Here is a 57671-nt window from a genome sequence, read left to right as displayed (position 1 = left end):
CATCGGCCAGCAGTTTTAATTCCAAAATGTTCCATACTTCCTGGCCTTGCTCGCCTGGCTGTGCAAAGCGCGGGGTTTGCTGTGTGGCCGATTTAAAATGCCAGTTGCCTAAGCCGCCACGGCCGCCGCTGGTTAATATTTTGGTCTCACCATCTTTCGTGATTTCGAAAATCACCTCGCCGGTTTCAGCATCTTTTGCTATAGTGCCCAGTGGCACCTCCAATATTTCATCACGGCCGGTTTTGCCGGTACGCAATGCGCTACCGCCAGAATCGCCGTCGCCCGCAATAACATGTTTGCGGTATTTAAGATGCAGCAAGGTCCACAATTGCGAATTACCCTTAACAATTACATGCCCGCCACGCCCGCCATCGCCACCATCGGGACCGCCCTTGGCGGTATGCTTATCACGGTGTAAATGTGCAGAGCCAGCTCCGCCTTTACCCGAACGACAGCATATTTTCACATAATCAACAAAATTGGAACCTTGAGACATAACTTTTGATTTCGGATATCGGTGTTCGATTCCGGGTGTACTACTGACTTAAAACAACAATTTCGGACTTAAACAGTTCTCTTAGACCTGCTCAAATCCGAAATTGAAAATTCGAAATCCGATATATAATTAATACTTATCTACAACTGCGCTAATGGCAGTGAATATTTCATCGATTGAGCCGATACCGTTGATGCTGGTAAATTTAGCCTGACCTTTGTAAAAGTCAGCAACGGGAGCGGTTTTTTCATTGTACTCACGGATGCGCTTGCGAATAACCTCCGGGTTGGCATCATCCGGCCGGCCGGAATCTTTACCACGTAACAACAAACGGCTTTCCAGCTCCGCATCATTTACCTCAAGGGCAATCATGCCGGATATAGCGGTGGCCTTACTTTGCAGCAAATTATCAAGTGCAGTAGCCTGAGCTACGGTGCGTGGGAAACCATCAAAAATAAACCCTTTGGCATCCGGGTTAGTATCCAGCTTATTGCTGATCATACCTATTACTACCTCATCCGGAACCAATAAGCCCTCATCCATCAGTTTTTTTGCTTCCAGACCCAGTGTGGTACCTTGTGCAATTTCGCTACGCAGCAAATCGCCGGTTGAAAGGTGAATTAATCCGTATTTCTCGATTAGGTTTTGAGATTGAGTACCTTTCCCTGCTCCGGGCGGACCAAACAATACTAAATTCAGCATCCCTTGATATAAAATTTAAAAAGCCTTTCTGTTTTATCACGGAAAGGCTTTATGTTTATTTATTTGTTGTGGACTTGAAGGGAGTCGAACCCCTAACCTTCTGATCCGTAGTCAGATGCTCTATCCAATTGAGCTACAAGTCCTCTCTGAAACGGAGTGCAAATATACTCACAATACCGACACTCGCAAATACTTTTTCAAAAAAACATTAAGCTTTTTCACACCAACACTATTAACTACCTGTTTTACTGGTAAATAATTTTTATAAAAAATTTCACCGTCATACGCTAACCATATTGAACAGCACGTTAAACCCCCGTTAAGCTGCAAATCTTCTTTACAATTACTGCGATTTAGCTATCGCAATCCTATTTATCCTGGTGCATAAAACCAAAAAAAGCCATCCTGCACATGGGTACAGGATGGCTTTTATTATTATCCGGGCGCTTACTATTAATAAGTAGCAGCCAGTTTCAGGGCGTTGTATGCATTTACAATACCGCCGGTTTTGCACAGGTCGGCAAAAGCTACTTCTTTATCGTTAGCTCCATCTTTCAAGGTAATAGGATGATCAATTTTAACTACCGATTTCAAAATGATGTCTTTTACCTGCATGGCCGAAAGCTTTGGATAGTACGAACGGATAAGGGCTGCCAAACCGGCTACCACAGGCGCCGCCATACTGGTACCGCTATGCAGATCGTACTTTGATCCGGGTACGGTAGAGTTAATATCTACACCGGGCGCAAATACATCAACCGTATTTTTACCGTAGTTAGAGAACGCAGCTTTCAGTGTTTTGTCATCCTGCGGACCAGAAGCACCTACCTCAATCCAGGCAGTAGCTTTGCTTCCGTCCAGAAATATTGGTGTCGGGAAGTTTTTGTCTACTTCCAGGTTCAGGTTATCGTTACCGGCAGCATGTATCAGTAATACATCTTTGCTGATGGCAAATTTTATAGCTTCATCAACTGCTTTCTTGTCTGGCGAGTAGCCTTTACCAAAGCTCATGTTAATTACTTTGGCACCGTTGGCAGCTGCGTAACGGATAGCGTTAGCTACGTCTTTATCGCGCTCATCGCCATCAGGCACGGTACGTACCGACATAATCATTACATTATCGGCCACACCTTTAATACCCAAATTATTATTTCTTACCGCACCAATGATACCTGATACGTGCGAACCGTGATCAGCATCAGGACCGGCAACATCGGCGTTACCATAGTTACGTTCGTTGCTGTTGGCATAATTATCACCTACAATGCTGCGCGAATCAAAATCAACATTGTAATGGTATTTCACCTGGGTATCATAATGATCGTAAGCCTCGTCAATCACTTGTCTCTTGAAGTCCTTAAAATCCTTGAATTGCGGTAGCAGGTTACTTACCACGCCAACCACGCGGGTTTCAGGATCGCCGGCCGGTTCAAATTTCTGAAAATCGGCAAGGGTTGGATTTTGATTGTTAAGTTTGGTTAATATACCTTCCAGCACGCGCTTAAAACCGCCCACACCCTGCACGCTTTGCTGCGCTTCGGTCAGTTTAGTACTCACTTCACTTTTCACCTTCAGGTACTTGCGGTACTGCACACGCTGATCGGCACTCAATTTTGTTGAATCAGTAGTATTGGCAAATTGTGCCTGGTATTTACGCAGTAAACGTACAGCCTCCACATTATCCCAATGTACGGCACCTTTTGCGCCGCCTATAAAATCCCAACCGTGTAAATCGTCGATGTAGCCGTTTTTATCATCGTCTTTACCATTACCGGCTTTTTCTTTAGGGTTGTTCCAAATCACCTGTTTAAGGTCTTCGTGTTTAATATCCACACCACCGTCAATCACGGCAACAAGCACAGGTTTTGACTTTTTGCCTTTTAACAACTCGGCATATGCTTTTTCGGTACTGATACCAAAAACACTATCAGTTTTAAAATCCAGGTTTTGCCAGTTTTCTTTTGCTTTAACCGGGGCCTGCGCCTGTACGGCCATTGCAAAACTTAAGCTACCTGCTAAAAGCAGACTTTTTAGTATAAAAGGATTTCTCATTTAATATATTTAACTTATGTATTTAACTGCTCAATAATAAATATAGCTGGCTAATAAGCCAAAACATCGCTCTATTACCTAACACATTGCCAGTAAAACGAACGATGTTGCAAAATGGTATAAAGGGTACTTACTTCAAAAGCGCCTCAATAGCTTCAAAGTTTGGTAAATCGCCGGCCGACTCCAGCACTTCGGCATAGATAATATTCTGTTCTTCGTCAATCACGAAGGCAGCACGTTTGGATACGCCTTTAAGGCCTAATACAAATTCATCATACAAAGCACCATAAGCACCAGATACTTCTTTATTAAAATCAGACAGTAACGGAAACTGGTAATTGTTCTCTTCTTTAAATTTAGCTAAAGTGAACGGAGAATCTACCGAAATACCCAATACCTGCGCATTAATACCTTCGTAAAAGCCAAAATGATCGCGCACGGTGCAAAGTTGTGTTGTACATACGCTGGTAAATGCCATCGGGAAAAAATGAAGAATTACTTTTTTACCTTTAAAATCTGCTAATGATACGGTTTTAAGTTCGGATGATACGAGTGTAAACTGTGGGGCCGGCTGGCCTGCTTGAATTGACATACTTAATACAATTTTATTTCAAATGAAGCATTATTTATCAGGATTCTTATTACCTGTTTGTAATTTTTCGTTGTTGCGCGGCATTTAACTATAACTACGTAAACATATAATGTGAGTGAAAGTTATTCATACGATATACTAACACTACCTATAAATGAACGCCATTATAATAAGCCAACCCGGCGCGCCGAATGTACTGCAACTTACCGAGCGCCCTCAACCCACTCCAAAACAGAATGAAGTACTGATTAAAGTAGCGGCAGCCGGTATTAACCGGCCGGATGTAGCCCAACGCAAAGGTGTATACCCACCTCCACCGGATGCGCCGCAGGATATTCCCGGACTGGAAGTAGCAGGTACAATAACAGCCGTTGGCACAGCGGTTACACAATGGCAAACTGGTGATCAGGTTTGTGCGCTGGTAAGCGGAGGCGGTTATGCAGAATACTGTACAGCGCCGGAGGGACAGTGCCTACCCGTACCCGGCAACCTGTCAATGGCCGAGGCAGCATCTTTACCAGAAACGTTTTTTACCGTTTGGAGCAATGTGTTCAACCGCGGCCAACTACAACCCGGCGAAACCCTGCTGGTACATGGCGGCAGCAGCGGCATTGGGGTTACTGCTATACAGGTGGCAGCAGCCTTAGGTAGTAAGGTATATGTTACCGCCGGATCGGATGACAAATGCCAGTTTTGCGAACAGCTGGGTGCAGCAAAAGCCATCAATTATAAAACACAAAACTTTGCCGATGAGATGAAGCACCTTACCAACGGCAAAGGAGTAAATGTAATACTGGATATGATAGGCGGCGATTACACAACCGGCAACCTGGAATCACTCGCCGAAGATGGCCGGCTGGTGATGATCAATACTATGAACGGGAAAGATGCTGAGGTGGATTTATCCGTGGTGATGCGCAAACGGCTCACCATTACCGGCTCAACCCTGCGCCCGCGCAATACGGCATTCAAATCGGCCATTGCCAAATCATTACAGCAACATATATGGCCACTGATAGAAAGCGGAAAGATCAAACCTGTAATACATGAGATATTTGCGGCAGATCAGGCAGCTAAAGCGCATGAACTAATGGAAAGCAGCACACACATTGGCAAAATTGTACTGCAATTTTCAGTTTAAAATCAAAGCTTGTATGCGAAACGTATAATTTTAAATATTTATCGTTTTATTTTAATTTTTATTTGTTTTATTTATCTCATGTATTACATTTGAAGTAAATATTAAACAAAATGAAAACACAAACCGCAAATCGAATTATCACTTTCATCTGGGTAATTATTGCCCTGTCTGCAGTCAAATCAACTATCACTCTTATTACCTCAGGTTTGCACTACACGGCACAACCATCTGTTTTTTGGTTAGCTGTTATCAATCTGGCTATTGCATTAACCTTATTGTCGATGAGTTTTCATATGCGAAGAATGGTAAAAGGGTATACAACCGACAACAACTGGCCCGAAACCAACTACCGCAGCATGAAAAGAATGGGGTACTTAGCTTTATTACTGGTATTTATGCACACGCTATTTCAGATAGGGTATGATTATATATCTGCATTATTATCCAAACAAGCTGATCCGTTAAACGGGCTTTTTATTTTCAGGAGGTTCTACGCTATATTATTTACTGAATCTCCTATTGTATGGGTTTTGGCTTTAACTATATTTCTGTTTGCCGAACTGTTAAAAACTGCACATTTTATAAAAGCCGAAAACGAATCCATTATCTGATATATGCCAATAATTATCAATTTAGATGTAATGATGGCTAAGCGCAAAATGTCTTTAAACGAGCTGTCGCAAAAAGTAGGTGTAACCAATGTTAACTTGTCCATCCTGAAAAATGGCAAAGCCAAAGGCGTTCGCTTTGACACACTAGAGGCTATTTGCAAAGCACTCGATTGCAAACCCGGTGATATCATTGACATGGAATAAACATAGCTCTTTGTGTTCAATAAAAAAGTCCTTAGCCGGAATTACCCAACAGGCAGCTCCAGACTAAGGACTTTATACTTTTAAAACAACTTGTACTTAAGGGAATTTAACACCACGATAGGCTGATATATTAGCCTGCGGAATGTCAGACCCATATTGCTTATTAATAGCTTTGATAAATTCATTAGCTACTACAGCATAGCCTCTTGGCGTTAGGTGAATACCATCAAGCGAAAATAAACCACCGCTGATGTATTGCGAACTTAAGTTTATGCCATTTTCTACCAGACCATTTTGCTTTATCCCGTTCAGGAAGGTATAAATATCGGCTACAGCAATACCTTTTGATGCCGCAACGGCCTTGATGGTAGTGTTGTATGATGCTACATAATCACGTGCACGGGCCGCCTCATTAACATCTAACACATATTGGTTTTCAATTGGTGTAAGGGGCGTTAAACCGTAAGGCAAGTTACCTGCAGGCGTTGCCACCGGCTGGCCGATTTTGCTTGTCGGGAAAGTTAATACAACCAAATCAGCTGCGGTAGCGGGGCGTGCAGCATACGTGGTGTTTGCTGTTTCTGAACTTACCCTGGCGTTAATATACAACGCCTGTACGCTCGGATTAGCTTTTTTTACTGTAGCCAAAATAGCGTTTACAGTAACCGTGTTAAAGTAAGGGATAGACGTAACATCAGGAATGGTAGCTACCACACCTTTTTGGCCACCCATGGTCAGCTTGTTCAGCACCTGGTTATATAAGGCACTGAAAGTGGCTTTATCGGTTAGCTCATCGCTCGCTCCGCCAGCGGTAGCATAACCCAGGGCATCGTTATTACCCAACCAGTTTGAAAAGAAGGTAAAAGGCTTTGCGGTTACAAAGTCAATGTATGAGGTATTGTTATTAGGCGCACTGTTAGGCAGCAAACGCTCAAAGTAACCATTCAAATTGCCATATGCCGGCAGTGTTGAGGTTAATAATTTAATGCCCGGTACGCCATAATTGTTAATATCGCCAGTGTATTTGGTGTATAAAGTTACATTAACCGTACTTGTTGCGCTTGTAGGTACAGTAATCTGGCCTCTTACCGCTGCAGGAGCAATCTGCTGAGTAACCGGCAAACCCTCGGCCGACAGGCTTTTCAGCATCAGATAACCCGATCCGTCGGCCTGCTGCTCGGTAAACAAAGGCTGCGTAAATTCGCCGCCGCCAACTTTTTTCATTTGTTCTGCAATAATTGCAGGAAATGAATTCAGTTGGCCTTCGCGGTATAAACCACCATCGGCAAAGCCCGAGGTAAGCGAATTACCTACAGCAATATATCTCGAAAAATCGGCCGTACCTTGTGTGGTAGCAACCAGTGTATCAACCTCCGGCTTACAGGCCCCAAGTGCCAGCACGCCTGCTGTTAACAAAAAAATATGTTTTATCTTATTCATGTGTCTTTTCAAAAATACTTTTAGATATTACCAGTGATAGGTAAGTGAAACACCCGGGATGTAAACGTTTGATTTGTAAGTACCCGCAAAGTTGGCCTCTATATTGGTTTGGGTGCGCTTAAACAGGTGCTCATACTCAAATGACAGATCCAGATCCAGCCTGTTGGCCACCTTGTACCCTAAGCCCGCAGTTAAGTAATAACGGTTGGCATCTGGCACCTCCGGTGTTACATAACCATCTTGTGCAGCGGTTGATGAATAGCCGCCGCCACCGCGAATGGCCCATTTAGTTACCGGCTTATATTCAGCACCACCTCTCAGGCTAAAACCATCGCGGTATAAACGTGGTGAGTGGGTATCCTGTAAAGTGGGGGTATTTTGTGCATAATCAAAATCAAGTGATTTATAGACATGCCAGGCAACCAGGTTGGCATCCAGTGCCAGTGTCCATTGCTTGGACGGATAAAAGCCTAAACCCAATGAAGTGGTTGAAGGCAACGGTATACCGGCCCTGAAAGTGTTAGGCTGCGGGAAGCTGCTTTGCAAAGCTGATGGCACACGAAATATCGCGTTACCACTCTCAATAGTAGTGGTAGCTTTTGAACGGTAAGAAATACCTACGGTAATGCCTGATTCTGTTTTCATAAACACCCCTGCATTCCAGCCATAACCATGTCCGGAACCTTTCAGTTCGGCCTGCCCATCCTGTCCGTTCGCATCTGCTACCGGGATAGCCCGTTTCAGGTTAACAATACCGTGGCTATATACAAAACCACCGCCGATGCTGATAAAATCAGCAAGTTTAATACTAAGGGTTGGCTGGAAAAATATAGCTTTCAAATCCAGGCTTTGTAATACGTATTTACCCTGCCAGTTGTTACCCCAATCTGTTAATCCGCCAAAAGGGGTATATACGCCTAAGCCCAGTTTCCAGCTTGAGGCTTTGGGTCCCCAAACCGCATAGGCGCTAAAAGGCGTGGCCACTTTGTTAGCCGTACGATATTGCGCATCGGTACCGCTAGGATTAAAAACTGATTTGAACAGCAGCGGACTGATACCTGCCTGTATGGAGTTTTCGGGTAGCATGGCCACAGCGCCGGGATTAAAAAACACGGAGGCACCATCCTGCACCAACCCGGTTCCGGTGTGGCCCATACCAATCTGCTTCTGTCCGCCGAGGTTTACCTGGAAACCTTGCGAAAAAGCCACTGCAGGCAGCATAGCCATTAATGCGAGTAAAATTTTTCTCATAATTCAAACATTAAATTAATTCAGAATTTAAAAAAGGCTGCTAAGATAATAATTTCACGAAGCCAACAAGCAGTATTTTTGCTTAATTTTCTTTAACATAAGTAGTTAAATATCCCGCAGAAAATTTAACTTTGCGCACCTAAATAGGATGCTTATACGGCTACTCCTGTTTATTAGTTATTTAATATCAAATAAGCACGCAAGGTATATATGCCAAACATTGGAAAAATCTCACAAATCATTGGTCCGGTAGTTGACGTAAGTTTTAGCGACGATGCACATCTTCCTAAAATCTACGATGCGCTGGAAATCACTAAAAGCAACGGGCAAAAAGTTATTTTAGAAGTTCAGCAGCACCTGGGCGAAGACCGGGTACGTGCGATTGCGATGGATTCAACCGACGGATTAATGCGCGGCATGCCGGTGGTTGACCAAGCAGCACCTATTAAAATGCCTATCGGCGATAACATCAAAGGCCGGGTATTTAACGTAGTAGGCGAGGCTATTGATGGTATTGCGTCATTAGACAGAAGCAATGGCCGTCCTATCCACGCTACGCCGCCAAGATTTGAAGACTTATCAACCGAAACTGAAGTATTATTTACCGGTATCAAGGTTATCGACTTGTTAGAGCCTTATGCAAAAGGTGGTAAAATTGGTTTGTTTGGTGGTGCGGGTGTAGGTAAAACCGTATTGATCCAGGAACTGATCAACAACATTGCGAAAGCATACTCTGGTTTATCAGTATTTGCCGGTGTAGGTGAGCGTACCCGTGAAGGTAACGACTTACTGCGCGAGATGCTGGAATCGGGCATTATAAAATACGGTGAAGAGTTCATGCACTCTATGGAAGCCGGTGGCTGGGATCTTTCAAAAGTAAATGCTGAAGAGCTGAAAGATTCAAAAGCAACCTTTGTGTTTGGCCAGATGAACGAGCCGCCAGGTGCACGTGCACGTGTAGCTTTATCAGGTTTAACTATTGCCGAATATTTCCGTGATGGTGATGCTGAAGGCAAAGGCCGTGATATCCTTTTCTTTATTGATAACATTTTCCGCTTTACCCAGGCTGGTTCTGAAGTATCGGCACTATTAGGCCGTATGCCATCAGCGGTAGGTTACCAACCAACCCTGGCTACCGAGATGGGTGTAATGCAAGAGCGTATTACCTCAACCAAACGTGGCTCTATCACTTCGGTACAAGCGGTATACGTACCTGCGGATGACTTGACCGACCCTGCGCCGGCTACAACCTTCGCCCACTTGGATGCTACTACCGTATTATCCCGTAAAATTGCCGAGTTAGGTATTTACCCTGCGGTGGATCCATTGGATTCAACTTCACGTATCCTGAGCCCTGCTATTTTAGGTGATGAGCACTATAACACTGCACAACGCGTAAAAGAAATTCTGCAACGCTACAAAGAGCTGCAGGATATCATCGCTATTTTAGGTATGGATGAGTTATCTGAAGAGGATAAACTGACTGTATCCCGCGCTCGTCGTGTTCAGCGTTTCTTATCTCAGCCATTCCACGTAGCTGAGCAGTTTACCGGCTTAAAAGGCGTACTGGTTGATATCAAAGAAACCATCAAAGGTTTCAACATGATTATGGACGGTGCAGTAGATGAGTATCCGGAAGCTGCTTTCAACTTGGTTGGTAGCATTGAAGACGCTATTGAAAAAGGCAAGAAAATTTTAGCGGAAGCAAATAGTTAATAACTGTTGTAAGTTGCGGGTTGTATGTTGTAGGTGCTAAACCTTTTAATACATACAACTCACAACACACAACTTACAACTCAGCATATGACATTAGAAATTCTTACTCCTGATAAAAAAGTGTACGAGGGCGAGATAAACTCGGTAACTGTACCCGGCACTATGGGATCGTTTGAGATACTGAACAACCACGCCCCTATCATCTCTACTTTGGAAGATGGTAAACTGATTGTAAGAGCTGGCGGTAAAAACGAAGTTTTTATGATTAAAGGAGGGGTTGTTGAAGTAAACGACAACAAAGTAATGGTGTTGGCCGAAGGCATCACACACCGTTAATCAAAACACATTACACAAAAAAGCTCGGCAAAAAGCCGGGCTTTTTTTGTGATTTAAAAGGACACTTAAAGCCATTGTTACTCCTTTTACGCAGAAATTGAGTAACAATACTATGCATGCATAGTTAGCATACCGAAAACCATTTTCAACTTTGGTATACTGGTGTTAAAATATAATTTTGTGATTAGTATCTATATCCAAATTATATTCCCAATATATTTCTTTTAAAATATTAAATTCTAATTAAAGTTTTTCGTTTTAATTATTGACGGTCAAAATCAATCTGCCTACCTTACAAATACAGATTGTTAACCTAATCTGCTTTTAACACATCACCTAGCTTACGCTATTAGGCAGCAAGTTATTCGAAGCAATTTGAAGATGTGCATAAAGGGATACCATAAAAGCTTGATAAGTAAAATGAGTTCGATACCAGCAACTACTGAAACCGTTGAATTAAACAAATACAGTAAATCCCTTACTGCCGACCCAACCCAGCCCGCTGCACAGGCCATGCTTTACGGCATTGGTTTAACCGACGAGGATATGAAAAAAGCGCAGGTAGGCATTGCCAGCATGGGTTACGATGGTAACACCTGCAACATGCACCTGAACGATTTGGCCAAAGTGGTTAAAGAAGGCGTATGGAGCGAAAACTTGGTGGGACTGATTTTCAATACCATTGGTGTAAGCGATGGTATGAGCAACGGCACCGACGGTATGCGCTATTCATTAGTAAGCCGTGATGTAATAGCCGATTCGATTGAAGCCGTTTGCGGTGCGCAATATTACGATGGCTTAATTACCCTGCCTGGCTGTGATAAGAATATGCCCGGCTCATTGATTGCTATGGGCCGTTTAAACCGCCCATCCATAATGGTGTATGGCGGCACTATCAAGCCTGGCCACTATAAAGGTGAAGATCTGAATATCGTATCGGCTTTTGAGGCGTTAGGTAAAAAGATTGCCGGCCAGATAGATGATATTGATTTCAGGGAGATTGTAAAGAATGCCTGTCCCAGCGCTGGTGCATGTGGCGGTATTTATACAGCAAACACAATGGCGGCAGCTATTGAGGCCTTGGGAATGAGTTTGCCTTACTCATCATCAAACCCTGCTTTAAGCGAAGAAAAGCAGGCGGAGTGCCGCGCCGCTGGCAAAGCCATTTACAAACTGTTAGAAAAAGATATTAAGCCTTCGGATATCATGACCCGTGAGGCGTTCGAGAATGCCATCATTACCATTATGGTAATGGGCGGCTCTACAAATGCCGTTTTGCACTTAATAGCTATTGCTAAAAGTGTTAATGTACCATTAACTATCGATGATTTTCAGGTAATCAGCAACCGTATTCCGTTACTGGCCGATATGAAGCCAAGCGGCAAATACATGATGGAAGACCTGCACAAAGTAGGCGGCGTTCCGGCTGTAATGAAATATTTGTTAAAGCTGGGCTGGCTGAATGGCGATTGCCTCACCGTAACCGGCAACACCTTGGCCGAAAATTTAGAAGAGGTTCCCGACCTGGATTTTGATACGCAAAAAATTATCCTCCCGGTTGACCAAGCAATTAAGGCAACCGGACACTTACAAATATTATACGGCAATTTAGCCGAACGCGGTAGCGTTGCTAAAATTACAGGTAAAGAAGGTGAGCGTTTTGACGGCCCGGCCCGCGTGTTTGACGGCGAGCAATCATTAATTGCCGGTATATCAAGTGGCCGTGTACAGCCAGGCGATGTGGTGGTAATTCGCCACGTTGGCCCTAAGGGTGCGCCCGGAATGCCTGAGATGCTAAAACCAACTTCAGCCATTATCGGCGCCGGTTTAGGTGGCTCTGTAGCCTTAATTACCGATGGCCGTTTCTCTGGCGGCACTCACGGTTTTGTGGTTGGACACATTACCCCCGAAGCCTGGGACGGCGGTACTATTGCCTTAGTAAAGGATGGCGACCCAATTACTATCGATGCCATCAACAACACCATCAACGTAAACATCAGCGATGAAGAACTGGCTTACCGCCGCAGTGAATGGCAGCAGCCAGGCCCGCCGGTAACTAAAGGCTTATTATACAAATACTTTAAACAAGTAAAAGACGCCAGCGAAGGCTGCGTTACTGACGAAGAATAATTTCGTTGTAAGTGATCAGTTGTCTGTTGTGTGCGCTTAATTACAACACAGATAATTGAAAGCAGACAACTCGCAACAGACAACCACAACTATAAAATATAAGGATATGGAAGCGACACAGCAAGACGTATTAACCGCACCTGAAGAGCAGGAAGCTATTGAACTTTCAGGCTCGGCTGCCTTACTGGAAGCATTAATTGTAGAAGGTGTTGATACTATTTTTGGTTACCCAGGCGGTGCCATAATGCCTATTTATGATGCATTGTACGATTATAAAGAAAAGCTGAACCATATCCTGGTGCGCCATGAGCAGGGCGGCATTCATGCCGGTCAGGGGTATGCACGCTCATCCGGCAAGGTGGGTGTTGTATTTGCTACCAGTGGCCCTGGCGCCACTAACTTAGTTACCGGCTTAGCCGATGCACAGATTGACAGCACACCGTTAGTCTGCATCACGGGTCAGGTATTTGCTCACCTGCTGGGCACCGATGCCTTCCAGGAAACTGACGTGATTAACATCACTACCCCGGTAACTAAATGGAACTTTCAGGTAACTGATGCTGAGCAAATTCCGGAGGCTATTGCTAAGGCGTTTTATATTGCACGTACCGGCCGCCCGGGCCCTGTGCTGATTGATATTACCAAAAATGCACAGATCCAGAAATTTCAATTTAAAGGCTACCAGCCTTGCAACCATATCCGCAGTTATCGTCCGAAACCTATTGTAAGGCCACAATTCATTGAGCAGGCCGCACAATTGATAAATGAGGCTAAAAAACCTTTTGTTCTGTGGGGCCAGGGCGTAATTTTAGGTAGTGCCGAAAAAGAGTTCCAGGCATTCATCGAAAAAGCAGGTATCCCTTCTGCCTGGACTATTATGGGCGTTGGTGCTATCCCGACCGACCACCCGCTGAATGTAGGCATGTTGGGTATGCACGGCAACTACGGCCCCAATGTAATGACCAATGAGTGCGACGTACTGATTGCCATCGGTATGCGTTTTGACGACCGCGTAACCGGCCGTTTAGATAAATATGCCAAACAAGCCAAAGTTATTCACCTCGACATTGACCCGGCCGAAATTGACAAGAACGTACAAACCACGGTAGCCGTTTGGGGCGATTGTAAAGAAACCCTGCCCCTGCTTACCCAGGCGGTTGAAGAAAAACAACATACCGAATGGCTGCAAAAGTTCCACGAATTTGCACAGCGCGAAAACGAAGCTGTGATTGATGCCGAACTACATCCGCAAACCGGCGAAATGACCATGGGTGAGGTTGTAGATCAATTAAACCAACTTACCAACGGCGACGCCATTGTAGTAACCGATGTAGGCCAGCACCAGATGGTAGGTTGCCGCTATGCTAAATTTAATCAAACCCGCAGCAATATTACCAGCGGTGGCTTGGGCACAATGGGCTTTGCCCTACCGGCTGCCATAGGTGCAAAGTTCGGTGCGCTTGACCGTACCGTAGTAGCCATTATTGGCGATGGCGGTTTCCAAATGACGTTACAGGAACTGGGTACCATTATGCAAAGCGGCGTTAATGTAAAGATTATTATCCTGAATAATCGCTTCTTAGGCATGGTGCGCCAGTGGCAGGAACTGTTCAACGAACGTCGTTATTCATTTGTTGATATTCAAAGCCCCGATTTTGTACAGGTGGCTAAAGGCTACGGTATTGCCGGCAAATGCATTAAAGAAAGGGAAGAATTGCAATCTTCATTACAGGAAATGCTGGAGCATCAAGGCTCCTACCTGCTCGAAGTTTTTGTAACCAAAGAAAACAACGTATTCCCAATGGTACCGCAGGGATGCAGTGTAAGTGAAATCAGATTAAAATAAGCCAAGCCCCTCTAAACATAGCAATATGAGCACGCAAGAAAACATGCCGCAGGGCAAGCAGGAATTCAACATCACAGTTTATACCGAAAACCAAATTGGTTTATTAAACAGAATCGCTATAATTTTTACCCGTCGTAAAATCAATATCGAAAGTCTGAACACTTCTCCATCTGAAATTGAAAGTATTTACCGCTTCAACATCGTGGTTAACGAAACTGAAGATGTAGTGCGTAAAGTAACCCGCCAGATTGAGAAGCAGATAGAAGTATTGAAAGTATATTACCATACCAATGCCGACATAATTTGGCAGGAAATGGCTTTATATAAAGTACCGGCTGATGTTATTGCCGAGAAAGCGCCAGTTGAGCGCCTGTTACGCGAAAACGGCGCCCGTGCGGTAGTAATCCGTAAAGATTACATTGTATTTGAAACTACCGGTCACCGCGAAGAAACCGATAATCTGATTAAAGTACTGCAGCCTTACGGCCTGATTGAGTTTGTACGCAGCGCACGCATTGCCATCATCAAAGATAGCGAAGGCTTTAACCGCAAGCTGCGCGAATTTGAACGTGAGCAACCCGGCGAAGAAGTAAGCGAAAACGAGTACCTGAACCAGCGCGACAAGGTGTTTACCATGTAAGTCTATATAAAACGAACTAAACTAAAACCCAATAACTAACAACCCATAACTAAACATAAAATGGCAAAACTAAATTTTGGCGGCACTGAAGAAAACGTAGTAACCCGCGAAGAATTTCCTTTATCAAAAGCACAGGAAGTGCTTAAAAATGAAACGGTAGCAGTAATCGGTTACGGCGTTCAGGGTCCCGGCCAGGCGCTAAATCAAAAAGATAACGGTATCAACGTAATTGTTGGTCAGCGTAAAAATTCAAAAACTTGGGATAAAGCCGTAGCAGATGGCTTTGTACCTGGCGAAACTCTGTTTGAGATTGAAGAAGCCCTGGAAAAAGGAACCATTATTTGTTACCTGCTGAGCGATGCCGCCCAGATTGAATTGTGGCCAACTGTACAAAAACACTTAACGCCAGGTAAAGCCCTGTATTTCTCTCACGGCTTTGGTATTACTTTTAACGAGCAAACCGGCATCATTCCGCCTGCTGATGTGGATGTATTTTTGGTAGCGCCTAAAGGTTCTGGTACTTCACTGCGTCGTATGTTTTTACAAGGCCGTGGCTTAAACTCCAGCTTCGCTATTTTCCAGGATGCAACCGGTAAAGCATGGGATCGTGTAATTGCTTTAGGCATTGCCGTAGGTAGCGGTTACCTGTTCGAAACTGATTTCAAAAAAGAAGTATTTAGCGATTTAACCGGCGAGCGTGGCACGCTGATGGGTTGTATCCAGGGTATTTTTGCCGCTCAGTATGATGTACTGCGCAGCAAAGGCCATACTCCATCAGAAGCTTTCAACGAAACTGTTGAAGAATTAACCCAATCACTGATGCCATTGGTTGCCGAAAACGGCATGGACTGGATGTACGCCAACTGCTCTACCACCGCACAACGCGGCGCATTAGACTGGTGGAAAAAGTTCCGTGATGCCACTAAACCAGTATTTGAAGAATTATACGAAAGCGTGGCCACCGGTAAAGAATCTCAACGTTCAATTGACAGCAACAGCCAGCCTGATTACCGCGAAAAATTGAACGAAGAATTAAAAGAATTACGCGAAAGCGAATTATGGCAAGCCGGCAAAACTGTACGCAGCTTACGTCCGGAAAACCAGGAAGTAGAAGCATAAGCCCCTCTTAAATCCTCCCCCTAAAGGGGAGGACTTTTTTGGTTTACGGCTTTTGCGTAAAAAGAACTAATAGAAGAGAACGATAAAGATGTCAACTGATAATAATATACAATCGCCTGCCTCCCTCCCTACCAAGGAGGGCCGGAGTGGGGCTACTTTATTTGATAAGATTTGGGATGCACACGTAGTGAGCAGTAAAGAAGGCTTCCCGGATGTTTTATACATTGATACACATTTTATACACGAGGTTACCAGTCCGCAGGCATTTGACGGCCTGCGCCAGCGTGGTTTACCGGTTTATCGTCCGAAACAAACCGTAGCCACTGCCGACCATAACGTACCTACCTGGGATCAGCACCTGCCCATTAAAGAAGAGCTTTCACGCTATCAGGTAGATATGCTAACCAAAAACTGTGCAGAATTTGGTATCGAACTTTATGGCTTAGGTCACGAATATCAGGGCATCGTACACGTAATTGGTCCCGAGTTGGGCATCACCCGTCCGGGCTGTACGTATGTTTGTGGCGATAGCCATACCTCAACGCACGGCGCTTTTGGCGCTATTGCCTTTGGTATCGGCACCTCACAAGTAGAACAAGTGCTGGCTACCCAATGCCTGCTACAACAGCGCCCAAAACGGATGAAGATTGAAGTGAACGGCCAGCTGCAAAAAGGCGTAGGCGCTAAAGACATCATCCTGTACATTATCTCGCAAATCTCGGCCGCAGGCGGTACCGGGTACTTTGTGGAATATGCCGGCGACACCATTCGTTCGCTAAGCATGGAAGGCCGCATGACCATCTGCAACATGAGCATTGAAATGGGTGCCCGCGGTGGTTTAATTGCGCCCGACGAAACTACTTTTGAATATGTAAAAGGCCGCGAATTTGCCCCTAAAGGCGAAGAGTGGGATAAAGCATTAGCTTACTGGAAAACTTTGTATTCTGACGAAGATGCACAGTTTGACAGCGTTTTAAGCTTTAATGCAGAAGATATTGAGCCGATGATTACCTACGGAACCAATCCGGGTATGGGTATTGGCGTTACACAACACGTACCGGCAACCGAAAGCTTTGAGCAAAAAGAGCAAGGCTCGTATGCCAAAGCCCTGACCTATATGGGCCTGCACGATGACGAATCATTACTGGGTAAACCTATTGATTATGTTTTCATCGGCAGCTGTACCAACTCACGCATTGAAGATTTACGCCAGGTAGCCGATTTTATTAAGGGCAAACACAAAGCCGACAACGTAACCGTATGGGTGGTGCCAGGCTCCAAACAAGTACAAAAGCAAGCCATTGAAGAGGGTTTAGACAAGATATTCGAAGCCGCTGGCTTTCCGCTACGCGAGCCCGGATGCAGCGCTTGCCTGGGTATGAATGAGGATAAGATTCCAGCAGGTAAATACTGCGTATCCACCTCCAACCGCAACTTTGAAGGCCGTCAGGGACCAAACTCACGTACCTTTTTGGCTAGCCCGCTTACCGCTGCGGCGGCAGCCATTACCGGCCGGGTAACTGATATTAGAGAATTATTACAAGAAGAGGAGTTAGTAGGCTAATGGCAACCAAGATATTTAAACACTTGCAAACCCCGGTAGTACCACTGCCGATTGAAAATATTGATACCGACCAGATTATTCCGGCCAGGTTTCTGAAGGCTACTACCCGCGAGGGTTTTGGCAATAACCTGTTTCGCGACTGGCGCTTTGACAATGAAAACCAGCCCAAGCAGGACTTTGTATTGAACAACCCTACTTACGCCGGTAAAATACTGGTGGCAGGTAAAAACTTTGGCTGCGGCAGTAGCCGTGAGCACGCCGCCTGGGCCATAGCCGATTATGGGTTTGACGTAGTTGTAAGCAGCTTTTTTGCTGATATTTTTAAAGGCAATGCACTCAACAACGGCCTACTGCCTATCCAGGTAAGTGATGATTTTCTGAAAAAGATTTTTGATGCGGTTTATACCGATCCTAATACCCAGGTGGAGGTTGATCTGGAAAACCAGCTCATCAAAATAGCCAACACCGGCGAGCAGGAAAGCTTTGAAATCAATCCATATAAAAAAGCATGCCTGCTAAACGGTTACGACGACATTGATTACATATTAAGCAACCGTGAGCAGGTAGAAGAATACGAAGGACATAAACCTTTATAATAATAAACAGTCATGCAGAACTTGTTTCAGCATCTTCAGGACATTTACATGCTAAGCGAACTAACTACTCGGCATGTGGGAAGCCGAAACAAGTTCAGCATGACAGTATATCACAAAACATACAAATGGGTATTAAGAAGCATATTTTAGTTATCCCTGGCGATGGCATTGGCCCCGAGGTTACAACCTGGGGCAAAGCTGTTTTAGAGCAGATAGCTACCGAATACGGACACGAATTCACTTTTGATGAGGCGCTAATGGGCCACGTAGCCATCGAAGCTACCGGTAACCCGTTGCCTGATGAAACCCTGGAAAAAGCCAAAGCAAGCGATGCCATATTGTTTGGTGCTGTAGGCCATGCCAAATACGATAATGACCCATCAGCCAAGGTTCGTCCGGAGCAGGGTTTGTTAAAAATCCGCAAGGAGTTGGGCTTGTATGCCAACCTGCGCCCAATCATGCTGTTTGATGAGCTGCTGGATGCATCAAGCTTAAAACCGGAAGTATTACGTGGTACCGACATCCTGTTTTTCCGCGAATTGACCGGCGACGTTTATTTTGGCGAGAAAAACCGTAGCGAAGACCGCAACACCGCATCCGACCTGATGATTTATCACCGCTATGAGGTGGAGCGCATTGCTACTAAAGCATTCGAGGCAGCCCGCGCACGCAGCAAACGCCTATGCTCGGTAGATAAAGCCAACGTGCTTGAATCATCCCGCCTGTGGCGTGAGGTGGTACAGGAACTGGCCAAGCAGTACCCAGATGTTGAAACTGAGCATATGTTTATTGACAATGCCGCTATGCAACTGGTTAAAAACCCGAAAAAGTTTGATGTGGTATTAACCGCTAACCTGTTCGGTGATATTTTAACCGATGAAGCTTCGCAGATTGCAGGTTCTATGGGTATGCTGGCCTCGGCTTCCATTGGCGATGGTACAGGCTTTTTTGAGCCGATCCACGGTTCAGCACATGACATTGCCGGGCAGAATAAAGCAAACCCGTTGGCTTCTATCCTATCTGTAGCACTGATGCTCGAAATCAGCTTTGGCTTACAAGATGAGGCTAAACGCATCACTTCCGCCATTGACAAAGCTCTGAAAGACGGTTACCGCACCGGCGATATTGCTGATGCCAACACCGATCAAAGCAAAATACTGGGTACCGATGCCATGGGTCAAAAAGTACTGGAGTATTTACAGCAACCCGTTTTATCATAATTACAAATAGCAACTTCAACACATTATCTCACATTATAACCACAATACAACATGAAATGGAACGCGGAATTATATGATGACAAACATGCCTTTGTTTTTCAGTTTGGAGAGAATGTGCTGGAGCTGCTGGATGTAAAAACCGGCGAAAGGATATTAGACATTGGCTGCGGTACAGGTTACCTTACTCAGCAAATTCAAAATCAGGGTGGCTTGGCAAAAGGCACTGATTACTCGCCCGAGATGATAGCGCAAGCCAAGGTCAACTATCCGGACGTTGATTTTGCGGTTGCGGATGCCAGCAATTTCAGCGAAGATGGGCAGTATGACGCCATCTTTTCAAACGCGGCCCTGCACTGGATCCATAATCAGGACGGCATGATGCAATCTGTTTATAATGCCCTGAAACCCGGAGGCCGCTTTGTGGCCGAAATGGGCGGCAAAGGCAACGTAGCCAAATTGATTGCAGCAACCCAACAGGTATTGGTACAGCATGGCTATGCAGAACAGGCTAAAACGCAAATCTGGTATTTCCCATCATTGGGCGAATACACCAGCCGCCTGGAGAAACACGGTTTCCGGGTAACGTTCGCTGTCCATTTCGACCGCAAAACGCCGCTACAGGATGGCGACCAGGGCGTAGCCAAATGGATCAAAATGTTTGGTTCGCAATATTTCACCGGCATTCCTGAAGCCGAACAAACACAACTATTACAAGAAATTACAGCCATACTGGAGCCACACTACAATGAAAACGGCCAATGGTATGCTGATTATAAAAGATTAAGATTTATAGCGATTAAAGAGCAGTAACAAGTACTTAGTATCAAGTATCACGATTTAAAAATACAGCCAATTCATGATACTTGATACCTGTTACTTGATACTAAAAATCAAAAAAACACACAAAGCATTATGTTACACGATCCAAACCGAGTATATGTATTTGACACCACCCTGCGTGATGGTGAGCAGGTACCGGGCTGCCAGTTAACCACGCCTGAAAAGATTGAAATAGCGCGCGAACTGGAAGCGCTGGGCGTTGACATTATTGAGGCCGGTTTCCCGGTATCAAGCCCCGGCGATTTCCAAAGTGTTGTGGAAATTTCCAAAGCCGTAAAAAACCCGACCGTATGTGCCCTTACCCGCGCCCATAAAGGCGATATTGATGCTGCTGTTGAAGCCTTGCAATACGCCAAACATCCGCGTATCCATACCGGTATTGGTGCATCGGATATGCACATCAAGCATAAATTCAACAGCACCCGTGAGGATATTTTAGAACGTGCGGTTGAGGCTGTTAAATACGCTAAAAAATCGGTAGAAGATATTGAGTTTTATGCTGAAGACGCCGGTCGTGCAGATATTGAGTTTTTAGCCAAGATGGTAGAAGCCGTTATTGCAGCCGGCGCTACCGTAGTTAATATCCCTGATACCAATGGCTACTGCCTGCCTGACCAGTATGGCAGCAAGATTCGCTTTCTGAAAGAGAATGTAAAGAACATTGATCAAGCCATTATCTCCGTTCACTGCCATAATGATTTGGGGCTGGCTACGGCCAACTCTATTGCCGGTTTACAAAACGGCGCCCGCCAGATTGAAGGTACCATCAACGGCATTGGCGAACGTGCTGGCAATACTTCTATCGAAGAAGTGGTGATGATTTTAAGAACGCACCAGACCTTAGGCTTGCATACCAATATCAATACCCAAAGCTTTTATGAATTGAGCCGCATGATAAGCACTCAAATGCGCATGCCGGTACAACCCAATAAAGCTATTGTGGGCAGCAATGCTTTTGCGCACAGCTCGGGAATACACCAAGATGGTTTCCTGAAAAACCGGGAAAACTATGAAATTATACGCCCTGAAGATGTGGGCTTCCCGAGCGCCAGCATTGTGCTTACGGCACGCAGCGGCCGCCATGCCTTAAAATACCATATGGAGCGTTTAGGCCATAGCTTGGAAAAAGAAGAGCTGGCTACCGTTTACCAGGAATTTTTAAAACTGGCCGATAGCAAACTGAACATTGATGATAACGATTTGCTCGGTTTGGTAGCCTATCGTTTGGTAAAACAATAATAGATGGATACTGAAACCAATATGCAGCTCGATTTTGCATCAGCCCAGGAACGTTTGAGCGGGGTGGTTCGCCGTACCCCACTGGAATTTAACCAGGGACTGTCAGACAAATACGAGTGCGAAGTATACTTAAAGCGCGAAGACCTGCAAGTGGTACGCAGTTACAAACTGCGCGGCGCTTACAACATGATTAGTCAGCTGGATGAACAGCAGCGGCAACGCGGCGTGGTTTGTGCCAGTGCGGGCAATCATGCACAGGGTGTAGCTTTTTCGTGCCGCAGGCTGGGTATTAAAGGCGTTATTTTTATGCCCGAGATTACGCCTAAGCAAAAGGTTAAGCAAACACAGATGTTCGGCAACGGCTTTGTGGAAATTGTACTTACCGGCGATACGTTCGATGATTGCCTGCAAGAAGCCTTGGCTTATACCGAAGCGCATGAAATGACCTTTATACCACCGTTCGATAATTACCGTATTATGGAAGGACAGGGAACCGTAGGTATGGAAATACTGGAGGATTTGCCTGAGGCCGAGGTGGTACTAATGCCGGTAGGCGGTGGCGGCTTAGCTGCCGGAACCGGCACTTACTTAAAGCAAATCAATGCGGGTATTAAGTTAGTAGGTATTGAACCGGAGGGTGCACCTTCTATGGTGGAAGCTATACGCCGCGGCCAGCCGTATACCCTATCGCAAATAAACCGCTTTGTGGATGGTGCTGCCGTAAAACGGGTAGGCCAGCTTACTTACCAAATTTGCAGTGAGATACTTGATGAAATGTTATCAGTACCCGAAGGCAAGGTTTGTACTACTATCCTTAAATTATACAATGAGGATGCTATTGTAGTTGAGCCAGCCGGCGCACTATCCGTGGCAGCACTGGATTTGGTTAAAGAGCAGATTAAGGGTAAAAAGGTAGTTTGCGTTATTAGCGGTGGTAACAATGATATCGACCGCATGGGCGAGATCAAAGAGCAATCGTTGTTGTACGAAGGTCTGAAACATTACTTCATTGTTCGTTTCCCGCAACGCCCAGGTGCTTTAAAACTATTTGTAAGCAGCGTATTAGGCCCGCATGATGATATTACCCGTTTTGAGTTTATTAAAAAAACCGAACGAGAGCGTGGCCCTGCACTGGTGGGCATCGAGCTAAAATCGGCTGATGATTATCCGGCCCTGATGCAGCGCATGGAAGCCCATCGCTTTGATGTGATAGAGATAAACCGGGATCAAACACTGTTTGAGTATCTGGTATAAAATAAGAAAGCCAATTGATCAGGATTGGCTTTCTTATTTTATCTTAGTGACAAGTTTCCGTATTAAAACAGAACCTCCCAAGTATGTTTAACATTGCGGTAAACCGCACGCGCCAAACCAATAAGTGGATTATTACTTTGGCGTAAATCACTACGTTTCATGGTGCTTGGTTCGTCTTCAGAGTTTACCTGATCAAACAAGCCTTTATAATCTTCATAGAACATTCCCTTACCTTTCTTTTTCAGAAAAGAGATAGCCATTAAAAATTCCGTACGGTCGCCCTTCAATCCCTCCGGGTAGCGGCCAAACTTTTCAAAGAAAGCAGTTCGGCGCAGGTGCGGATGGTCGCTGTAGGAATGGAACTTTCGATAGCCGGGATACCATATCCTGAAAATCATTTCTGAAAAGCCATCGCGGTAAGGTTTTAGGTACGGGTATTTAAAATAAGCATAAAAACGAACCAGATCAATATCGGCACGCTCATCCATAATAGAAATTGCGTCTCTCAGGTGCTTACCATAACCTGGCTTAGGGTCAAAGTCTTCCTGCACATAAAGGGTGTAAGGCGTTTTTACGGCATCCTGACCTTTGTTGATATTATTGCCTAACCCTTTATTAACCGGCGTAGTAATGAGCCTGAAACCAAACTGGTGTTGTATGCGCTTCAACTCCTCCAAATGCTCGGGCCTGCTGCCATCATCCGATACAACAATATCGCCGAACAATATCTGTTGCTTTTGAAATGCTTGTAACAAGCGCTCTAAAGATTGGCTGCGGTTATAATGGGTAACCAGTAAAGTAACGGTTTTAAATTGCTGTGGTGCCATGCTTAACTACTTTAATTCAATAAATAATTAAGCGTTTGGTTTACCTGCCATCACATCCAAGGTGCATTTAAGCAACTTAACCTTTACATACACGGCACGCATGGCCAACACAAGCGGGTTTTGACGTGCACGCCAGTTAGGCCGGTGCACGGCTGTGCTTGGCTCGTCCGATGAGTTTTTCTGATCGAACAGCTCGGTAAACTTATCATAAAACAAGCCGCGCCCTTTGTGCTTAATGAACTGCAAAGCCATCGTATACTCCGTAACATCCGAATTTAGTCCTTCCGGGTAACGGCCGAATTTTTCGAAGAATGTAGTGCGACGCAGGTGTGGATGGTCGCTGTAAACGTAAAACTTGATATGATTGGTGTAAAACGGATTTAAATGGAATACCATTTCGGAGAAACCTTTACCATAGGGTTTTAGGTACGGATATTTAAAATAGGCATAAAAGCGTACAATATCCAACCCCTTGTCGGTATCCATATAGCTTAGGGCATCTTTCAGATGGTCGGCAAAGCTGGACTTGGGGTCAAAGTCTTCCTGTACATATAGCGTATATGGTGTTTTAACGGCATCCTGACCTTTATTGATGTTGTTACCCAAGCCACCGTTTTTAGGCGGACTAAGCAAGGTAAAATCATATTGACCCTGCAGCGACTTAATATAATCCAAATGCTCAGGCTTACTGCAATCATCAGACACTACTATGCCGCCAAAAGTAAAGCCCTGATCTTTAAACGATTTAAATAAGCGCTCCAGCGAACGGCTCCGGTTATAATGTGTAATTAATAAGGTAACTTCTTTGAAAGTATTTCCGTTTACATCCATAATTCAAGCTAATAAGCTAATATGCCAATTATTACCATCTAACCGAGGTATTATTTGTTTATTCTTGCTGGAGTAATTTTACGAGATGATGTTGCAAAAAGTTTTTAATCTTGTGCGAAACAAGTATTTTTTATCGCTGGCGGGGAATGTGATCATGTCAGGATTAGGTTTAATTACCATGACGCTGATTTACCGTTCACTCAGCAAATCGGATGCGGGTACGTGGGTGTTTTTTCAATCTATCCTGCTGCTTATTGATACTTTTCGTTCCGGATTTTTAACTACAGCATTCATCAAATTTTATGCAGGTGCCAGCAAAGAGCGCACTGCCGAGGTGGCCGGATCGGCTTGGTTTTTAGGCCTATGCATTACGGGTATACTGGCGCTGGTAAGCGTTTGCTCGTGGCCGTTCTTAGGCTATATTAAAGACGAGGGCCTAATGATGTTTTTTAAATACTCGGGCATTTATTATGCCTTATCACTGCCCTGGTTTATTGCAACTTGTGTAATACAGGGCGATCAGCAATTCGGTAAGCTGCTTTACATCCGCTTGAGTAATCAGGGCAGCTTCATTCTGTTTATCGTGGCGCTTTTGATAGCCGGTAAAATGAGTATCCAATATGTGTTGTTTGCTTACCTTACTTCCAACCTGCTTACCAGCATTTTTGCGTTAAGTAAACGCTGGTCGCGCATTAGCACGTTAAAGCAACGCACTACCGAAAGTATAAAAGACATTTTCAACTTTGGCAAATACAGTGTAGGCACTACGCTCAGCTCTAATTTGTTCAATACTTCCGACACTTTTATTATCAACTTTACTTTAGGCAAACAGGCACTGGCTATTTATAACCTGGGGCAAACCTTAATGCAACTGGTAGAAATTCCGTTACGCAGCTTTGCCGTTACTGCCATGCCCGAACTGGCCGCCGCTTACAATCAAAACAGCCGTGAAAACGTAATCCGCATCATGAAAAAGTATACGGGTATGCTAACGGTTATGCTGATACCCGCTGCTATAATTGGTTGTGCTTTGGCCGATTTGCCGATTTACATTATTGGCGGTGGTAAATATGCCGGTACCGAAGCGGCCAACGTGTTCAGGTTGTTCCTGACGTTTGCTATCCTATTCCCGCCCGATCGCTTCTTTGCTTTAACGCTGGATGTGATTCACCGTCCGCAGGTAAACTTTTATAAAGTATTGTTGATGCTGGCAGTAAACATCAGTACCGACTTTTTAGGCTACTACCTTACCCACAGCGTATACGGCATAGCTGGCGCTACGGTATTCCCGGTATTAACAGGAGCCATTGTGGGTTACTGGGCACTGAACAAATACAGCAGCTTCTCGTTCTGGAGCATTTTTAAAGTGGGATATGAAGAAACCGTGCTGCTTGTGCGGCAAATGTTAAACAAACGCAAGCTGCAAAGTTAAGCAGCTGCGTTTTACCACAGCCACCAGGTTTTTTTCCCTTTATGCTGAGGCACCTGGTTAAACCGCATCTCAATGTTCTTAAAGGTCCATGCTGAAACCCAGAAAATCAGAAGATAATTAGGAATAAACAGATAGGCATACGCCGATGGTGGAAACTTTAGTACGCGGAAAAATACGATATTAAATAAGCTGAGCATCAGCGTATGCGTCATGTATATGGAGTAGGAGTATTTTCCGGTGGTATGCAGTATCGGTGATTTTTTAAGGAGATCGGAAATCCAGCCCCGCTCAAAAGCAAACACCAATATGGTTACAAAAAACAGCACTTCATACATAAAACCATAAGGCTTCAATTCTTCACCATATAATACGGTGATCAGTATGGTTGCCATAAACAAAGTTTCGGCTACGTGGAAAGCACCTTTGCCCCACTGGCCCACTTGTGGCTTTACCCTGGCGTAAGTAGTATAGCAAAGTACACCTACAAAAAAGCCGGTTATGCCACGTAAAAATCCGTAATCGAAACTATACACCAATCTGAAACCGCCAGTTAGCCAATACAAGGCAGAGGCGGCAGCAGCAATCACCAAAGCATAAACTACCGCCTTTATGCGGGTTAAACCGGCACGGTTAATCAGCATCATGGTTAAACCAAATACCAGATAAGCTATCATTTCGGCGCTGATAGACCAGCTGGCAATATTCCAGCTTACATCATGTATACTTGGCCACTTAACCGAATTCACTAAAAACAGGTTAGTAACAGCCGTATAGATATTATTACTTTCATTAGTAATTTTATTAACATGTACATAATGCGAGGCCCAGCCTTTAAGCAGCTCAATAAGCACAAAGGCTATAAATACCACAAAGTGCAACGGGTAAAGCCTTAAAAATCGCTTTTTGTAAAATTTCTTTAAATCGGCCCCGGTAGTGATGAATTGGTAGCTGTAAGCGATAACAAAACCACTAAGAATGAAAAAAAAGTCAACAAATAAATCTGCATTCCGTACAAAATTATTGTTAATGACGGGCGTTGCTGAGAATGCACTTAGATGAAATAATACAACCAGGCTTGCAAAAATGCCTCTGAACACATCTAGAACCTCAAATCTTTCCTTCATTGACCAGTAGTTAAAATGATAAATTTTTAAGCTTAATATACGGACGTTTGCTTGCCCGGGTTATGGTTATCGCAAAATACTTATATAGCCTGATGCTGTATCTTAAAATTTGAAGCATTTACAATCCATGAAAATTGCGCATCTGATTTTAGCACATGATAAGCCCCGGCAACTGGAGCGGTTGATTGACCGTATAGCTTATGATGGGGATGCCATATTTATTCATCTGGATAAAAAAGCTGACATAAGCCACTTCAATTATCTATCAGATAAAGCACGTGTATACTTTATTAAAAAAAGGGTAAAAGTAAACTGGGGCGCTTATACCATTGTGCAAGCAACCATCAACGGATTTGAAGAAATTATTAACTCGGGTACCGAATACCAGTATATTAATCTGCTGAGTGGTGCCGATTATCCATTGCAACCCCCCAGGTACATTCATCAGTTTTTAGATGCTCACCCCAACCGTGCCTTTATGAAGTATGAGCACTTTGAAGATTGGCAGGAAGCTATTTCGCGCGTAACCAAGTACCACTTGGTTAACTATCCTTTTCCGGGGCATTATGGTGCGGAGTGGATATTGAACACCCTGTTGCCTAAACGCAGTATGCCGGGTGCACCGGTAATGGTTGGCCGGTCGCAATGGTTTACGGCATCAATTCAATGTATTAAATACATTGTTAACTTTTGGAACACGCATCCCGATGTACGCCGTTTTACCAAATTTACCTGGGGGCCCGATGAGTTTATTTTTCAGACTATCTTATACAACTCTCCGCTTCGTGACTGTATAGTGAATGACCACCTGCGGTACATCGACTGGTCGGCAGGGGCAGCCAGCCCTAAAACACTTACCACCGCAGATGCTGATGCCCTGCTGTCGTCGGGCAAACTGTTTGCCCGGAAGTTCGACATGACAAATCATGCGGCTATTTTGGATAAAATTGATGCACATTTGCAGCTTCTATCTGTATAACCTGAGCTTCGCTGTAAATATATTATCCGGTTTTCGATAGCGATAAGAAAACTCGTCGGCAGTTTTAGTTATAATAAGCAGACCGAAATGCTCGTGAATTTTGCTAATATCCAAGTTTTCCAAAGCATTCTCCTCACATACAAACCGAACTTCCTCTCCTAATACTGCATATAACGTGTGCATTACATCATAGGCAACCATAACTCTGGTTTGACCGGTAGGCATTGCAGCGTTAAGTAAAGGCAGAGGATTGCCGGCATCTGCTTTGATTATCTGCAATTCGTCAGCACTTATAACAACGCTTAGATGTGCCTCACCTGTACCCGAATGCTTCAATGCATTGGTAAGCAATTCAATGATAATATACTTGGCCCGAAAGAGTATATCTTCAGCCTCGGCATAATTTTGCAATTGCAGTGCAATGCAATCCAAAACCTGCTCCGTTAAAGGCATCAGGCTGCCAGACCTGGTATCAAAAGTAAATTGTTGTTTAAAGATAGAATTGCTCACAAGCCCTGCCTTACCTTACAGCACTTCGCTGTAATCGTTGTAAATCTTAAACACCTTATCCAGCCTGATCAATTTCACCAGATTATGAATATCAGGCTGCAAACCAACCAGAATAACATCAAGCTGCATACTGATGGCGTGCTTAAGCGCAGCCACAATAGCACCTAAAAATGAACTATCAATGTACTGTACCTGCGCCAGGTTCAACACAATGCTTTTCTTTTTTTGATCTAAGAGAGAGATAATCTGGGTTTTAAATTCATTGGCATTGTTCAGGTTAGCCTCCGTAAGGTTTACATCAACCTGCAAGTATTTATCTTCTTTAACAATGTAAATCATCATGTAGTGTATTAAATTTTGTGAATTTGTATAATGGTGCAGTCATCAACCAAAGTTTCAATTTTCGGCACCAGCTCCTGCTTCAGGCTCTCAAACGATGGATTATATGTCAATAGCTGCTGTAAGCGCAAGGCGAATGAATCATAATCGCTTTTTTTACCTTCTTCAGCCGCATAATCGGTAAGGCCGTCGGTGAAAATAAATAGCCGGTCGTTGGAGTTCAGCTTTATTTCCTGCTCGTCATAACTACCATCGGCAAACATACCCAACAGCAAGCCAGAGGAGTTTACCTGCTTTAATTCTCCACTTTGTGCGTGGTAATGCAGCAAAGGCATGTCACCGGCACCGGCGTAAAACAGCTGACCGGTAACACGGTCAACCCGAAGCAACGACAGGCTTGACAAAACATCGCGCAGCATATCATCATGGCAAACTATGTAATTTACTTTTTGCAAAATTACGGCAGTTGAATGCTCGCCGCTTAATATGCTAAAGCGTATAGCCGCGCGGATGTAGCTTAAAAAAGTAAATATAAAAAACCAGGCCTTCCAGCGCTTGCCCATAATATCACCCAGCAATATAAAGGCATACCGGTCATCAGTCTCAATAAAATCTATAAAGTCTCCACCCGGAATATCCTGGTAATCTTTATGCCAAAAATCAACCTGCAGCCCGTTCATCGCCGGTATTTTATCGGGTACTACGCGGATGTTAAGCGCAGCCGCTGCACGCCTTATTTCCTGCTGAGACAGTTCACGCTGCTTTTGTACGGTATTCAGCAAGCTGTTCAGCTTAGCTACAATTACGTTTACCGGCGTATCTTTCAGTACATAATCAACCGCCTGCAAACCCAAACCGGCTGTCATGAGTTGAGTGTCCTTGTTGCCGGTTAAAAATATAAACGGGATATCCTGATAAGCGGGTAATTGCAACAACTGTTTTCTGAATTCCATGCCGTTCATATCCGGCATTTCGTAATCAGACAATATAGCGTCGGGCGTATAAGAGGTTAATTTATTAATAGCTTCTCCTGCCGAAAGCACTGTTTGACAGGCAAAACCTTCCTTTGTAAAAGCCTGACTCAGCAGTTTCAGGTAAAGCGGATTGTCATCAACCAATAATATATTTTTAGCAATCTGTGCCATATTACTTTTCAGGACTTACTTTTTTATAAATAGAACGTATCAGCAAAAATATACCCGATAAGATAATGAGCAACGATATCAGATCCATTAACGTTACGCCATCATCGGGCGTAAAATAGTAAATGGTAAACATTTCGAAGTAAGGCGGTGCCGGCATAATAATCATGGCAAAGCCCAAAGCAATCATAACCAAGCTTATCAGGATCAGAAAGAATCTCGATAAACGTTCGCCACGCAGATATTGCCTGGAGATATTACTATCAATCTGGTTGTTAGATAACAGGATGCTAAACTCATCCAGCAATGCGGCGCGGGATGCATTCTCATCAGTATCAATTTGTTGAAAAGCCGCAATTTGCTCCCGGTAGCTTTTGGTATTATCTAATGCCTCATTTACCCGCAACCTGATATCTTTAATTTTATCGCTGTCAATGTCGCTTTGGGCCAGCAGGGCTACCAGTTCATCAAGCTTGGCATCAATAGCCTCTTCTTTACCGGCCGACTGCTGCAAACGGGTAACTTCTTTTTTTATATTTTCGTTGCTGTCCAAGTTTGTTGTTATAAAATTCCGTTTACAAAACTTTTGCGGCCTTTTTACCGTAAAATCCGGTATCAATGAAAAGTGTATCCATCATTACGGTTAATTACAATCAAAGTTTCGTTACCGAACAACTTTTGTCGTCAATATTTGCTACCAATACCTACCCTGATATAGAAATTATTGTGGTAGATAATGCCAGCAAAGACAATCCCGTACCTGCATGGAAAATTCAGTACCCGGATATTACCTTTATCCGCTCGGACGTAAACCTCGGCTTTGCAGGGGGTAATAACTTAGCCGTTAAGCAAGCTAAAGGCGATTATCTGTTTTTTGTGAATAATGATACGGAATTTACACCTAACCTGATCGCACAGTTGGCCAAAATACTGGATGAGCATCCACAGGTAGGTATGGTATCACCCAAAATAAGGTACTTTGACCAGCCCGACATGCTGCAATATGCGGGTTTCACTCCTATGAATTACTATGTAATGCGTAATCACTGCATTGGGCAGTTTGAAACAGATAAGGGGCAGTATGACCATGCGCCCGGCCCTACCGGCTACATACACGGTGCAGCCATGCTGGTACGCCGGGAGGCGATTGATAAAGCCGGTATGATGGCCGAAAACTTCTTTTTATATTATGAAGAGATGGACTGGTGCGACCATATTAAACGTGCCGGTTACGAAATATGGGTAGAGCCAGCAGCACTTATTTACCATAAAGAATCGGTATCGGTAGGCAAAGTGAGCGGCCTTAAGGAATACTTTATGAATCGGAACCGCATTTTGTTTATACGCCGCAATGCATCCCTCCAAGCCCGGCTTTTCTTTTACGTATATTTTACTACGCTTGTAGTACCCCGCAACATGATCAACTACCTGCGCAAAGGTTATAAAGGTTTTACCGGCCTGTTGTTTAAAGCCATATGGTGGAACATAACCGAAAGTAAAGAAAGCACAAACCTTGGATACCCGTTTTAAACTGATATGAAATTACTACTCTGGCTAAGCCTGTTTATTGTTTTTTATGCTTTTTTTGGCTACGGCATACTACTATTTATTATCATTAAAATAAAGCGTATGTTGCGCGGCAAACCGGTTTTACCTGTTGTTGAGCCGGCTATGCTACCTACCTGTACGCTGGTAGTGGCTGCCTTTAATGAAGAAGGCTTTATGGCCGAAAAAATAAAGAACACACTGGCGCTTAATTACCCAGCGGGTAAACTGCAATACGTTTTTATTACCGATGGCTCAACCGACCGCACGCCCGACATCATTGCCGCTTATCCACAAATTACGCTGATGCACTCGCCCGAACGCCGGGGTAAAATTGCGGCCGTACACCGTGCCATGACGGCTGTAAATACTGAGGTAGTCGTATTTACCGATGCAAACACTTACCTGAACCAGGATGCACTGCTTAATATATGCCGCCACTATAGCGACGCCAAAGTAGGTGCCGTGGCCGGCGAGAAGCGCGTTCATGTTGATGAAACTGCAGATGCCACCGCAGGTGAAGGCTTTTACTGGAAGTACGAATCTAAATTGAAAACCTGGGACTCCGAGCTATATTCGGTAGTGGGTGCAGCTGGTGAGCTGTTCAGTATCCGTAAATCGCTTTATCGCCCTGTACCGCCCAATACCATATTGGACGACTTTATGATATCGTTGCTGGTAGCGAAAGACGGTTACCGGGTATTGTATGAACCGGATGCTTACGCTACCGAAACTTCTTCCGAAAATGTAAAGGAAGAATTAAAGCGTAAAATTCGTATTGCAGCAGGCGGTATTCAATCAATCATCTGGCTTAAAGCTTTATTGAACTTTTTTAAATACCCGGTACTTTCATTCCAATACATTAGTCACCGCGTATTACGGTGGACGGTAACACCATTTTTGATGATACTCGCATTAATTTTAAATGCCGTAATTGTAGCGGCAGGCGGCGGGGTACTGTACCAGCTGTTACTGTTAGGGCAAGTAGCTTTTTATTTAATGGCACTGGCCGGATGGTTGCTGGAACGGCGCGAGGTAAAGGTTAAACTGCTGTTTATCCCCTATTACTTCTGCATGATGAATTATGCCGTTGTTAGAGGTATATTTCGCTATGCGGCTGGCCGCCAAAGTGCCGTTTGGGAAAAATCAAAAAGAAAATAATTGCGTGTTGAACCATTTGAGGATTGTAAGTAAATAAGGTATGTCGCTTAAAGATTCCATTAAAAGTAACCCGTCGCTTAAAAAGCTGGTACATTGGCTGCTTGTCCCTTCGGGCGAGGCACGGCCGCGCCTTTGGGTACAATGGCTGGTGAACCCGTTTATTCACAAGCGTGGTTCGGGCTCAAAAGTGCGCCGCCGTACACGGATGGACGTACTGCCGTTTAACCGCTTTGAACTGGGCAAGAATTCAACCATTGAAGATTTTTGCACTATTAACAACGGCGTGGGTGATGTGCTTATTGGCGAACATTCCTTAATAGGTATGGGCAATGTGGTGATTGGCCCGGTTACTATAGGCAATAACGTGATAATGGCTCAAAACATCGTTATCAGCGCGCTTAATCATGAGTATCGGGATGTGAACTTACCCATACATGCACAGCCTATCCTAACCGCACAGGTGGTAGTTGAAGACGATTGCTGGATAGCAGCTAACGCGGTGATCACATCAGGAGTAACCATCGGCAAACATAGCGTGATAGCAGCCGGAGCGGTAGTTACTAAAAGTATTCCTCCCTATTCGGTTGCCGTTGGCAACCCGGCCAGGGTAATCAAGAAATATGATTTTGAAACGAAAGATTGGGTAAGAGTATAAAACCCTTACCTGTTATTTTTTTTGGTGCGATAGCGCTTGTAGATCTTTACCGCTATCATAAGCATCATGGCTATAGCTACCAATCCTACTACACCGTAAATCCAGTTGAGGGCACTACGCAGTACTACCAGGAAAACGATAGCGAACAAAAACAGCGTAGCTACCTCATTCCATAAGCGCAATTGGGTTGAACTCCATTTGTAGATACCGTTGCGCATCTGCTGCATCATTTTTTGGCAGATAATATGATAGGCAATTAGTCCTGCCACAAAGCATAGCTTAATAATGAGCCAGCTTTGGGTAAGCAAAGCAGAGTTAATCCATACCATCCCTATTCCCGCAAGCAAGGTTAATACCATGGCTGGGGCGGTAATAATGTTCATCAGTTTGCTTTCCATTACCTCAAACTGCGCTGATAAAATTTTGCGCTCATTTTCAGGCCGCAGCTGCGCCTCGGTATGATAAATGAACAGGCGCACGATGTAAAATAGCCCTGCCATCCAGCAAACTACAAAAATGATGTGTATGGATTTAATGTAAAGGTACATAAGTCCCTTTCCCCTAAAGTAGAAATTTAATAAGCAATAGTTATATTTATGTCCTAACCCCCTCCCCCCTTTTAGGGGAATGGAGCTTAGTATCTGTATTCTTTAATTACTTCAACCGCGTACTTCACGTTATCAAACGGAATATCAGGCATAATACCGTGACCCAGATTGAAGATGTACCCCGGCTCGTCTTTCATGCGGTTAAACAAGCGGTGTATGCGCTCTTTAATTACCTTTTTATCTGCGTATAAGATATGCGGGTCTAAGTTACCTTGCACGGCAATGCCCTGCGGCAGGCGTTTTTTCATATCCAGCAAATCTACGTTCCAGTCAATGGAAATAACATCGGGTTTAGCCTCAGCCATCAGCGGTGCAAAAACGGAACTACCTTTGCAGAACGAGATCACCGGGATATCCTTACGGTTCAGGTTACTGATAATTTCGGCAATATAACGGTGTGAAAACTCCTGGTAATCGTCCCAGGCCAGTGCTTGTGCCCAGCTGTCAAATATCTGGATGGCATTTACGCCCGCTTCAATTTGCAGGTTCAGATAATCGGCTGTTACTTTAGCTATTTTAGCCAGCAGTTGGTGAGCCAGTTCGGGCTCATTGTGCAGCATCAGCTTGGTTAGTTTAAAATCGCGTGATGAACCACCTTCTACCAGATAGCTCATTACGGTAAACGGCGCACCAGCAAAACCAATCAGCGGAATTTTACCGCTCAACCGTTGCTGAATTACCTTAATGGCATCGGCAACATATTGCAGCCTGTCCAACACATTTACACTCAGGTTATCCACATCAGCCTGTGTACGCACCGGGTTGGCAAACTTAGGGCCTATGCCTTGGGTAAAGCTCAAATCGCCGCCCATAGCCTCGCCGGTAACCAAAATATCCGAAAACAGGATTGCGGCATCAATATCCAGTAAATCAACCGGCAACATGGTTACATCGGCAGCAATTTCGGGCGTTTTGCACATTTCCAGAAACGAGTACTTGTTTTTAATTTCCCAGTACTGCGGCATAAAACGACCAGCCTGGCGCATCATCCATACCGGCGGGCGTTCTGTTTTTTGCGAAAATGCGGCTTTAATAAATAAAGAATCTTTCATATTATATCATGGAACATGGCACCAGGGCCTTACTCCGCTTTAACTTTTTTTAATTCCTCTTCCAGGCTGGCTATCACGGCTTTCATCCGGGCTGTAGTCTTATCCTGAAACTGATAGGTTTTTTGCAGAAATTCTGCTGCCTTTTGGGGCTTGCCATTACGCAAACTAATATTGGCTACCGTTGCCAGCGCCGATACATGATCGTTTACCGAACGTAGCGGATATTTAGTGGCTTGTTCGTAATGATGCTCGGCATGCTCAAAGTCATGCTTTTTGAAAGCAATGCCGCCCATCATAAACTCATAAAAGCCACGCCGGTTTTTACTCAGCCATTCGGGCTTTTGTATCTGGCGCAGCAGGCTTTCGGTCTTATCGTAATCCTTATTATGAAAATGTTTGGCTGCCAGTATGATGGGGCCTTCTTTAAAATAGCCCCATATCAGCATTCCAATAAACAAACCGGCTATAGCGGCCAACTCATAACTGCGCTGCGTAATAAAAAACACCAGCAACGCACTGAATACAGCAATAACCAGCAGCCGTACCTTATTTGTAAACATTAATGATGATTATCAGTAAACTTGTAACCCACCCCACGGATAGAATGGAAATAAACCGGATTTTTAGGATCGGGCTCAAAGTATTTACGAAAGGTCAAAATAAAGTTATCGATAGTACGGGTGGATGGATATACATCATAGTTCCATACGGTTTCCAGAATCTGCTCGCGTGATACCGCTTCGTTACGGCGCTCAATCAGCAGCTTTAACAGCATGGTTTCCTTTTTGGTTAACGGCGTAATGGTACCATCATCATTTATTAGCTCAAAAGAGTTGAAATGAATAGTTTTATCACCTATCTTATAGCTGTTAAACTCTTTCAGATCATCACCTTTCAGACCGCGTTTTACCAGGTTGTTTACACGCAGTATCAGCTCTTCCAGGTTGAAAGGCTTGGTCAGGTAATCATCGGCCCCTTTTTTCAGGCCGTTGATTTTATCCTCGTTGGTATTTTTTGCCGTCAGGAACATGATCGGCACTTCCGAATTTTCCAGGCGGATAGTCTCGGCCACAACAAAGCCATCCACTTCCGGCATCATCACATCCAGAATGATCAGGTTAAAGCGCTCTTCTTTAAAAATCTGCAACGCTTTTTTACCATTGTTTGCGGTAGTTACTTTGTAACCTTCCAGCTCCAGGTTTAATTTGATGGCTTCGAGCAAGTGCTCCTCGTCTTCAGCCAGTAATATTCTTTTTTTATTAGTTGACATATGATTATTTAGGTTAACCAAAAACTACTTCAAAAACACTGCCCGCCGGGCTGTTGTCTCGTACCTGAATTGAAGCCTCATGCTTATCCAGTACGTGTTTTACAATGTATAAACCTAAACCTGTGCCTTTTGTGTTACGGGTTTCTTCGCTACCTACACGGTAAAACCGCTCGAAAATACGGCTTTTTTCCGCATCTGCTATACCAATGCCGTGATCGGCAACCTCCAGATACACTTTATTGCTTTTGCTATACAATCTCACATCAACCGTGGCACATGGTTCTGAGTACTTAATAGCGTTCTCGATCAGGTTGGTAACCACTGAAGTTAAAGCGAACTTATCACCCGAAACTTCAATTTTAGGTTCAATTTCGGCATTGATGAGCTGCTGAGTAAAATCGCACTTATTGACCTGCAAACGGTTCACCACACTATCTACCAATACCGACAGGTTAAATTGCTGCTTTGGGAACGTGTACGACTGGTTTTCAAGTTTGGCTGCCAGCAGCATGTTCTCCACCATATCGTTCAACCGGTCAATATCCAGTAAACACTTGCCGGTAAAGTCCATAATCTGGTCTTTATTCAGATTGCGTTTTTGGATAGTTTCCAGGTAAAGCTTGATCGAAGCCAGCGGCGATTTCAACTCGTGGGTTACAGAAAGCAAAAAGTTTTTTTTCTGATCCTGCAGCCTGCGCTCCTTGTTCAGGGATTTATGAAACAGAAAGGCACCGAAAAGCAGCACCGAAAAAAACATACACCCTTCGCTTAAAATCATACCTGAGCGGCGTGGTTGCAAACTCACCAGCATATATCCCCACCACAGCAACTCGGCCATGGCGTAGATGATCAGTCCGTAGAATATAACAAAAGGCTTTTTCATGTTTCCTTAACTCTAAGAAGTCTCCCCTTATCAGGGAGGCTTCTGGTTTACGTTTCTTATATAGAATAGGTTATTCTCTAAAGTCTGTTTCTGCTGTTACAGTATTTACGGCAGGCGTTTCCGGCGTACTAAATACGATATCTAAGCTATCGAAAATGGCCTGTTTTGCTTTGTTCAATATTTCGGGTGAATGAGCGGCTGATACAAAGCCTACTTCGTAACCTGAAGGGCCCATGTATACGCCACGATTAAGCAACTCGCGGTGCATTTTCTTGAAGCTTTCCATACTGGCCGGATCTATCTCATCCGCACGGCGAATAGTACCTTGTGTGGTAAATGCAAACCAGAAGATGGAACCAATCCGCTCAATTTGCACAGGGTAGTTACGCTCGTTTACAAATTGGAGAATATCATTTACAAAGGCTTCTGTTTTGCTGTTCAGCTCTTGGTAAAAACCTGGCTTAATTAGTTCGCTCAACTGGGCAATACCAGCTGCCATGGCTATCGGGTTACCTGATAGGGTACCTGCCTGGTATACCGGCCCTTCGGGCGATATATTACTCATGATTTGAGCCGATGCGCCATAAGCACCTACCGGCAACCCACCACCAATAATTTTACCATAGGTAATTATGTCGGGGTTGATACCATAATAGCCTGATGCACCGGTAAAGCTTAAGCGGAAGCCGGAAATCACTTCGTCGAACAGTAACAGGGTGCCGTTGTCGGTACAAATGTCGCGCAGGTATTGTAGAAACTCCTGATGCTGCAACAACAAACCATTATTGGCCGGAACCGGCTCTATAATTACGACAGCTATTTCGTTTTTAAACTCTTCAAAAGCTTTTTGCAGCGCTTCTTTATCATTCAGTGCAATTACAATAGTTTCTTTGGCAAAAGCTTCGGGTATACCAGCCGATGAAGTTTCGCCGAATGTAACCAATCCCGAGCCGGCTTTAACCAGCAACGCATCAGTATGGCCATGATAACAACCTTCAAACTTTAAAATCTTGTTGCGTTTGGTATAACCGCGCGCCAGGCGAATAGCCGACATTACCGCCTCGGTACCCGAACTGGTAAAGCGTATCTTTTCGATGAACGGATTGTTCGATAAAATCAATTCGGCCAGCTCGTTTTCCAGCGCAGTAGGTGCACCGAATGACATGCCGTACTGCATCACCTCGATCACTTTTTCGCGGATGGCGGGGTGGTTATGCCCTAAAATAAGCGGCCCCCATGAGCAGCAAAAATCAATAAACTGATTATCATCCGCATCCCATAAATAAGCACCATCGCCTTTTTTAATAAACAGCGGCGTACCATAAACCGATTTAAATGCCCTTACCGGCGAGTTTACGCCACCAGGGAAATAAGTTTTAGCCTTAGCATATAATTCGGCCGATTTTTCGCGGCTTATTTCAGGAGCGCTGTTTATTTTATTGCTTTCAGACATGTATTTTATATTGGTAACATCAATGCGAAGAACGGAGCATTTATTTGTAAACAGTGCTTCGCTCCTTGCATTAACGGTTGAGTCTATATTCTTGATCCTTTAATCTAAAATCTCACCTAAAGCCACTTATTTTCCAGCACCTCTTTGGCGTGGTAGGTAAGTATCGCTGTAGCGCCTGCACGGCGAATGCTGGTAAGCACCTCGGTGATAGCACGCTGCTCGTTCAGCCAGCCTTTTTGAATAGCCGCTTTAATCATGGCGTATTCACCACTTACATTGTAAGCCGCTATCGGTAGCTCGGTGTTATCTTTCAACAGCTTAATTACGTCCAGATAAGGCAGCGCGGGTTTTACCATTAAAAAGTCGGCACCTTCCTGCTCGTCCAGGTTAGCTTCTATTAAAGCTTCGCGCTGGTTGGCAGGGTTCATCTGGTATGTTTTTTTATCGCCAAACTTAGGTGCAGAATTTAAGGCATCACGGAACGGGCCGTAAAATGCGCTGGCATATTTAGCTGAGTAGGACATAATAGACACGGTTGAATAACCATGCTCGTCCAGTACCTGGCGAATGTAGCCTACCCGGCCGTCCATCATATCAGATGGTGCAATGATATCGGCGCCGGCACGGGCGTGAGCCAAAGCCATTTTGCCTAATACTTCCAGCGTTGCATCGTTCAAAATTTCACCGTTCTCTACAATACCGTCGTGGCCATCACTGCTGTAAGGGTCCATGGCCACGTCAGTAATTACGCAGGCTTCCGGAAACTCTTTTTTAACCTCGCGAATGGCGCGCAGGTATAAACTCTCATCACGATAGCTTTCGGTCGCGAATTTATCTTTCAACGACTCGTCAATGTTCGGAAACAAGTCGAACGATTTTAACCCCAGTTTCATACAACTTTCCACTTCACGCAGCAGGTTATCGATCGAATAACGATAGATGCCCGGCATGGAAGATACTTCACTTTTCTGATTTTCACCTTCGATGATAAATAGCGGAAAAATCAGATTTGCCGCACTCACGTGAGTTTCCTGCACCATTTGGCGAATCACTTCACTTTTTCTATTTCTTCTTGGTCGTTGTAACATGAGCCCTCCTAAATCCTTCCCGGTAGGGAGGATTTGAAAATTAAATGTTTAATAATATATATACCCTTCAAATCAAAAGCCCTCCCTGCCGGGAGGGTTTGGGCAAGGTTTAAAGCCCAAATACAGCTTCGGCCAAACCCACCTCGTCGGGCGAGAAAGGCAGCTTGTAAGGGATATTCAGTTCGTCCAGTTTTTTACCGGTTGATTTGCCGATGGCTACTACTTTTTGGTTCAGATCAAGCAAGTTGTCTTTAAAGTATGCTTCCGCGTTTGACGGGCTGGTAAACACCAATACATCCGCTGTTGAGCCAGAAGCCACTTCCTCTCGCATGGTGGCATATACCGGCAAATCAATGATTTTCGTATCGGCAGACAATGCCTGGTGAATGCTGCGCATCGCATTTTCGGCACATGGGAATAATATAGTGCTACTATTGGCTATCTGCGCAAATTCTTTGGCTACTATAGCGGTATCTACATTATCGCCCACATAATCGGCAAAGTGGCCGTGGCGGCGCAGCATATCTTCAGAACCGCTGCCTATTACGCCGAACTTTACTTTTTTAACAAATTGTGGTTTTAGCGCAAAAAAGTACTCAACCGCGTTTTTGCTGGTAAAAAATACCCAATCCACATCCTGTAAAATATAAGGGTTCAAAATGGTCATGATAGGTACCGTACGGATTAACGAACGGGCTTCTACCTCGATACCGTGCTTTTGCAACACCCTGCGGAAATAGCTGGATGCCGGCAGGTCTCGTGATATAAATACTTTATCAGCAACCTTACGGCCTTTTTCAAAATAAGACACAATCTTTTCGGCCACACCATCTAATGTTGGCGTGCTGATGTATAAACGGTCTGGTAGCTCCTCATCGCTATCTGCCTTTGAAGTAAATATATGATAAGTATCTTCCTGCTTGCGGCAGTAGCAACCCAAAGGTAAATGGCAGCCGCCGCCAAACATTTTAAGCACGCTGCGTTCAACAGATAGCGCTTCGGCCACCTCAGGATGATGCAGCTTTTGTAAAATGGTATACAGTTCAGTATCTTTTTCACGAATCTGGATAGCCAATGCGCCCTGAGCTGGAGCCGGTACAAATTCGGTAGGTTTCAGCTCCTCTACATGAAACTCGCTCAGGTCAATACCCAAACGGCTTACGCCTGCCTTAGCCAGCATAATAGCATCATAATTTTCGCTACGCAATTTACCGATACGGGTAGGCACATTACCGCGAAGATCATCCATCTCCAAATCAGGACGTAAGGCCAGCAGCTGCGCTTTACGGCGATTGGATGAGGTACCTACCGTACCACCAAACTTAACTGAAAGCTTTTGGTGCACATCCACACAATCTTTCAGGATTAATAACAGCTCAGAAGGATCTTCACGTTCTGATACGGCCGCTATAATGAGCCCGGGTGGATGCTCGGTGGGTAGATCTTTATGAGAGTGTACGGCAACATCAATAGTGCCGCCCAACAATTCTTCTTCCAGCTCCTTGGTAAAAAAACCTTTACCTTCGAGTTTATCGAGGCTTAGGTTCAGGATACGGTCGCCCTGTGTTTTTATGATTTTCAATTCGGCAGTTACGCCGATATCAGCTAAACTATCTTTAACAAAATTGGCTTGCCATAAGGCTAATTCGCTGCCGCGGGTTCCGATAATAATTTTCCTGTCCAAGGGTATCTTAAATTGTTTTGCAGCACAAATTTAAGGTTTAGCAGCTGTTTTCGGGGAAATTTTATCAGAATGTGAGGAATAACTGACATGGGGTAATTAAGGCATGTAGTTTTACCATAAAACCTGAGTTACAATAACATGGACTATAACAATCCTCTCAATACAGGTTATAACAAAAGAGGCGCATTTATGCGCCTCTTTTGTTATATTGTTTTATTATCAATTCAGTTATTATTGATCAGTATTTCCTTAGCCATTACCATAGGTACACTGATGTATTTTTTCTCCATGTAATTAATCACCTTTTCCAGTATTTGGCGGGAGTGCTCATCCAGTGTTTGCACTTCATCAGCAAAAACGGTGTTTAATGCTTTGTGCTTGATTTCTTTAATCTTTTCAGGCACTTGGCGCATGGCTACTTCAATACGGCGCTGTTTTAACAAAGGTATAAACTCTTCTATATTTTGCTCGATAATGCGTTCGGCGTGTACCAGTTCCTGATAACGCTCCTGCAGGTTTTTCTTTGCTATTTCATTTAGTGAACTTACTTCAATAAAGTTAACCGGATACTGCTCCAGTATTTCAGGGGCGGTATCATTAGGAATAGCTAAATCAACAATGGTTTTGCGTTCGGTTTCGCCGTTTAATAAAGATTCGTAAATCTCTGGTGTAATGATAGGCAGGGTTGCGGATGTACAGGTAATAATAACATCAAACCCATTTTTATAATCTTTTAAGGCTTCCAGGTCATATGCCTCACCGTTCAGATCGGCTGCCAGCTTTTCAGCATTGGCCAGTGTGCGGTTAAATACAGCAAAGTTGGAATACTTGTGTTTTTGCAGGTACTTGGAAATATTGCGATTGGTTTCGCCAGCGCCAATAATCAGCACCCGTGAGTTTGAACATTGCTTCAATTCTTTTAGCTTACGATAAGCTAATGACACAACCGAAATTGGGTTGCGTGAAATATTGGTATGCGTATAAACCTCTTTAGCAGTTTTTACCACGCAGTTCATCACCATACGCAGATAATCGCCGGTAAGACCTACTTCGCGGCAGCTTTCATATGCCCTGCGTAATTGAGCTAATATCTCCTTCTCACCAACCACTAAGCTTTCTAATGAGCATGAGGTACGAAGTAAGTGGTTAAGCGCGTCCTGGTTTTCGTATATGGAAGCAGCTTCGATGAAGGTATTCATGTAGTACGGACATAAGCCTATACTTAAATGCTGCAGAAAAGCTTGTGCAAAGCTTTTATCAACCGGCTGCGAAGTAGCCATCACAAACTCCACCCGGTTACAGGTAGACAGGTAAAAAATTTCAGGGATCTGAAATTTATCCTGTGCCTGCTGAAGTTTCTCGGTTAGATCTTCCTGGCAGATTACCAACTTACCCAACTCCTTCAGTTCAATCTGTTTGTGCGTAAAAGCTATAACCTTTAAATACTTCAAAGCGGTTTTTATTTTAACAAAACTTTATCCCACAAAATTACTATGATTTAGCACCTTGCACTGTCAACACTTTGTCAAACACAGTAATTTAGAATAGTTATAAATAAAGTTCTTTCCGTTACTAATCTTATTTAATCGACCTTCAAAAGTACAAACAATACTGATACTCTTCCGTCATGCTATCAACATAATAGTTTAACTGTTTTGTCACGTTCAAATCAACACCATGTCCATACTTAAAAAGATCAGCTTAATCCTACTCATTTCCGGCTATACAGCAGCAGGCATTAATCACTTTGTGCACCCTGCCGGGTACATCAAAATTATTCCAGATTACTTGCCTTTTCATTATACTTTAAACTTACTGGCAGGTATATGCGAAATCACTTTCGCATTAATGTTGGTATTTAAGCCTACGCGTAAGTGGGGCGCTTGGTTAATTATTTTAATGCTGGCTGCATTTTTGCCTGTACATATTACCATGCTGCAGCAAGCACCCATGCAATTGGGCAGCCTGCATGTTACGCCTGCAATGGCCTGGGTACGGCTATTACTGCAACCTGTGTTAATGCTTTGGGCCTGGTGGCATGCGCATAGCGAGTAATTAAGCTACAGTTTTATTATTTTAAATTTTATTGAGTTATGATTAAAACAGACAACTTCATTATACCCGGCTCAAAGGGCCGCCCTATGGCTGCCGATCTTACTTATGATGACGCACAGCTTTATGCGCCGCTTATCATTTTTGTGCATGGCTTTAAAGGTTTTAAAGACTGGGGCACACATCATTTAGTGGCACGCTATTTTGCTGAGAATGGTTACCGGCTGCTAAAATTTAATTTTTCGCACAACGGTACCACGCCCGAGCAACCTGTTGATTTTGCTGATTTGATTGCTTTCAGCGAAAACACGTTTTCAATAGAACTGGAAGACTTAAAACTGGTTATTGACTTTGCCACCAGCGGCTCGGTTATACCGGCAGCAACATCAGTTGTTTTATTGGGACATAGTATGGGCGGCGGCATTAGCATAATTAAAGCAGCTGAAGACAACCGGGTGAGTAAATTAATCACAATGGCTTCGGTAGGTACTTTCCGCAACTTGTGGCCGCTACAGGCCGAGCAGCAATGGAAAACTATGGGTGTAATGTATTTTCCCAATTATCGCACGGGGCAACAAATGCCCATTAAAGTTACTTTACTGGATGACCTGGATCGTAACCCGGGCCGACTTAACGTTTTAGCGCGGGCAGCTGATGTGCAACAACCCTGGCTGCTGATACATGGCACGGCCGATAGTACCGTACCAATCAGTCAGGCCCATGAATTGAAGGCTATGCAACCTAATGCACAATTACTGGTAATGCCTAATGCAGATCATGTGTTTGGCGGCACACACCCGTATCTACAGGCAGAATTACCCGGCATGTTATTGGAGTTGTGTAAAAAAGCAATGAAGTTTTTGGAGGATGGAAACGTTTAATTAGTTTGGATGAGGTAAGTCTGTTATCTTAACTCATGTGGTGCTGCTTACTTAATTTGTCTGCATATACCACAGGCTATAAAGATCAGTACAAGCTAAAACATCCACACATCAAACACCTCTCCCTTTGCAAAAAAGTCTCTTTCGGCCGATAAGCTTAAAATGCCCTTGGCATGTATCAGGCTTACCATATCGCCCGATGTGGAAGTATCCACCGGCATGGCTATCAATTTGCCTTGATCGTAATGTAGCTGCACCAGCATATGATGCGTGAGCAGGGGCTTGAAAGTTACATTACGGCCTAATACTGCTTTTTTAACAGGTAGCGGTATATTTAAAGAATGGTAAAGCCACGTTTTGAAATACAATTGATAGCAAACCCAGGTAGATACCGGGTTGCCAGGGAAACCAAAAATCAATGCACCATTTTCAAAGTGGCCAAACAAGAAAGGTTTACCGGGCTTTTGGGCTATGCTATGAAAAACGGTTTGCATGCCTAACTGCTGCAATACCTGGGGCAAAAAATCAAACTTACCCTTGGATACCGCGCCCGAAAAAAGAATAGCATCATAATGATTGATGATAACGCTTAATTGGGCAACCATGGCTTCCGGATCATCGGGCAGGTGATATTTGGGTGCACTGATGCCATGCTGTTGCAGAGCAGCCAGTAACATGTAATTATTGGATTGCCGTATTTGGTGCGCCTGCGGCTGATGGGCAATATCTACCAGCTCATCGCCGGTTGAGCATACGGCTATTTTGGGCAAGCGGTAAACTAATACTGCCGATAAACCAACGGATGCCATAATGGCTACAATAGCGGGCGTAACTTTTGCCCCCGCTTGCACCAAAACATTACCAACCAGCTCGTCTGTACCTTGCAGATGCACGTTCTGAAACTTCTTAACATCCTCTATTTGAACCTGGGCCACGCCATCGGTAATAACCAAATCTTCGTACCTGATTACTGCGTTTGTATTAGCAGGTAACACAGCCCCGGTCATCACTTCCATACAACATTGTACGTTATCTAATTCCTTTTGCGGATACCCTGCAGGTTGTACATCTACTATCTCAAAGTTACGATTACCTGCATGAAAGGCAGTGCTGCTGATAGCAATACCATCCATTGTAGCTCTATGAAATGGCGGAAAATCACGATCTGCCACTATGTGCTGGGCTAATATGCGACCATTGGCTTGCAAAAGCTCAACAGACTCGGTACCAAAGCTTTTTTTGTGAGAGATAATATATTGTAACGCTTCCTGAACGGCTATCATAAGCAAGGGATGTTTCGATAAATGAAATGGCTATATGTTTTAAGAACGCACGATGTATTCTTCATCAAACTCATCCTGCCAGTAATCCATACCGCCTAAAACGCTATAAACACTGGCCTGCGGATATTGTTGCTGCAGTAATTGAGCTGCCTTGCTGCTGCGCGCACCTTTTTGGCAAAATGCCACCAAAGGTTGCTGATTGTTTACTTGCAGCTGAACGGCACTAAATGCAGACAACGGCACAGACTCCGCACCTTGCAAATGCTCGCTTGCAAATTCATCGGCCTCGCGAACGTCAATTAGTTTAAAAGTTTTGCCGGCTTCATACCAATCATATAATTCCTCGACCGATAATTGTACTACCGTATTGCATACCGGCGCTTCATAGCTGGTTTGCAACTGGGTTATATTTCGGCTTTCAGGGTTGGCCTTAAGTTTAATTTTGTATTGATCATCGTTCAGAAAATCAAATATCTGTAAGTAACCTGACAGGTTTTTACCCACGCCGGTAATAATCTTAACAGCTTGGAGAGCCTGCTGGCAGCCTATAGTACCCGGCACCACACCCAACACGCCGGCGGTATTACAATCGGGTATTTCGCCAGCTACAGGTGGTTTGGGATATAAACACCGGTAAGTTGGTCCACCCTGGTAATTAAATACGCTCACATGGCCTTCGTACTGCTGCACAGCACCATATATGCAGGGTTTGTTCAAAATTACGCAGGCGTCGTTTAATAAGTAACGGGTACTAAAATTATCCGTTGCATCAATTACCAGGTCATAATCCTGAATAATGTTTATTGCATTTTGTGGTATAATAGCTTCATCTATTATCCGGAAATCCACTTCCTGATTTAACTGAGCCAGTTTATTAGCGGCAGTGGCTACTTTACTTTGGCCAACTTCATGCTCGTTGTACAGTACCTGCCGGTGCAGGTTAGTTAAACTGATCCGATCATTATCGGCTAAGCCAATAGTGCCCACCCCCATGCCAGTTAAGTATTGCAGCACGGGCACACCTAAACCACCGGCACCTACAACCAGCACTTTTGCCTGTTGCAATTTTTGCTGGGCAGCGGCACCAAAGTTGGTTAGTTGCGTTTGGCGGGTATATCTGCCTTCCTGCCCTCTGAAGGATGGGTTTTGGTTTGGCATAGTAGTATTTACTCTTAATTTTTATTTAAGCTTTATTCCAGATGGTTGGCTTTGCGGAGCTATCCCCCTAATGCAGACATGGAAGTATTCACCGAGTTGTTGCTTAAAGCTTCGGCCGCATAGCCATCGCGCTGTCGCAGTGCTACGGCATTCAAAATTTCCTGCCCCGTATCTGCCACCGAAGCTCCTTTACGCAGCAGATTACGCAGGTTGGTTACAGGCGGACCATATAAACAGGTACGCAACTCGCCGGTTGCCGAAAGGCGGATGCGATTACAGGTACCGCAAAAGGTGCGGCTGAATGAAGGAATAATGCCGAAGCTACCCTGATAACCTGAAATTTTATAATTGACCGATGTAGAATTAGCATCGCTAATGAGGCGATTAATATCAGTGTAATGCTCACTGATGTAGTGGTATATCTTCTTGTAATCCCAGCTTGACAGCACCTGCGTACCATCGCTGCCATTAAAAGGCATTTCTTCCAGAAAACGAACTGATAACGGGTAATTTTTGGTAAGCTCAATAAAAGGAATAATATCCTGGATGTTTTTATTATCGGCAACTACACAGTTCAGCTTCACATCAAAACCGGCATCCAGCAACCTGAACACCCCATTGTATACACTATCAAAACTATCACGACGTGTGATATAATGAAATCGCTGCGCATCCAATGAATCCAGACTAATGTTGATTTTACGAATACCCATACTTAGCAGTTCTGCCTGATATCTGGCCGAAAGCGTACCGTTGCTGGTAACCGTAATTTCCTGTAATCCTTCAACACCACTCAGCTGATGCAGAAAGGGCATGATACCATGCCGGACAAAAGGCTCGCCACCGGTAATGCGTATTTTTGAGATGCCCAGATTGCAAAATATGGTTGATAACTGCAGCATTTCGTCAAAAGTCATCAGGTCTTTGCGCTTGGCAAAGTCGATGCCTTCTTCGGGCATGCAGTAGTAGCACCTGAAATTGCAGCGGTCGGTAACCGATAGCCGCAAGTAATTCAGCTGCCTTCCATATTTATCAACTAACAAACTCTCTTTCATCGTATCAGGGGTGCGCGTTTACCCATACGCTGTTATCTTCGTAAAATTCTTTTTTCCAGATAGGCACTGTTTTTTTCAGCTCATCTATCAAAAACCGGCAGGCCTCGAATGATGCATCACGATGGGCGGATGATACGCCTACCACTACCACCGGCTCACCGGGTTCTTTAGCGCCAACGGCATGAATCATCACCAACTTACACAAGGGAAACTTTTGCTGGGCGGCATCAGCTACATGCTGCATTTGCTGTAAGGCCATCGTTTCATAAGCCTCAAAATCCAAGTGCATTACCTCTTTGCCTTTTGAATGATTGCGAACCGTACCTACAAACAGATTCACCGCACCGGCTTCGGGCGTATGCAAGTGCGCATAAGCTTCATTCAAATCAATATGTTCAACAATTTTAATCAGCATCATATTATCCTCCGCTTACCGGCGGAATCAGTGCAATTTCATTTTCCCCGTTCAGTACATCATCATCCTGTGCATACTCGCTATCAACCGCCACTAATAATGACGACAGGCTTTGCATAGCCGGATATTGCTGCCCCAGCCATGTTTTAAGTGCTTTAACAGTAGTAATATTTTGATCTGCCGGTACCGGCAGCTTTTGCTTACCAACAATTTCGCGTGTTATTCCAAACAGCAGTATTTCCATAAGTATCAATAGCAATAAACCAAGTTGCCGTTCAGCCTGTATTAACAAGAGCAGGCACCTATAGTTTATAATTATAAATCTACAAAAGCTTTTTTAAAGTCAGGTCTGCCGCCTGACAGGCTATTGTCACTTTATCCCCTATTTGCCAGTTCCCGGCAGCTGCAATAATTATCACCTGGTTGTTCACCAGCACTTTCACACCTTGCGGATCAACACTGAGTATCTCTCCTAAAAGGGTTATGCTATTTACCGACTGCTCCCAGCCAAACACCTCACCCGCCGTTCCCGACTTAACTATTTGGCCATGTTGAATTTGCAGCACGTGGCTTGCCAGTAAGTAAATTTCGGGCAGGTGATGACTAACCATTATAATAGTTAACCCGTATTCCCGGTGCAATTGCTGTAACACATCCTGCAGGTTTGTTCGCATTTCATTGTCCAGCGCCGATAGGGGTTCATCCAGCAACAACATTTGCGGTTTACGAACCAGCGCACGTATCAATGCCACGCGCTGTTTTTGGCCGCCCGATAAGGTATCGGGTTTGCGTTGTGCAAAGTTTTGCATGGATACAGCTTCTAACAGCTGCAAAAGCAAGCGCTCATCTTTACGATCAGGCAGTGCATATCGCAGATTTTCCATTACGGTCATGTTTGGAAATAAGGCAAAATCTTGGAACACAAAACCGATACTCCTTTTTTGCGCTGGCAGGTTAATGCTGCGTTCGGTATCCAGCCAGGTTTGGCCGTTAACCTCAATCCGGCCATGCTCGGGCTGGATGAGTCCGGCCAATATTTTCAACAAAGTAGTTTTGCCGGCTCCGGATGGGCCGTATAAGGCGGTGAAAGAGTTGGCTTCGAGTTCGGTATTCATACGCAACGCCGTATCGCCACCAGCCATGTGCAACTTTTTTTGAATATTGATTTTGATCATGATACCCAACGGCTTTTAACTAACCGTTTGTTAACGGTATATACGGTGAGTAAAATGATGAAAGATATAGCGAGCAAAACAGCAGCATACACATGTGCCTCCGCAAAATTGAGTGATTCTACCTGCTCATAAATTGCAATAGAAGCAACCTTGGTTACACCCGGAATATTCCCACCAATCATAAGTACCAAACCAAACTCGCCTATGGTATGGGCAAAAGTTAAAACGATGCCAGTAAGCAGTGCTGGTTTAATATTAGGCAGCAAAACCCGAAAAAAAGTTTGAGCGGATGATTTGCCCAGCGTTTGCGAAGCCTCCTGAAGACTGGCTGGTAAAGATTGCAAGCCAGCTTGTACAGGTTGCACCATAAAAGGTAAACTATACAACATGGAACTAAGCACCAGGCCGGGAAAAGAGAATACTAACCGGATATCAAAAACAGATTCCAGCAGTTGTCCGAAATGGTAATTGGGACTAAAGGCCAGCAATAGGTAAAAGCCTATTACTGAGGGCGGCAGCACTATTGGCAAACTGATCACCGCCTCAGCCACAGGTTTAAACCTGGACTTGCTTTTGGCTAACCACGCTGCTAATGGAATACCAACTGCCAGCAGGCACATGGTAGTAACCAGCGCCAGCTTAAAAGTGAGTAACAGGGGTTGGTAATCCATCAGATAAATTTTCAATTGACAAAGCTACGATACCTGTGCTATACAAAAAAGTTGTAAGCATAGTGCTATGATTAGTACCGATGCCTGCAAATCTGGTTACAGCCCTACTTTATAACCGTACACTGCAAAAATGCTTTTGCCCTTACGACTGAATAAAAAGTCATAGAACTTTTGCGTATTAGCTTTATTCTTATTGGTATCAGCGGCTTTGAGCATGACCACGCCCTGGGCAATTGGTGGATACAGTTTGGGATCAACCTCTTTCCAATCACCTTTGTTTTTTTTATCCAGATCCAGTACGACCGATTTGGCGGTAAAAGCAACATCAGCCGCGCCCGTAAGCAGGTATTGGTTCACTTGAGAAATGCTTTCGCCATAAACCAATTTGGCTTGCAGCTTTGTAGCCAGCTTGGCCTTTTTAATTGCCGCAATAGCCGCCGAACCGTAAGGCGCTAAAGCCGGATTAGCCACTGCTATTTTTTGCACTGCAGGTGCAGTGAGCGATTGTAAGCCATTATCAACACTGATTCCTTTTCGGCTCCACATAATTAAACTGCCATTGGCATATACGCGGGGTTTGTTCAGGGTTAGCTTTTTAGCGTATAGTTCCTGCGGATATTTCATATCGGCAGAAAGGAAGATATCCAATGGTGCGCCTTGTTCTATCTGTGTGGTTAATTTGCCTGATGAACTTACGTACAGCTCGGCCTTAATACCGGTTTCTTTCTTAAATTCTTTTGCCAGCTTTTTGGCTACAGGCTCAGCGTTGGCAGCTACGCCAACAAATACGCGTTGCGCCATGGTTGCTATCGGCAGAGCAAAAGCCGTAAGCAATATCAATACACGTTTCATAAGTAGTAATGTATGTTTAAGTAATTAAGTACAATGAATTACTTAACAACAACCAACTGTATACTGTTTACCTGCCTTACCCAACGTGCATGTTTCTTTTCGCCCGGAACGATGATCTGGAAAGGGCCATCCTGTGATGGCAGCGGCTTTTTATCTGCCCTGTTTGCCAGAATAATCAATCGGTTGGCAAAAAGCGGATCAATTTCGGAAAGTGCATAGATGGCTCGATAGTTATCAGCAGCGGTTACAATAACATAGCTTTTTACGGTTGCTCTTTTAGCTGAATCGCCTAACATAACGCCAGCTTTTTTCAACAGATCGGCAAGTGATACGCCGGTATAACGGTGTACTTTTTCATCATGTGCCTTGGCCATTACTACGCTTTGGTGCATATCCTGAAATTCGCCCATACTGATAGCTTTCGTTTCCAGGCTATCGCCGCTGATGGTAATACTTTGCGCCTGTGCAGTTGCCACAATCCCCCCAATAAAGGCACATAGGCTGGCCAAGCGTATTAATTTCTTCATATTAAAAACAAGATAGATTGCGATAAGGGAGCCAATATAGCAGATTTTAAGCTTATTTGCCGGCTTTGAGGTGCTGCATTGCAGCTTCGCGCTGTTCGGGGTAGTTTACATTTTGTATGTCGAGTACATTGGGCACCTGCAACAATTCCACATCAGAGTTGATAAGCACCTTACGTGGACATGAATAGCCCTGACTTAAAAATTGCAACAAAACAGGGTAAGCCCGGGGTTCCCAAATAGTAATTAATGGTTCCGGGAAGCGATTCTCGGCATCCATAAAGGCCGTGGCAAGTTTGGAAGGATTGCGGCGTGCTACCAAATATCCAATCGTTTGTGGCGATAGATAAGGCAAATCACAAGCTAAAGTAATCCACGCCACATCTGTATTATTACGAAAGGCCGACAGGATACCGCCATATGGCCCTAAGCCAGTAAAGGTATCAATGATAACAGGCAAATCTTCCTGTTGCTGCACTGCTTGTTCATCAGCGTAGGATATGTATACTTGTGCACAGTAGCTGCTAAGCAACTCATGTATATGCAGGCGTTGCGTTTTACCATGATAATCCAGACTGCCTTTATCGGTTTGCATACGCTCGCTTTTGCCCCCGGCCAGCACCAGTCCAAATAGTGGCGCACTGCGTTCGGTTAAAAATGCACTGATAAATTCAATAATACCTGTAATATCATCCATGCGCATAATCGGCACGTTAGCCAGATCAGGCATTTGGCTAATATACTCCGGTACATCTGTAATGCCTTCGGTAAGTAGTACCAGCTTTACGTTGGTTAATTTATCCAGCTTTTTTTCAAGCGGTTTTACCGGGTCAATCACCGCAATTTGCGCCTGGGCTTTGAAATGGTTACCGTTAACCAACACTAAATCCTGGTAATTGAACAGCTGCCTGTTTTGAAAAGCATTGAATTCCTGTTGGTAGTTCAGGCTGCGGTAGGTGATCTTATCCACCGCTTCTAATGTTGCGCCGTTAGCCAAAGCTGCATCCTCCGTAACTACCGATGCTTTATGATCGGCATCCACATAGGCAACACTATATTGATCACATAAACTTTGTATGAGCTGGTTGGCCAACTGACGGATATTGGCACAGGTAGTACCTAAAATGGATAGTTCGTTACGGTTGTATTCGCCCAGCGATGGCCTGCTTAGCTTCACATGCTTTTCGTGCTGTTTATCCATGATAATCGCTTTTGCCCCCTGTCTTTTCCAGCAGCTTGGTTTCTTTAATAATGATATTGTGCGAAAAGGCTTTGCACATGTCATAAATGGTTAATGCAGCTACGCTGGCACCTGTGAGCGCCTCCATCTCTACACCTGTTTTTGAAGTAATGGTGGCCGTACAGTCTACAACCACTTCCTGTTGCTCGTTAATACTAATTTCCACCTTACAATTCTCCAAAGCCAGCGGATGGCAAAGCGGTATCAGATCAGACGTTTTTTTTGCCGCCATAGTACCGGCTATAATAGCGGTTTGAAACACCGGTCCTTTTTTGGTTTGAATATCATTACCCGTTAAATGCTGCATAATCTCATTGCCCAATACCACAATACTGCGTGCCCTGGCAGTACGCTTGGTTACCTGCTTATCACTCACATCTACCATCGTGGGATAGTTGGTATCAGCATCAATATGAGAGAATGATTTTTCGGCAGTGTCCATAAGCTGGTTGTTGTTTACAAAGCTACATATAGTTTAAAAATAAAAACGTCATGCCAAACAGTAATCTCATCGAACCCAAGGTTACTGTATGGCATGACGTTTACAACCATAACTGGTTTACATCAACTTATTTAATTGAATAGGTAAATCTCTTACCCGCTTCCCCGTTGCATGGTAAACCGCATTGGATATAGCAGCAGCCACGCCGACTATGCCAATTTCGCCTAAGCCTTTTACGCCAAGCGGGTTTACGATATCATCGTGCTCTTCCACAAAGATCACCTCAATATCCTTAATATCCGCATTAACCGGGATGTGGTATTCGGCCAGATCGTGGTTCATAAAGCGACCAATGTTGTTGTCCAGTATGGTATCTTCCTGCAAAGCCTGACTAATACCCCATACCACACCGCCCAGAACCTGGCTTCGCGCCGTTTTTGGATTAATGATACGCCCTCCCGCCACAGCACTAACTACCCGGGTTACATGCACCGTGCCTAAATCTTCATCTACCTTAACTTCTACAAATACCGCCGAATGCGTATAGCGGGAATATTGTTTTTGCTTTAACATATTGGGCAGCGAAGTAGTATCTTCTTCGATCACATTTACACCACTTTGATGCATAATTTCTGATACGGTAAGATATACCTGCGGATTGCTTTTCGAAATAATTTTACCGGAATCAAAAATCACATCATCTGTATCGGCATTGGCAAATGGTGAGTTATCTACCTTACGGGCCATGCTGAAAAGCTTGGACCTGATATCCTCACAAACCAATTTAACAGCCGAACCTACAGAAGCTGCCGTCCAGGAACCGCCCTGCAGCGGGGCAAGCGGCATAGCGCTATCACCTAATTTAAACAAAACATCCTCAATAGGCAACCCAAGTGTTTCGGCAGCAACCTGCGTCATACTGGTATAAGTACCGGTACCAATATCAGATGTTGCTGTACTTACAGTCAATTTACCATCGGCCGATAGTTTAGCTTTTGCCCTTACCGGCATTTGCTGTGCTTCCCAAGCACCAGTGGCTACGCCCCAGCCAATTAGGTTATGCCCTTCCCGCATGGAGCGAACTTCGGGGTTGCGCTTACGCCAGCCAAAGCGCTCTGCACCCTGCAGGTAGCACTGCATCAACTCTCTGCTCGAAAAAGGTAAATCATCATTTAAGTCTTTTTCCGCATAATTCATCATTCGGAATTCCAGCGGATCAATGCCTGCTTTATAAGCAGTTTCATCTACGGCACATTCTATTGCATAAACGCCGGTTACACCGCCCGGCGCCCGCATATCCAATGGCGTGTATACATCCTGTGATACAATCTGATGATCAAAATCTACGTTTTCGCAATGGTAAAGGTAGCCCGACCAATTGACGATGTTTTCGGTATATTCTTCGAACTGCGAAGTTTCGGTATAAGCCTTGTTGATAATTGATTGCAACTTACCATCGGCCGATGCACCAATAATTACCTTTTGTAAAGTAGCCGGCCGGTGCCCGAACGAAAACATTTGCTGCCGGGTAAGCACAACTTTTACTGAACGCTTCAACTCTAAGGAAGCTAACACCGCCATAAATAGTTGATATTGCGGACGCAGACCCGAGCCAAAAGCACCACCCACGAATGGTGATATGACACGAGCCTGATCGTCAGACAAACCAAATATTTTCTTTACGTACGACTGGCTGTTTTGCACGCCCTGCGTTTTATCATAAATTGTCAACTTATCATCATCTCCATATATTACCGTGGTAGCATGCATTTCCATTGGGTTATGATGCTCGCTGCCATGATAGTAATCGCCATGGTGCTTGATTGCTGATTGCTCGAAAGCTTCGTTGGCATCACCGCGCGGTTTAGTTACCGGCACTTTGTAACTTTTCGGCTTACGGGCTTTATCAAGGTTCTGCTCCAGGCCAACAACCAACTGGTCATCCACCTCATATTCAAAGTGTATTAATGAGGCTGCATAGCGGGCCAATTCATAAGTTTCGGCCACAACCAATGCTATAGGCTGTAAGCTGAACTGTATTTCATTATTTTGGAATGGCCGGAAAGGCGAACCATCCTTAGGTGCATCCTGATCTTTATAACTACGGTCAAACCAAGCCAGGCCAGATACATTTTCATGTGTGAATACCTGTAACACACCCTTCTGACTTAATGCCTGGCGGGTATTTACTGCTGTAATTTTTCCTTTTGTAACAGGGCTGGACACTACAAAACCATAAGTGATCCCACTCACCACATTAAATTCAGCAGCATATTTAGCCTGGCCGGTTACTTTGGCACGCCCGTCAACACGGTTTACGGGTTGCCCAATGTAATTGGTCGTTATCATGATTGCACCTCCAATCCGGCTGCCTGCATCAAGGCCCTAATAACAGCCCGTTTGGCTAGCTCTATTTTGAATGAATTATCTCCATAACCCAAAGCATCCTTAGTAATGGCATCAGCCACTTTCTTAAAGTTTTCCATTACAGCAACCTGATTAGTTAATAAGTTTTCGGCCTCAGTGTTGCGCCATGGCTTATGTGCTACTCCGCCTAAAGCAATACGAGCTTTTGTCATTATATTACCGTCCATCTCCAAAGCAACAGCTACCGAAACCAGTGCAAAAGCGTAAGAAGCACGGTCACGCACTTTAAGGTATTCGAAATGCTGCGCAAAATTATTGGGAGGCAAATCAACAGAAGTAATGATTTCACCTGCACCTAATGTATTATCCAGATCTGGCCTGTCACCAGGTAAGCGGTGAAAATTTGCAAAAGGTATGGAACGATCACCATCCCTACCCGTTACATTCACAACGGCATCAAGTGCGGCCAACGCCACACACATATCTGAAGGGTGTGTAGCAATGCAATCTTCGCTGGCACCTAAAATAGCATGTATACGGTTATAGCCCTTAATTGCAGAACATCCCGAGCCCGGTTCACGCTTATTACAAGGCGTAGCGGTATCATAAAAATAATAACATCGGGTACGTTGCAGCAGGTTACCGCCATTAGTAGCCATATTACGCAACTGAGCCGAAGCACCAGATAAAATTGCTTTCGATAACAGAGGATAACGTGTCTTTACCTGTTTATTCCACGCTGTTTCGGCATTAGTTATCAATGCGCCTAAACGTAAACCACCATCGGGCAACTCTTCTAGTTGATTAAAAGCTAAGTTTGATATGTCGATCAGGTGATCAGGCTTTTCAACATTCACCTTCATTAAATCGAGTAAGTTGGTACCGCCGGCGATGTACTTTGGTGTATCATGTTCATCAAGCTCAGCAATGGCAGTACTTATATCAGTAACGCTTGCAAAAGTAAACCTATTCATTGTTTATCTCTCCTTTCGCTTGCTCAATAGCATCCAGTATATTGGGGTAAGCTCCGCACCGGCATAGGTTACCACTCATCAGTTCGCTGATCTCGTCCCGGGTATTTGCTTTACCTTCATTGACCAATCCCACAGCGGAACAGATTTGCCCAGGCGTACAGTAGCCGCATTGGTAAGCATCATGTTCAACAAAAGCTTTTTGCATTGGGTGTAATTCGTCTCCTTTGGCGAGCCCCTCTATGGTGGTTATCTCACAGTTCTGTTTCATTACAGCAAGAGACAGGCATGAATTTATTCGCTTACCATCAACTAACACCGTACAAGCACCACACTGACCATGGTCGCAACCTTTCTTTGTTCCGGTGAAACCAATGTATTCCCGTAACGCATCTAAAAGAGTCACCCATGGCTCAATCATAAGCTTATATTCTTGTCCGTTAACTTTTAACGATACAATTTGTGACCTGTCGGGATCTGGCACGGCATGAGCCAACGGCCAGATGTTCCCCTGCTCGGTTTGTTCAATGATGCTATTCATGAGGTGAGGTATTTAGCATATCCTGCATATAAACGTCTCGGTTAATTAAAACTTCAACAATATGTCTAGGGATAAGTTCTTCTGCCTCTTGAAAGACTATTAATTTAAAATGATTACAGATAGATGTGAGCTAGTAAGAAGGACCGATCACTACAGGAAGACTAATATATAGGTAACCTTAAAAGTCTATGTGAATTTTTGAATATGTATAAACGATTAATTGCATAATCAGTACGAAGCCAACAGAGAAAGGTTGCGTTTTAAACGAGTTGAGCCCTACAGGTAGGATATGTTCCCCGCCTCCCAAAGCAAAAAGCCCCTGATGCATATTTTGCAAGAGGGGCATGGATTTGTAGGGTTTGGCGCCGACCTACTCTCCCACGTGTTACCGCAGTACCATCGGCTCTGGCGGGCTTAACTTCTCTGTTCGGAATGGGAAGAGGTGGACACCGCCGATATAGGCACCTGAATA

The 57671-nt window shown here is 44.3% G+C and carries 58 protein-coding genes, 1 tRNA gene and 1 rRNA gene (1 of these 60 running past the window's edge); 22 read left to right on the top strand and 38 right to left on the bottom strand.

Annotated features, from left to right (window positions below; genetic code table 11):
* From obgE to KHS38_RS17855, 5 genes are all read right to left on the bottom strand, one after another.
* Positions 1-496 carry the 5' portion of a GTPase ObgE gene (gene obgE, locus KHS38_RS17875; protein WP_213489930.1) on the bottom strand. Its footprint begins 503 nt before the window's first position, so 496 of the gene's 999 nt are visible here — the first part of the coding sequence; it begins with the start codon at positions 494-496; the stop codon falls past the left edge of the window.
* A gap of 129 nt (positions 497-625) precedes the next feature.
* Positions 626-1198, bottom strand: coding sequence for an adenylate kinase (locus KHS38_RS17870; protein WP_213489929.1), 573 nt, complete (start codon positions 1196-1198; stop codon positions 626-628).
* Positions 1199-1267: 69 nt separating this feature from the next.
* Positions 1268-1341, bottom strand: a tRNA-Arg gene (locus tag KHS38_RS17865).
* A 310-nt stretch (positions 1342-1651) separates the two neighbouring features.
* Positions 1652-3250: a S8 family peptidase gene (locus KHS38_RS17860; RefSeq protein WP_249665467.1), complete on the bottom strand. Its 1599-nt coding sequence runs from the start codon at positions 3248-3250 to the stop codon at positions 1652-1654.
* Positions 3251-3380: 130 nt separating this feature from the next.
* Complete coding sequence (locus tag KHS38_RS17855) at positions 3381-3842, bottom strand: redoxin domain-containing protein (protein WP_213489928.1); 462 nt, start codon at positions 3840-3842, stop codon at positions 3381-3383.
* 154 nt (positions 3843-3996) lie between these two features.
* Between KHS38_RS17855 and KHS38_RS17850 the strand changes: the two genes are divergently transcribed.
* From KHS38_RS17850 to KHS38_RS17840, 3 genes are all read left to right on the top strand, one after another.
* Positions 3997-4983 (top strand): NAD(P)H-quinone oxidoreductase, encoded by a 987-nt coding sequence (locus KHS38_RS17850; RefSeq protein ID WP_213489927.1) that lies wholly within the window; start codon positions 3997-3999, stop codon positions 4981-4983.
* Positions 4984-5093: 110 nt separating this feature from the next.
* A complete protein-coding gene (locus KHS38_RS17845) occupies positions 5094-5594 on the top strand; it encodes a DUF2975 domain-containing protein (RefSeq protein ID WP_213489926.1) in 501 nt (166 codons plus the stop codon).
* Positions 5595-5597: 3 nt separating this feature from the next.
* Positions 5598-5798 carry a helix-turn-helix domain-containing protein gene (locus KHS38_RS17840; protein ID WP_213489925.1) on the top strand — a complete coding sequence of 67 codons (201 nt, stop codon included), beginning with the start codon at positions 5598-5600 and terminating at the stop codon, positions 5796-5798.
* Between the two features lie 96 nt (positions 5799-5894).
* On the opposite strand, the gene KHS38_RS17835 is transcribed toward KHS38_RS17840, so the two are convergent.
* On the bottom strand, positions 5895-7238 hold the full coding sequence (locus tag KHS38_RS17835) for an SGNH/GDSL hydrolase family protein (RefSeq protein ID WP_213489924.1): 1344 nt from the start codon (positions 7236-7238) through the stop codon (positions 5895-5897).
* A gap of 27 nt (positions 7239-7265) precedes the next feature.
* Positions 7266-8489: an OmpP1/FadL family transporter gene (locus tag KHS38_RS17830; RefSeq protein WP_213489923.1), complete on the bottom strand. Its 1224-nt coding sequence runs from the start codon at positions 8487-8489 to the stop codon at positions 7266-7268.
* A gap of 210 nt (positions 8490-8699) precedes the next feature.
* Here KHS38_RS17830 and atpD point away from each other — a divergent pair, with 210 nt between their 5' ends.
* From atpD to ilvA, 12 genes are all read left to right on the top strand, one after another.
* Positions 8700-10205, top strand: a complete 1506-nt coding sequence (atpD, locus tag KHS38_RS17825) for a F0F1 ATP synthase subunit beta (RefSeq protein WP_213489922.1) — start codon at positions 8700-8702, stop codon at positions 10203-10205.
* 87 nt (positions 10206-10292) lie between these two features.
* Entirely contained in the window at positions 10293-10541 is a 249-nt protein-coding gene (gene atpC / locus KHS38_RS17820; protein ID WP_213489921.1) for an ATP synthase F1 subunit epsilon, read from the top strand.
* A 420-nt stretch (positions 10542-10961) separates the two neighbouring features.
* Entirely contained in the window at positions 10962-12671 is a 1710-nt protein-coding gene (ilvD, locus tag KHS38_RS17815) for a dihydroxy-acid dehydratase (RefSeq protein WP_213489920.1), read from the top strand.
* Positions 12672-12777: 106 nt separating this feature from the next.
* Complete coding sequence (gene ilvB / locus KHS38_RS17810; protein WP_213489919.1) at positions 12778-14517, top strand: biosynthetic-type acetolactate synthase large subunit; 1740 nt, start codon at positions 12778-12780, stop codon at positions 14515-14517.
* Positions 14518-14542: 25 nt separating this feature from the next.
* Positions 14543-15157 (top strand): acetolactate synthase small subunit, encoded by a 615-nt coding sequence (gene ilvN, locus KHS38_RS17805; protein WP_249665466.1) that lies wholly within the window; start codon positions 14543-14545, stop codon positions 15155-15157.
* 60 nt (positions 15158-15217) lie between these two features.
* Positions 15218-16276, top strand: coding sequence for a ketol-acid reductoisomerase (gene ilvC, locus KHS38_RS17800; RefSeq protein WP_213489918.1), 1059 nt, complete (start codon positions 15218-15220; stop codon positions 16274-16276).
* Between the two features lie 88 nt (positions 16277-16364).
* Positions 16365-17840, top strand: coding sequence for a 3-isopropylmalate dehydratase large subunit (gene leuC / locus KHS38_RS17795; RefSeq protein ID WP_213489917.1), 1476 nt, complete (start codon positions 16365-16367; stop codon positions 17838-17840).
* On the top strand, positions 17840-18436 hold the full coding sequence (gene leuD / locus KHS38_RS17790; protein WP_213489916.1) for a 3-isopropylmalate dehydratase small subunit: 597 nt from the start codon (positions 17840-17842) through the stop codon (positions 18434-18436). The genes leuC and leuD overlap by 1 nt, the downstream gene beginning before the upstream one ends.
* Before the next feature lie 131 nt (positions 18437-18567).
* On the top strand, positions 18568-19656 hold the full coding sequence (gene leuB / locus KHS38_RS17785; protein WP_213490107.1) for a 3-isopropylmalate dehydrogenase: 1089 nt from the start codon (positions 18568-18570) through the stop codon (positions 19654-19656).
* Positions 19657-19707: 51 nt separating this feature from the next.
* Positions 19708-20466, top strand: a complete 759-nt coding sequence (locus KHS38_RS17780; protein WP_213489915.1) for a class I SAM-dependent methyltransferase — start codon at positions 19708-19710, stop codon at positions 20464-20466.
* A gap of 102 nt (positions 20467-20568) precedes the next feature.
* Complete coding sequence (locus KHS38_RS17775; protein ID WP_213489914.1) at positions 20569-21735, top strand: 2-isopropylmalate synthase; 1167 nt, start codon at positions 20569-20571, stop codon at positions 21733-21735.
* A gap of 3 nt (positions 21736-21738) precedes the next feature.
* Positions 21739-22989, top strand: a complete 1251-nt coding sequence (ilvA, locus tag KHS38_RS17770) for a threonine ammonia-lyase IlvA (protein WP_249665464.1) — start codon at positions 21739-21741, stop codon at positions 22987-22989.
* A gap of 62 nt (positions 22990-23051) precedes the next feature.
* Here the strand turns inward: ilvA and KHS38_RS17765 are convergent, their stop codons facing one another.
* Together KHS38_RS17765 and KHS38_RS17760 are read right to left on the bottom strand one after the other, a co-directional pair.
* Positions 23052-23816 (bottom strand): glycosyltransferase, encoded by a 765-nt coding sequence (locus tag KHS38_RS17765; protein ID WP_213489913.1) that lies wholly within the window; start codon positions 23814-23816, stop codon positions 23052-23054.
* Positions 23817-23843: 27 nt separating this feature from the next.
* Positions 23844-24647 carry a glycosyltransferase family 2 protein gene (locus KHS38_RS17760; protein ID WP_213489912.1) on the bottom strand — a complete coding sequence of 268 codons (804 nt, stop codon included), beginning with the start codon at positions 24645-24647 and terminating at the stop codon, positions 23844-23846.
* 85 nt (positions 24648-24732) lie between these two features.
* On the opposite strand from KHS38_RS17760, the gene KHS38_RS17755 reads away from it, so the two are divergent.
* Entirely contained in the window at positions 24733-26079 is a 1347-nt protein-coding gene (locus KHS38_RS17755) for a lipopolysaccharide biosynthesis protein (protein ID WP_349627938.1), read from the top strand.
* Between the two features lie 11 nt (positions 26080-26090).
* Here the strand turns inward: KHS38_RS17755 and KHS38_RS17750 are convergent, their stop codons facing one another.
* Positions 26091-27203 carry an acyltransferase family protein gene (locus KHS38_RS17750; RefSeq protein ID WP_213489910.1) on the bottom strand — a complete coding sequence of 371 codons (1113 nt, stop codon included), beginning with the start codon at positions 27201-27203 and terminating at the stop codon, positions 26091-26093.
* Positions 27204-27330: 127 nt separating this feature from the next.
* Between KHS38_RS17750 and KHS38_RS17745 the strand changes: the two genes are divergently transcribed.
* Positions 27331-28182 (top strand): beta-1,6-N-acetylglucosaminyltransferase, encoded by an 852-nt coding sequence (locus tag KHS38_RS17745; RefSeq protein WP_213489909.1) that lies wholly within the window; start codon positions 27331-27333, stop codon positions 28180-28182.
* Here KHS38_RS17745 and KHS38_RS17740 read toward each other — a convergent pair.
* Genes KHS38_RS17740 through KHS38_RS17725 form a run of 4 tightly spaced genes read right to left on the bottom strand, consistent with a single transcriptional unit; the run spans position 28171 to position 30726 of the window.
* Positions 28171-28692: an ATP-binding protein gene (locus KHS38_RS17740; protein WP_213489908.1), complete on the bottom strand. Its 522-nt coding sequence runs from the start codon at positions 28690-28692 to the stop codon at positions 28171-28173. The two genes, KHS38_RS17745 and KHS38_RS17740, sit on opposite strands and share 12 nt — an antisense overlap.
* Positions 28693-28707: 15 nt before the next feature.
* A complete protein-coding gene (locus KHS38_RS17735) occupies positions 28708-29034 on the bottom strand; it encodes an STAS domain-containing protein (RefSeq protein WP_213489907.1) in 327 nt (108 codons plus the stop codon).
* Positions 29035-29042: 8 nt separating this feature from the next.
* Positions 29043-30176 (bottom strand): fused response regulator/phosphatase, encoded by a 1134-nt coding sequence (locus KHS38_RS17730; RefSeq protein WP_213489906.1) that lies wholly within the window; start codon positions 30174-30176, stop codon positions 29043-29045.
* A 1-nt stretch (position 30177) separates the two neighbouring features.
* Complete coding sequence (locus KHS38_RS17725; RefSeq protein WP_213489905.1) at positions 30178-30726, bottom strand: Asp23/Gls24 family envelope stress response protein; 549 nt, start codon at positions 30724-30726, stop codon at positions 30178-30180.
* 65 nt (positions 30727-30791) lie between these two features.
* Here KHS38_RS17725 and KHS38_RS17720 point away from each other — a divergent pair, with 65 nt between their 5' ends.
* The 3 genes from KHS38_RS17720 to KHS38_RS17710 are packed head-to-tail and all read left to right on the top strand — an operon-like array spanning position 30792 to position 33534.
* A complete protein-coding gene (locus tag KHS38_RS17720) occupies positions 30792-31703 on the top strand; it encodes a glycosyltransferase family 2 protein (RefSeq protein WP_213489904.1) in 912 nt (303 codons plus the stop codon).
* Between the two features lie 6 nt (positions 31704-31709).
* Entirely contained in the window at positions 31710-32879 is a 1170-nt protein-coding gene (locus tag KHS38_RS17715; RefSeq protein ID WP_213489903.1) for a glycosyltransferase family 2 protein, read from the top strand.
* Between the two features lie 40 nt (positions 32880-32919).
* Positions 32920-33534 (top strand): acyltransferase, encoded by a 615-nt coding sequence (locus KHS38_RS17710; RefSeq protein ID WP_213489902.1) that lies wholly within the window; start codon positions 32920-32922, stop codon positions 33532-33534.
* 5 nt (positions 33535-33539) lie between these two features.
* Here KHS38_RS17710 and hemJ read toward each other — a convergent pair whose 3' ends face one another.
* From hemJ to hemA, 9 genes are all read right to left on the bottom strand, one after another.
* Positions 33540-34082, bottom strand: a complete 543-nt coding sequence (gene hemJ / locus KHS38_RS17705; RefSeq protein WP_213489901.1) for a protoporphyrinogen oxidase HemJ — start codon at positions 34080-34082, stop codon at positions 33540-33542.
* Between the two features lie 86 nt (positions 34083-34168).
* Positions 34169-35194 carry a uroporphyrinogen decarboxylase gene (hemE, locus tag KHS38_RS17700; RefSeq protein ID WP_213489900.1) on the bottom strand — a complete coding sequence of 342 codons (1026 nt, stop codon included), beginning with the start codon at positions 35192-35194 and terminating at the stop codon, positions 34169-34171.
* Between the two features lie 29 nt (positions 35195-35223).
* Entirely contained in the window at positions 35224-35754 is a 531-nt protein-coding gene (locus KHS38_RS17695; protein WP_213489899.1) for a tetratricopeptide repeat protein, read from the bottom strand.
* Complete coding sequence (locus KHS38_RS17690; RefSeq protein WP_213489898.1) at positions 35754-36464, bottom strand: response regulator transcription factor; 711 nt, start codon at positions 36462-36464, stop codon at positions 35754-35756. The genes KHS38_RS17695 and KHS38_RS17690 overlap by 1 nt, the downstream gene beginning before the upstream one ends.
* 13 nt (positions 36465-36477) lie before the next feature.
* Positions 36478-37347, bottom strand: a complete 870-nt coding sequence (locus KHS38_RS17685) for a sensor histidine kinase (RefSeq protein ID WP_213489897.1) — start codon at positions 37345-37347, stop codon at positions 36478-36480.
* A gap of 70 nt (positions 37348-37417) precedes the next feature.
* A complete protein-coding gene (gene hemL / locus KHS38_RS17680; RefSeq protein ID WP_213489896.1) occupies positions 37418-38800 on the bottom strand; it encodes a glutamate-1-semialdehyde 2,1-aminomutase in 1383 nt (460 codons plus the stop codon).
* Between the two features lie 116 nt (positions 38801-38916).
* Complete coding sequence (hemB, locus tag KHS38_RS17675; protein ID WP_213489895.1) at positions 38917-39888, bottom strand: porphobilinogen synthase; 972 nt, start codon at positions 39886-39888, stop codon at positions 38917-38919.
* Between the two features lie 109 nt (positions 39889-39997).
* Positions 39998-41572, bottom strand: coding sequence for a hydroxymethylbilane synthase (gene hemC, locus KHS38_RS17670; RefSeq protein ID WP_213489894.1), 1575 nt, complete (start codon positions 41570-41572; stop codon positions 39998-40000).
* 224 nt (positions 41573-41796) lie between these two features.
* Positions 41797-43023 carry a glutamyl-tRNA reductase gene (gene hemA, locus KHS38_RS17665; protein WP_213489893.1) on the bottom strand — a complete coding sequence of 409 codons (1227 nt, stop codon included), beginning with the start codon at positions 43021-43023 and terminating at the stop codon, positions 41797-41799.
* 226 nt (positions 43024-43249) lie between these two features.
* On the opposite strand from hemA, the gene KHS38_RS17660 reads away from it, so the two are divergent.
* A complete protein-coding gene (locus KHS38_RS17660) occupies positions 43250-43627 on the top strand; it encodes a DoxX family protein (RefSeq protein ID WP_213489892.1) in 378 nt (125 codons plus the stop codon).
* Positions 43628-43665: 38 nt separating this feature from the next.
* A complete protein-coding gene (locus KHS38_RS17655; RefSeq protein ID WP_213489891.1) occupies positions 43666-44505 on the top strand; it encodes an alpha/beta hydrolase family protein in 840 nt (279 codons plus the stop codon).
* A 95-nt stretch (positions 44506-44600) separates the two neighbouring features.
* Here the strand turns inward: KHS38_RS17655 and KHS38_RS17650 are convergent, their stop codons facing one another.
* The 15 genes from KHS38_RS17650 to rrf all read right to left on the bottom strand — a co-directional run bounded on the left by KHS38_RS17650 (position 44601) and on the right by rrf (position 57668).
* Complete coding sequence (locus KHS38_RS17650; protein ID WP_213489890.1) at positions 44601-45788, bottom strand: molybdopterin molybdotransferase MoeA; 1188 nt, start codon at positions 45786-45788, stop codon at positions 44601-44603.
* 39 nt (positions 45789-45827) lie between these two features.
* Positions 45828-46946, bottom strand: a complete 1119-nt coding sequence (locus tag KHS38_RS17645) for a HesA/MoeB/ThiF family protein (protein WP_213489889.1) — start codon at positions 46944-46946, stop codon at positions 45828-45830.
* 59 nt (positions 46947-47005) lie between these two features.
* Entirely contained in the window at positions 47006-48001 is a 996-nt protein-coding gene (gene moaA, locus KHS38_RS17640) for a GTP 3',8-cyclase MoaA (protein WP_213489888.1), read from the bottom strand.
* Between the two features lie 4 nt (positions 48002-48005).
* Positions 48006-48419, bottom strand: coding sequence for a molybdenum cofactor biosynthesis protein MoaE (locus KHS38_RS17635; protein WP_213489887.1), 414 nt, complete (start codon positions 48417-48419; stop codon positions 48006-48008).
* A gap of 1 nt (position 48420) precedes the next feature.
* Positions 48421-48660 carry a molybdopterin converting factor subunit 1 gene (gene moaD / locus KHS38_RS17630; RefSeq protein WP_213489886.1) on the bottom strand — a complete coding sequence of 80 codons (240 nt, stop codon included), beginning with the start codon at positions 48658-48660 and terminating at the stop codon, positions 48421-48423.
* A gap of 79 nt (positions 48661-48739) precedes the next feature.
* Positions 48740-49591 (bottom strand): ATP-binding cassette domain-containing protein, encoded by an 852-nt coding sequence (locus tag KHS38_RS17625; protein WP_213489885.1) that lies wholly within the window; start codon positions 49589-49591, stop codon positions 48740-48742.
* Positions 49588-50262, bottom strand: coding sequence for a molybdate ABC transporter permease subunit (gene modB, locus KHS38_RS17620; RefSeq protein ID WP_213489884.1), 675 nt, complete (start codon positions 50260-50262; stop codon positions 49588-49590). Before modB ends, KHS38_RS17625 begins: the two co-directional genes overlap by 4 nt.
* A gap of 96 nt (positions 50263-50358) precedes the next feature.
* Entirely contained in the window at positions 50359-51114 is a 756-nt protein-coding gene (modA, locus tag KHS38_RS17615) for a molybdate ABC transporter substrate-binding protein (protein WP_213489883.1), read from the bottom strand.
* Between the two features lie 38 nt (positions 51115-51152).
* Positions 51153-51641 (bottom strand): molybdopterin-dependent oxidoreductase, encoded by a 489-nt coding sequence (locus KHS38_RS17610; RefSeq protein WP_213489882.1) that lies wholly within the window; start codon positions 51639-51641, stop codon positions 51153-51155.
* Positions 51642-51693: 52 nt separating this feature from the next.
* A complete protein-coding gene (locus tag KHS38_RS17605; protein WP_213489881.1) occupies positions 51694-52839 on the bottom strand; it encodes an NTP transferase domain-containing protein in 1146 nt (381 codons plus the stop codon).
* Entirely contained in the window at positions 52832-53320 is a 489-nt protein-coding gene (gene moaC, locus KHS38_RS17600) for a cyclic pyranopterin monophosphate synthase MoaC (protein ID WP_213489880.1), read from the bottom strand. Before moaC ends, KHS38_RS17605 begins: the two co-directional genes overlap by 8 nt.
* Before the next feature lie 117 nt (positions 53321-53437).
* Positions 53438-55669, bottom strand: a complete 2232-nt coding sequence (locus KHS38_RS17595; RefSeq protein ID WP_213489879.1) for a xanthine dehydrogenase family protein molybdopterin-binding subunit — start codon at positions 55667-55669, stop codon at positions 53438-53440.
* Positions 55666-56661 carry an FAD binding domain-containing protein gene (locus KHS38_RS17590; RefSeq protein WP_213489878.1) on the bottom strand — a complete coding sequence of 332 codons (996 nt, stop codon included), beginning with the start codon at positions 56659-56661 and terminating at the stop codon, positions 55666-55668. Before KHS38_RS17590 ends, KHS38_RS17595 begins: the two co-directional genes overlap by 4 nt.
* Positions 56654-57199 carry a (2Fe-2S)-binding protein gene (locus KHS38_RS17585; RefSeq protein ID WP_213489877.1) on the bottom strand — a complete coding sequence of 182 codons (546 nt, stop codon included), beginning with the start codon at positions 57197-57199 and terminating at the stop codon, positions 56654-56656. The genes KHS38_RS17590 and KHS38_RS17585 overlap by 8 nt, the downstream gene beginning before the upstream one ends.
* Before the next feature lie 357 nt (positions 57200-57556).
* Positions 57557-57668: ribosomal RNA gene (gene rrf / locus KHS38_RS17580) — 5S ribosomal RNA — on the bottom strand.
* Positions 57669-57671 lie beyond the last annotated feature (3 nt).

This window comes from Mucilaginibacter sp. Bleaf8 (assembly GCF_018390515.1).
GTDB lineage: Bacteria > Bacteroidota > Bacteroidia > Sphingobacteriales > Sphingobacteriaceae > Mucilaginibacter.
This window is presented reverse-complemented; position numbering and strand designations above follow the sequence as displayed.

Bases quoted from the DNA above. Each gene is read 5' to 3' on its own strand.
- modB (WP_213489884.1), bottom strand. From the start codon at position 50,262: ATGGATTACCAACCCCTGTTACTCACTTTTAAGCTGGCGCTGGTTACT.
- hemL (WP_213489896.1), bottom strand. From the start codon at position 38,800: ATGTCTGAAAGCAATAAAATAAACAGCGCTCCTGAAATAAGCCGCGAA.
- KHS38_RS17585 (WP_213489877.1), bottom strand. From the start codon at position 57,199: ATGAATAGCATCATTGAACAAACCGAGCAGGGGAACATCTGGCCGTTG.
- KHS38_RS17850 (WP_213489927.1), top strand. From the start codon at position 3,997: ATGAACGCCATTATAATAAGCCAACCCGGCGCGCCGAATGTACTGCAA.
- KHS38_RS17660 (WP_213489892.1), top strand. From the start codon at position 43,250: ATGTCCATACTTAAAAAGATCAGCTTAATCCTACTCATTTCCGGCTAT.
- moaA (WP_213489888.1), bottom strand. From the start codon at position 48,001: ATGAAAGAGAGTTTGTTAGTTGATAAATATGGAAGGCAGCTGAATTAC.
- KHS38_RS17695 (WP_213489899.1), bottom strand. From the start codon at position 35,754: ATGTTTACAAATAAGGTACGGCTGCTGGTTATTGCTGTATTCAGTGCG.
- KHS38_RS17610 (WP_213489882.1), bottom strand. From the start codon at position 51,641: ATGAAGAAATTAATACGCTTGGCCAGCCTATGTGCCTTTATTGGGGGG.
- KHS38_RS17830 (WP_213489923.1), bottom strand. From the start codon at position 8,489: ATGAGAAAAATTTTACTCGCATTAATGGCTATGCTGCCTGCAGTGGCT.
- ilvD (WP_213489920.1), top strand. From the start codon at position 10,962: ATGAGTTCGATACCAGCAACTACTGAAACCGTTGAATTAAACAAATAC.
- KHS38_RS17685 (WP_213489897.1), bottom strand. From the start codon at position 37,347: ATGAAAAAGCCTTTTGTTATATTCTACGGACTGATCATCTACGCCATG.
- KHS38_RS17590 (WP_213489878.1), bottom strand. From the start codon at position 56,661: ATGAATAGGTTTACTTTTGCAAGCGTTACTGATATAAGTACTGCCATT.
- KHS38_RS17835 (WP_213489924.1), bottom strand. From the start codon at position 7,238: ATGAATAAGATAAAACATATTTTTTTGTTAACAGCAGGCGTGCTGGCA.
- ilvN (WP_249665466.1), top strand. From the start codon at position 14,543: ATGAGCACGCAAGAAAACATGCCGCAGGGCAAGCAGGAATTCAACATC.
- leuD (WP_213489916.1), top strand. From the start codon at position 17,840: ATGGCAACCAAGATATTTAAACACTTGCAAACCCCGGTAGTACCACTG.
- KHS38_RS17730 (WP_213489906.1), bottom strand. From the start codon at position 30,176: ATGGCACAGATTGCTAAAAATATATTATTGGTTGATGACAATCCGCTT.
- ilvC (WP_213489918.1), top strand. From the start codon at position 15,218: ATGGCAAAACTAAATTTTGGCGGCACTGAAGAAAACGTAGTAACCCGC.
- KHS38_RS17645 (WP_213489889.1), bottom strand. From the start codon at position 46,946: ATGCCAAACCAAAACCCATCCTTCAGAGGGCAGGAAGGCAGATATACC.
- KHS38_RS17855 (WP_213489928.1), bottom strand. From the start codon at position 3,842: ATGTCAATTCAAGCAGGCCAGCCGGCCCCACAGTTTACACTCGTATCA.
- KHS38_RS17650 (WP_213489890.1), bottom strand. From the start codon at position 45,788: ATGATAGCCGTTCAGGAAGCGTTACAATATATTATCTCTCACAAAAAA.
- KHS38_RS17845 (WP_213489926.1), top strand. From the start codon at position 5,094: ATGAAAACACAAACCGCAAATCGAATTATCACTTTCATCTGGGTAATT.
- KHS38_RS17605 (WP_213489881.1), bottom strand. From the start codon at position 52,839: ATGGATAAACAGCACGAAAAGCATGTGAAGCTAAGCAGGCCATCGCTG.
- hemJ (WP_213489901.1), bottom strand. From the start codon at position 34,082: ATGTACCTTTACATTAAATCCATACACATCATTTTTGTAGTTTGCTGG.
- leuC (WP_213489917.1), top strand. From the start codon at position 16,365: ATGTCAACTGATAATAATATACAATCGCCTGCCTCCCTCCCTACCAAG.
- hemB (WP_213489895.1), bottom strand. From the start codon at position 39,888: ATGTTACAACGACCAAGAAGAAATAGAAAAAGTGAAGTGATTCGCCAA.
- KHS38_RS17775 (WP_213489914.1), top strand. From the start codon at position 20,569: ATGTTACACGATCCAAACCGAGTATATGTATTTGACACCACCCTGCGT.
- ilvB (WP_213489919.1), top strand. From the start codon at position 12,778: ATGGAAGCGACACAGCAAGACGTATTAACCGCACCTGAAGAGCAGGAA.
- KHS38_RS17755 (WP_349627938.1), top strand. From the start codon at position 24,733: ATGATGTTGCAAAAAGTTTTTAATCTTGTGCGAAACAAGTATTTTTTA.
- KHS38_RS17860 (WP_249665467.1), bottom strand. From the start codon at position 3,250: ATGAGAAATCCTTTTATACTAAAAAGTCTGCTTTTAGCAGGTAGCTTA.
- KHS38_RS17625 (WP_213489885.1), bottom strand. From the start codon at position 49,591: ATGATCAAAATCAATATTCAAAAAAAGTTGCACATGGCTGGTGGCGAT.
- KHS38_RS17870 (WP_213489929.1), bottom strand. From the start codon at position 1,198: ATGCTGAATTTAGTATTGTTTGGTCCGCCCGGAGCAGGGAAAGGTACT.
- atpC (WP_213489921.1), top strand. From the start codon at position 10,293: ATGACATTAGAAATTCTTACTCCTGATAAAAAAGTGTACGAGGGCGAG.
- modA (WP_213489883.1), bottom strand. From the start codon at position 51,114: ATGAAACGTGTATTGATATTGCTTACGGCTTTTGCTCTGCCGATAGCA.
- ilvA (WP_249665464.1), top strand. From the start codon at position 21,739: ATGGATACTGAAACCAATATGCAGCTCGATTTTGCATCAGCCCAGGAA.
- KHS38_RS17750 (WP_213489910.1), bottom strand. From the start codon at position 27,203: ATGAAGGAAAGATTTGAGGTTCTAGATGTGTTCAGAGGCATTTTTGCA.
- KHS38_RS17715 (WP_213489903.1), top strand. From the start codon at position 31,710: ATGAAATTACTACTCTGGCTAAGCCTGTTTATTGTTTTTTATGCTTTT.
- moaC (WP_213489880.1), bottom strand. From the start codon at position 53,320: ATGGACACTGCCGAAAAATCATTCTCTCATATTGATGCTGATACCAAC.
- KHS38_RS17720 (WP_213489904.1), top strand. From the start codon at position 30,792: ATGAAAAGTGTATCCATCATTACGGTTAATTACAATCAAAGTTTCGTT.
- KHS38_RS17840 (WP_213489925.1), top strand. From the start codon at position 5,598: ATGCCAATAATTATCAATTTAGATGTAATGATGGCTAAGCGCAAAATG.
- KHS38_RS17735 (WP_213489907.1), bottom strand. From the start codon at position 29,034: ATGATGATTTACATTGTTAAAGAAGATAAATACTTGCAGGTTGATGTA.
- KHS38_RS17655 (WP_213489891.1), top strand. From the start codon at position 43,666: ATGATTAAAACAGACAACTTCATTATACCCGGCTCAAAGGGCCGCCCT.
- KHS38_RS17780 (WP_213489915.1), top strand. From the start codon at position 19,708: ATGAAATGGAACGCGGAATTATATGATGACAAACATGCCTTTGTTTTT.
- hemE (WP_213489900.1), bottom strand. From the start codon at position 35,194: ATGAAAGATTCTTTATTTATTAAAGCCGCATTTTCGCAAAAAACAGAA.
- KHS38_RS17595 (WP_213489879.1), bottom strand. From the start codon at position 55,669: ATGATAACGACCAATTACATTGGGCAACCCGTAAACCGTGTTGACGGG.
- KHS38_RS17765 (WP_213489913.1), bottom strand. From the start codon at position 23,816: ATGGCACCACAGCAATTTAAAACCGTTACTTTACTGGTTACCCATTAT.
- atpD (WP_213489922.1), top strand. From the start codon at position 8,700: ATGCCAAACATTGGAAAAATCTCACAAATCATTGGTCCGGTAGTTGAC.
- KHS38_RS17710 (WP_213489902.1), top strand. From the start codon at position 32,920: ATGTCGCTTAAAGATTCCATTAAAAGTAACCCGTCGCTTAAAAAGCTG.
- KHS38_RS17635 (WP_213489887.1), bottom strand. From the start codon at position 48,419: ATGATGCTGATTAAAATTGTTGAACATATTGATTTGAATGAAGCTTAT.
- moaD (WP_213489886.1), bottom strand. From the start codon at position 48,660: ATGGAAATACTGCTGTTTGGAATAACACGCGAAATTGTTGGTAAGCAA.
- KHS38_RS17760 (WP_213489912.1), bottom strand. From the start codon at position 24,647: ATGGATGTAAACGGAAATACTTTCAAAGAAGTTACCTTATTAATTACA.
- KHS38_RS17690 (WP_213489898.1), bottom strand. From the start codon at position 36,464: ATGTCAACTAATAAAAAAAGAATATTACTGGCTGAAGACGAGGAGCAC.
- KHS38_RS17745 (WP_213489909.1), top strand. From the start codon at position 27,331: ATGAAAATTGCGCATCTGATTTTAGCACATGATAAGCCCCGGCAACTG.